Source organism: Bradyrhizobium iriomotense (assembly GCF_018129405.1).
Lineage (GTDB): Bacteria > Pseudomonadota > Alphaproteobacteria > Rhizobiales > Xanthobacteraceae > Bradyrhizobium > Bradyrhizobium iriomotense_B.
Map to the genome: position 1 here is coordinate 1 of NZ_JAFCLP010000030.1, position 56,585 is coordinate 56,585.

Annotated in this window: 52 protein-coding genes, 1 tRNA gene and 1 pseudogene (1 of these 54 running past the window's edge); 33 read left to right on the forward strand and 21 right to left on the reverse strand. The window is 65.1% G+C overall.

Features of this window, described 5'->3' with window-relative positions:
- Nucleotides 1-87: 87 nt before the first annotated feature.
- Entirely contained in the window at nt 88-726 is a 639-nt protein-coding gene (locus tag JQ592_RS35540) for a TetR/AcrR family transcriptional regulator (RefSeq protein ID WP_211407363.1), read from the reverse strand.
- Nucleotides 727-807: 81 nt separating this feature from the next.
- On the opposite strand from JQ592_RS35540, the gene JQ592_RS35545 reads away from it, so the two are divergent.
- The 9 genes from JQ592_RS35545 (at nt 808) to JQ592_RS35585 (ending at nt 6,718) form a co-directional block, all read left to right on the forward strand.
- Nucleotides 808-1,746 carry an SDR family oxidoreductase gene (locus tag JQ592_RS35545; protein ID WP_211407364.1) on the forward strand — a complete coding sequence of 313 codons (939 nt, stop codon included), beginning with the start codon at nt 808-810 and terminating at the stop codon, nt 1,744-1,746.
- 26 nt (nt 1,747-1,772) lie between these two features.
- Complete coding sequence (locus JQ592_RS35550) at nt 1,773-2,432, forward strand: epimerase (RefSeq protein WP_211407365.1); 660 nt, start codon at nt 1,773-1,775, stop codon at nt 2,430-2,432.
- An 81-nt stretch (nt 2,433-2,513) separates the two neighbouring features.
- Nucleotides 2,514-2,963 (forward strand): DUF2948 family protein, encoded by a 450-nt coding sequence (locus JQ592_RS35555; RefSeq protein ID WP_211407366.1) that lies wholly within the window; start codon nt 2,514-2,516, stop codon nt 2,961-2,963.
- A gap of 118 nt (nt 2,964-3,081) precedes the next feature.
- Nucleotides 3,082-4,377, forward strand: coding sequence for a histidinol dehydrogenase (hisD, locus tag JQ592_RS35560; RefSeq protein ID WP_211407367.1), 1,296 nt, complete (start codon nt 3,082-3,084; stop codon nt 4,375-4,377).
- Nucleotides 4,374-4,871: a UPF0262 family protein gene (locus JQ592_RS35565; protein WP_211407368.1), complete on the forward strand. Its 498-nt coding sequence runs from the start codon at nt 4,374-4,376 to the stop codon at nt 4,869-4,871. Before hisD ends, JQ592_RS35565 begins: the two co-directional genes overlap by 4 nt.
- 5 nt (nt 4,872-4,876) lie before the next feature.
- Nucleotides 4,877-5,344, forward strand: coding sequence for a low molecular weight phosphatase family protein (locus JQ592_RS35570; RefSeq protein WP_211407369.1), 468 nt, complete (start codon nt 4,877-4,879; stop codon nt 5,342-5,344).
- Nucleotides 5,345-5,499: 155 nt separating this feature from the next.
- Nucleotides 5,500-6,129 carry a Maf-like protein gene (locus JQ592_RS35575; RefSeq protein WP_018646418.1) on the forward strand — a complete coding sequence of 210 codons (630 nt, stop codon included), beginning with the start codon at nt 5,500-5,502 and terminating at the stop codon, nt 6,127-6,129.
- Nucleotides 6,130-6,284: 155 nt separating this feature from the next.
- Nucleotides 6,285-6,467 carry a DNA gyrase inhibitor YacG gene (gene yacG / locus JQ592_RS35580; protein WP_080135149.1) on the forward strand — a complete coding sequence of 61 codons (183 nt, stop codon included), beginning with the start codon at nt 6,285-6,287 and terminating at the stop codon, nt 6,465-6,467.
- 175 nt (nt 6,468-6,642) lie between these two features.
- Nucleotides 6,643-6,718 (forward strand) — tRNA-Phe (locus JQ592_RS35585).
- Between the two features lie 213 nt (nt 6,719-6,931).
- On the opposite strand, the gene JQ592_RS35590 is transcribed toward JQ592_RS35585, so the two are convergent.
- Nucleotides 6,932-7,855: a LysR family transcriptional regulator gene (locus JQ592_RS35590; RefSeq protein ID WP_211407370.1), complete on the reverse strand. Its 924-nt coding sequence runs from the start codon at nt 7,853-7,855 to the stop codon at nt 6,932-6,934.
- A 103-nt stretch (nt 7,856-7,958) separates the two neighbouring features.
- Here JQ592_RS35590 and JQ592_RS35595 point away from each other — a divergent pair, with 103 nt between their 5' ends.
- Nucleotides 7,959-8,780 (forward strand): NAD(P)H-dependent oxidoreductase, encoded by an 822-nt coding sequence (locus tag JQ592_RS35595; protein ID WP_211407371.1) that lies wholly within the window; start codon nt 7,959-7,961, stop codon nt 8,778-8,780.
- A 34-nt stretch (nt 8,781-8,814) separates the two neighbouring features.
- Here JQ592_RS35595 and JQ592_RS35600 read toward each other — a convergent pair.
- Nucleotides 8,815-9,012, reverse strand: a pseudogene (locus tag JQ592_RS35600) (transcriptional regulator); the annotation flags it as partial.
- A 195-nt stretch (nt 9,013-9,207) separates the two neighbouring features.
- A complete protein-coding gene (locus tag JQ592_RS35605) occupies nt 9,208-11,835 on the reverse strand; it encodes a bifunctional diguanylate cyclase/phosphodiesterase (protein WP_246820949.1) in 2,628 nt (875 codons plus the stop codon).
- 249 nt (nt 11,836-12,084) lie between these two features.
- Here JQ592_RS35605 and JQ592_RS35610 point away from each other — a divergent pair, with 249 nt between their 5' ends.
- On the forward strand, nt 12,085-12,888 hold the full coding sequence (locus JQ592_RS35610; RefSeq protein WP_211407421.1) for a PstS family phosphate ABC transporter substrate-binding protein: 804 nt from the start codon (nt 12,085-12,087) through the stop codon (nt 12,886-12,888).
- Between the two features lie 47 nt (nt 12,889-12,935).
- On the opposite strand, the gene JQ592_RS35615 is transcribed toward JQ592_RS35610, so the two are convergent.
- Both JQ592_RS35615 and JQ592_RS35620 read right to left on the reverse strand, forming a co-directional pair.
- A complete protein-coding gene (locus JQ592_RS35615) occupies nt 12,936-13,946 on the reverse strand; it encodes a 2Fe-2S iron-sulfur cluster-binding protein (protein ID WP_211407372.1) in 1,011 nt (336 codons plus the stop codon).
- A 54-nt stretch (nt 13,947-14,000) separates the two neighbouring features.
- Nucleotides 14,001-15,743: an ethylbenzene dehydrogenase-related protein gene (locus tag JQ592_RS35620; RefSeq protein WP_211407373.1), complete on the reverse strand. Its 1,743-nt coding sequence runs from the start codon at nt 15,741-15,743 to the stop codon at nt 14,001-14,003.
- A gap of 577 nt (nt 15,744-16,320) precedes the next feature.
- Here JQ592_RS35620 and JQ592_RS35625 point away from each other — a divergent pair.
- The 5 genes from JQ592_RS35625 to JQ592_RS35645 all read left to right on the forward strand — a co-directional run bounded on the left by JQ592_RS35625 (nt 16,321) and on the right by JQ592_RS35645 (nt 20,977).
- Nucleotides 16,321-16,569 (forward strand): hypothetical protein, encoded by a 249-nt coding sequence (locus JQ592_RS35625; RefSeq protein WP_211407374.1) that lies wholly within the window; start codon nt 16,321-16,323, stop codon nt 16,567-16,569.
- A 158-nt stretch (nt 16,570-16,727) separates the two neighbouring features.
- Nucleotides 16,728-18,047 (forward strand): aminotransferase class V-fold PLP-dependent enzyme, encoded by a 1,320-nt coding sequence (locus JQ592_RS35630; protein ID WP_211407375.1) that lies wholly within the window; start codon nt 16,728-16,730, stop codon nt 18,045-18,047.
- Between the two features lie 247 nt (nt 18,048-18,294).
- Entirely contained in the window at nt 18,295-18,966 is a 672-nt protein-coding gene (locus JQ592_RS35635) for an FABP family protein (RefSeq protein WP_211407376.1), read from the forward strand.
- Between the two features lie 19 nt (nt 18,967-18,985).
- Entirely contained in the window at nt 18,986-19,696 is a 711-nt protein-coding gene (locus JQ592_RS35640; protein WP_211407377.1) for a RibD family protein, read from the forward strand.
- Between the two features lie 9 nt (nt 19,697-19,705).
- Nucleotides 19,706-20,977: a flavin monoamine oxidase family protein gene (locus tag JQ592_RS35645; RefSeq protein ID WP_211407378.1), complete on the forward strand. Its 1,272-nt coding sequence runs from the start codon at nt 19,706-19,708 to the stop codon at nt 20,975-20,977.
- Nucleotides 20,978-21,039: 62 nt separating this feature from the next.
- Here the strand turns inward: JQ592_RS35645 and JQ592_RS35650 are convergent, their stop codons facing one another.
- Together JQ592_RS35650 and JQ592_RS35655 are read right to left on the reverse strand one after the other, a co-directional pair.
- Nucleotides 21,040-21,342: a hypothetical protein gene (locus JQ592_RS35650; protein WP_211407379.1), complete on the reverse strand. Its 303-nt coding sequence runs from the start codon at nt 21,340-21,342 to the stop codon at nt 21,040-21,042.
- A gap of 161 nt (nt 21,343-21,503) precedes the next feature.
- Nucleotides 21,504-22,073, reverse strand: coding sequence for a cysteine hydrolase family protein (locus JQ592_RS35655; RefSeq protein ID WP_211407380.1), 570 nt, complete (start codon nt 22,071-22,073; stop codon nt 21,504-21,506).
- A 287-nt stretch (nt 22,074-22,360) separates the two neighbouring features.
- On the opposite strand from JQ592_RS35655, the gene JQ592_RS35660 reads away from it, so the two are divergent.
- Nucleotides 22,361-24,175 carry an AMP-dependent synthetase/ligase gene (locus JQ592_RS35660; RefSeq protein WP_211407381.1) on the forward strand — a complete coding sequence of 605 codons (1,815 nt, stop codon included), beginning with the start codon at nt 22,361-22,363 and terminating at the stop codon, nt 24,173-24,175.
- Between the two features lie 67 nt (nt 24,176-24,242).
- Nucleotides 24,243-25,841 (forward strand): oleate hydratase, encoded by a 1,599-nt coding sequence (locus JQ592_RS35665; RefSeq protein WP_211407382.1) that lies wholly within the window; start codon nt 24,243-24,245, stop codon nt 25,839-25,841.
- 27 nt (nt 25,842-25,868) lie between these two features.
- Here the strand turns inward: JQ592_RS35665 and JQ592_RS35670 are convergent, their stop codons facing one another.
- From JQ592_RS35670 to JQ592_RS35690, 5 genes are all read right to left on the reverse strand, one after another.
- Entirely contained in the window at nt 25,869-27,725 is a 1,857-nt protein-coding gene (locus JQ592_RS35670; protein ID WP_211407383.1) for a sensor histidine kinase, read from the reverse strand.
- 142 nt (nt 27,726-27,867) lie between these two features.
- Nucleotides 27,868-28,458, reverse strand: a complete 591-nt coding sequence (locus JQ592_RS35675; protein ID WP_211407384.1) for a hypothetical protein — start codon at nt 28,456-28,458, stop codon at nt 27,868-27,870.
- Between the two features lie 188 nt (nt 28,459-28,646).
- The gene (locus JQ592_RS35680) at nt 28,647-29,960 is read right to left on the reverse strand and encodes a tetratricopeptide repeat protein (protein WP_211407385.1); all 1,314 of its coding nucleotides are present in this window, start codon (nt 29,958-29,960) and stop codon (nt 28,647-28,649) included.
- Between the two features lie 15 nt (nt 29,961-29,975).
- Entirely contained in the window at nt 29,976-30,986 is a 1,011-nt protein-coding gene (locus tag JQ592_RS35685) for an aldo/keto reductase (protein ID WP_211407386.1), read from the reverse strand.
- Nucleotides 30,987-31,284: 298 nt separating this feature from the next.
- Nucleotides 31,285-31,710 carry a PaaI family thioesterase gene (locus JQ592_RS35690; protein ID WP_211407387.1) on the reverse strand — a complete coding sequence of 142 codons (426 nt, stop codon included), beginning with the start codon at nt 31,708-31,710 and terminating at the stop codon, nt 31,285-31,287.
- 67 nt (nt 31,711-31,777) lie between these two features.
- Here JQ592_RS35690 and JQ592_RS35695 point away from each other — a divergent pair, with 67 nt between their 5' ends.
- On the forward strand, nt 31,778-32,407 hold the full coding sequence (locus JQ592_RS35695) for an NUDIX hydrolase (RefSeq protein WP_433996448.1): 630 nt from the start codon (nt 31,778-31,780) through the stop codon (nt 32,405-32,407).
- A gap of 56 nt (nt 32,408-32,463) precedes the next feature.
- On the forward strand, nt 32,464-33,678 hold the full coding sequence (locus JQ592_RS35700) for a hypothetical protein (protein ID WP_211407389.1): 1,215 nt from the start codon (nt 32,464-32,466) through the stop codon (nt 33,676-33,678).
- A 172-nt stretch (nt 33,679-33,850) separates the two neighbouring features.
- On the opposite strand, the gene JQ592_RS35705 is transcribed toward JQ592_RS35700, so the two are convergent.
- A complete protein-coding gene (locus JQ592_RS35705) occupies nt 33,851-34,153 on the reverse strand; it encodes a hypothetical protein (RefSeq protein ID WP_211407390.1) in 303 nt (100 codons plus the stop codon).
- A gap of 195 nt (nt 34,154-34,348) precedes the next feature.
- On the opposite strand from JQ592_RS35705, the gene JQ592_RS35710 reads away from it, so the two are divergent.
- From JQ592_RS35710 to JQ592_RS35730, 5 genes are all read left to right on the forward strand, one after another.
- Nucleotides 34,349-34,828 (forward strand): hypothetical protein, encoded by a 480-nt coding sequence (locus JQ592_RS35710; protein ID WP_211407391.1) that lies wholly within the window; start codon nt 34,349-34,351, stop codon nt 34,826-34,828.
- A 173-nt stretch (nt 34,829-35,001) separates the two neighbouring features.
- Complete coding sequence (locus JQ592_RS35715) at nt 35,002-35,949, forward strand: TAXI family TRAP transporter solute-binding subunit (RefSeq protein ID WP_211407392.1); 948 nt, start codon at nt 35,002-35,004, stop codon at nt 35,947-35,949.
- 180 nt (nt 35,950-36,129) lie between these two features.
- Complete coding sequence (locus JQ592_RS35720; RefSeq protein WP_211407393.1) at nt 36,130-38,238, forward strand: TRAP transporter permease; 2,109 nt, start codon at nt 36,130-36,132, stop codon at nt 38,236-38,238.
- Nucleotides 38,199-38,612 carry a DUF1850 domain-containing protein gene (locus JQ592_RS35725; protein ID WP_211407394.1) on the forward strand — a complete coding sequence of 138 codons (414 nt, stop codon included), beginning with the start codon at nt 38,199-38,201 and terminating at the stop codon, nt 38,610-38,612. Before JQ592_RS35720 ends, JQ592_RS35725 begins: the two co-directional genes overlap by 40 nt.
- Before the next feature lie 90 nt (nt 38,613-38,702).
- Nucleotides 38,703-39,509 (forward strand): SDR family NAD(P)-dependent oxidoreductase, encoded by an 807-nt coding sequence (locus JQ592_RS35730; protein ID WP_211407395.1) that lies wholly within the window; start codon nt 38,703-38,705, stop codon nt 39,507-39,509.
- Between the two features lie 134 nt (nt 39,510-39,643).
- Here JQ592_RS35730 and JQ592_RS35735 read toward each other — a convergent pair whose 3' ends face one another.
- Both JQ592_RS35735 and JQ592_RS35740 read right to left on the reverse strand, forming a co-directional pair.
- Nucleotides 39,644-40,414 (reverse strand): hypothetical protein, encoded by a 771-nt coding sequence (locus JQ592_RS35735; protein WP_211407396.1) that lies wholly within the window; start codon nt 40,412-40,414, stop codon nt 39,644-39,646.
- 200 nt (nt 40,415-40,614) lie between these two features.
- Nucleotides 40,615-42,192 (reverse strand): cation:proton antiporter, encoded by a 1,578-nt coding sequence (locus JQ592_RS35740; protein WP_211407397.1) that lies wholly within the window; start codon nt 42,190-42,192, stop codon nt 40,615-40,617.
- 81 nt (nt 42,193-42,273) lie between these two features.
- On the opposite strand from JQ592_RS35740, the gene JQ592_RS35745 reads away from it, so the two are divergent.
- From JQ592_RS35745 to JQ592_RS35765, 5 genes are all read left to right on the forward strand, one after another.
- Complete coding sequence (locus tag JQ592_RS35745; protein WP_211407398.1) at nt 42,274-43,038, forward strand: tetratricopeptide repeat protein; 765 nt, start codon at nt 42,274-42,276, stop codon at nt 43,036-43,038.
- A gap of 131 nt (nt 43,039-43,169) precedes the next feature.
- Entirely contained in the window at nt 43,170-44,552 is a 1,383-nt protein-coding gene (locus JQ592_RS35750) for a tetratricopeptide repeat protein (RefSeq protein WP_211407399.1), read from the forward strand.
- Between the two features lie 353 nt (nt 44,553-44,905).
- Nucleotides 44,906-46,828: a propionyl-CoA synthetase gene (locus JQ592_RS35755; RefSeq protein WP_211407400.1), complete on the forward strand. Its 1,923-nt coding sequence runs from the start codon at nt 44,906-44,908 to the stop codon at nt 46,826-46,828.
- A 156-nt stretch (nt 46,829-46,984) separates the two neighbouring features.
- Nucleotides 46,985-47,254, forward strand: coding sequence for a hypothetical protein (locus JQ592_RS35760; RefSeq protein ID WP_018646450.1), 270 nt, complete (start codon nt 46,985-46,987; stop codon nt 47,252-47,254).
- Nucleotides 47,255-47,446: 192 nt separating this feature from the next.
- Complete coding sequence (locus tag JQ592_RS35765) at nt 47,447-48,193, forward strand: OmpW/AlkL family protein (protein WP_211407401.1); 747 nt, start codon at nt 47,447-47,449, stop codon at nt 48,191-48,193.
- 237 nt (nt 48,194-48,430) lie between these two features.
- On the opposite strand, the gene JQ592_RS35770 is transcribed toward JQ592_RS35765, so the two are convergent.
- Nucleotides 48,431-49,126 carry a DUF1013 domain-containing protein gene (locus JQ592_RS35770; protein WP_211407402.1) on the reverse strand — a complete coding sequence of 232 codons (696 nt, stop codon included), beginning with the start codon at nt 49,124-49,126 and terminating at the stop codon, nt 48,431-48,433.
- A 254-nt stretch (nt 49,127-49,380) separates the two neighbouring features.
- On the opposite strand from JQ592_RS35770, the gene ispH reads away from it, so the two are divergent.
- Genes ispH through rnhA form a run of 3 tightly spaced genes read left to right on the forward strand, consistent with a single transcriptional unit; the run spans nt 49,381 to nt 51,800 of the window.
- The gene (ispH, locus tag JQ592_RS35775; RefSeq protein ID WP_211407403.1) at nt 49,381-50,349 is read left to right on the forward strand and encodes a 4-hydroxy-3-methylbut-2-enyl diphosphate reductase; all 969 of its coding nucleotides are present in this window, start codon (nt 49,381-49,383) and stop codon (nt 50,347-50,349) included.
- 6 nt (nt 50,350-50,355) lie between these two features.
- The gene (locus JQ592_RS35780; protein WP_211407404.1) at nt 50,356-51,339 is read left to right on the forward strand and encodes a homoserine kinase; all 984 of its coding nucleotides are present in this window, start codon (nt 50,356-50,358) and stop codon (nt 51,337-51,339) included.
- Nucleotides 51,336-51,800 carry a ribonuclease HI gene (rnhA, locus tag JQ592_RS35785; protein WP_211407405.1) on the forward strand — a complete coding sequence of 155 codons (465 nt, stop codon included), beginning with the start codon at nt 51,336-51,338 and terminating at the stop codon, nt 51,798-51,800. The genes JQ592_RS35780 and rnhA overlap by 4 nt, the downstream gene beginning before the upstream one ends.
- A gap of 321 nt (nt 51,801-52,121) precedes the next feature.
- Here rnhA and JQ592_RS35790 read toward each other — a convergent pair whose 3' ends face one another.
- The 4 genes from JQ592_RS35790 to JQ592_RS35805 form a co-directional block, all read right to left on the reverse strand.
- Nucleotides 52,122-52,607, reverse strand: a complete 486-nt coding sequence (locus tag JQ592_RS35790; protein ID WP_183245844.1) for a peroxiredoxin — start codon at nt 52,605-52,607, stop codon at nt 52,122-52,124.
- A 108-nt stretch (nt 52,608-52,715) separates the two neighbouring features.
- Nucleotides 52,716-53,270, reverse strand: a complete 555-nt coding sequence (locus JQ592_RS35795; RefSeq protein WP_211407406.1) for a DUF924 family protein — start codon at nt 53,268-53,270, stop codon at nt 52,716-52,718.
- A 16-nt stretch (nt 53,271-53,286) separates the two neighbouring features.
- Complete coding sequence (locus JQ592_RS35800) at nt 53,287-54,972, reverse strand: long-chain fatty acid--CoA ligase (RefSeq protein ID WP_211407407.1); 1,686 nt, start codon at nt 54,970-54,972, stop codon at nt 53,287-53,289.
- Nucleotides 54,973-55,162: 190 nt separating this feature from the next.
- On the reverse strand, nt 55,163-56,585 hold the 3' portion of the coding sequence (locus JQ592_RS35805; protein WP_211407408.1) for a D-alanyl-D-alanine carboxypeptidase family protein. The gene runs 47 nt beyond the window's last position; 1,423 of the gene's 1,470 nt are visible here — the last part of the coding sequence; its start codon lies beyond the right edge, outside the window; its stop codon occupies nt 55,163-55,165.

Sequence of the window (56,585 nt, forward strand, 5' to 3'; positions counted from 1 at the left end):
CCATAGAGAGTCAGCTTCCGAGCCCGGCCACAAGCCTTCCGAGAAGTGTGAATGTCGTAGCCCACAAGGGGAGAGGGGAAGAGTCCCTCACTTCAATATCGCCCGGATCGCATCGAATGTGCGCTTCACGAAAGCCTCGGGCTTCTCGCGCACACCCTCGCCGATCCAGCTCTCGCCGCCGACGCGCATCGCGCCGGTGGCGATCATGGCGACGAGCCGCGCCTTCAGCTGGTCCGATTTGTTTCTCGCGCGCCGTGCAAGCCCCTCGGCGAGCGCCCGCTCGAGCTTCTCGTATTTGAGCTGGTCGCGCGCCTGAAGCGCGGGATTGTCGCGCTTGAGCCGCGACATTGCCGCCGCTTCCGCGGGATCGATCCGCTTGACCGCCGCTGCGATCGCGTTCTCCGCCGCTGTCAGCATCGCTTCGTCCGCGGGCCGTGCCAGGATCTCGGTGACCAGCGCGGCCGCAGCATCCTCCTGCCAGGCGGCGACGACGTCCTCTTTCGACGCGAAGTAGTGGAAGAAGCTGCGGCGCGAGACATCGGCGGCCGCCGCGATGTCGTCGATGGTCGTGGCCTCGAAGCCGCGCTCCAGGAACAGCGCCATCGCCGCGCGGGTCAGCCGCTCGCGAGTCTCCTGCTGCTTGCGCTCGCGCAGGCCCGGCGCCGGTGATTTTCCTCCCGGCGTCAATGACTTGGCGCGTGTCCTGGCAGGCTTCGAAACCTTCAAAATATTCCACCTCTTGCAAATTTGCACTCAGTGCACATTTAGACCGTCGCGGCGCTTTTTCCAGCCCGAACGGAGCATGGCATGACCGACTGGACCACGGCAGACATCCCCTCCCTCAGCGGCAAGACCGCGGTCGTCACCGGCGCGACCGGCGGTCTCGGCTACGAGACGGCGATGGCGCTGGCGGGCGCCGGTGCCATTGTCATACTCACCGGACGCAGCGACGCAAAGGGCCTGCGCGCGATCGAGGGGATTTGCGAGCGGTTTCCCAATGCGCTGATCGCCTATGAGCATCTCGATCTCGCCAGCCTCTCCTCCGTCGCCGATTTCGCCAGGCGTTTTGCCGCCGGCAACGAGCAGCTCGATCTCCTCATCAACAATGCCGGTGTGATGGCGCTGCCTAAGCGGCAGCAGACCGAGGACGGTTTCGAGATGCAGCTCGGCACCAACTATCTCGGCCATTACGCGCTGACGGCGCGCCTGCTGCCGCAGCTTCGCCGGGCGAAGGCGCCGCGCGTGGTCAATCTCTCCAGCCTTGCGCACCGCTCCGGCGCGATCAATTTCGACGATCTGCAGAGCAAGAAATCCTATCGGCCGTGGCGGGCCTATTGCCAGTCGAAGCTCGCGATGCTGATGTTTGCGCTGGAATTGCAGCGTCGCAGCCTCGCCGCCGGCTGGGGTGTGACGAGCCTTGCCGCACATCCCGGCTACGCGCGGACCGATCTCATTTCGAACGGGCCGGGCGCCAACACGTTTCAGTGGCGGGTTGGCCGGTTGCTCCAGCCGTTGATGAGCCAGTCCGCGGCCGAAGGCGCATTGCCGACGCTGTTCGCCGCGACCTCGCCGGTTGCCGAGCCCGGCGGCTATTACGGTCCGAACGGGTTTTATGAAATGAAGGGACCGCCGGTGGCGGCGAAGATCATGCCGCGTGCGAGGGATTTCGCCGCGGCGGCCATGTTGTGGGATGCCTCGGCGACGCTGACAGGTGTATCCTTCGACGATATCGCGGTTGCCGCATGAGCCGCGGCGCCGTTGGGGACGTCCCGATGCGAGTGATCATCTTCGGCGCGACCGGCATGGTCGGGCAGGGTGTGCTGCGCGAGTGCCTGATCGATCCCGGCATCGCGCGCGTGCTCGTGGTCGGCCGCAGCCCGACCGGCGTGCGCGACGGCAAGCTCGCCGAGATCATACACGATGACTTCCTGAATTATTCAGCGATCGAAGCTCAGCTCACCGGCTACGATGCCTGCTTTTTCTGCCTCGGCGTCTCCTCGATCGGCATGAGCGAGGAGCGCTACCGCCATCTCACCTACGATCTCACGCTCGCGGCTGCGACGACGCTGGCGCGACTCAATCCGCAGATGATCTTCACCTACGTCACCGGTGCCGGCACCGATTCCACCGAGCAGGGCTCGCGGATGTGGGCCCGGATCAAGGGCAAGACCGAGAACGATCTGCTCAAGCTGCCGTTTAGGGGCGCCTATATGTTCCGGCCCGGCGCGATCCAGCCGCTGCATGGCGCCCGTTCCAAGACCGCCTGGGTGCAGGCCACCTATACCGCAACCTGGCCGCTCTGGTCGGTGCTGCGCCGGATCTCGCCTTCGCTCGTCACCTCGACCGAGCAGATCGGCCGCGCCATGATCCATGTTGCCCGGGAGGGGTATCCGCGGAAGGTGCTGGAGATGGAGGATATCAATGGCATCTAGCCGGCCAGCCGGTTAGTTGTGAGGAAATTTCGGCGCCTGCGCGCGTTGAGCCCCGTCTGCCCTGAAGGAGAAGCGCCGGCGATGTCTCCCCAGCTCAAAATGATCGCGCTCGATGCCGACGATCTCGCCGTGATCTCGGCCCATGTCCAGGATGCCCGCGTGCAGGCCTCGGACATCATCTGGCGGCAGGGCGAGAAGCGGCTGGTGGTCGGCATGAGCCGGCTGGACTGGGAGCAGACGCTGGACGGCGCGACCGAGCCGCGCCGGCTGGTCGCCGCGCTCCGCTTCGACCGTGTGCTCGCCTGCAAATCGCGCAACATCGACCTGGGCGCGCTGGACAAGGTGCTGGACCTCGTCGGCATCGAGTTTCACCCCCAGGACGGCCGCGCCGAAGAGCCCGGCGGCAGCGCCCTCCTGCTGTTCGCCCAGGGCGGCGCCATCCGCCTCGACGTCGAATGCCTGGAATGCGAGCTGACGGATCTGGGTACGGACGATCTGGGAACAGGCGTGGAGGTCGAGGGGGAGGGGTAAGGTGGCATGCCAACAGGGGCGGGGGTCCAAGGGTTGACGCCGCTTCCCCGCCGCGCCATTGAGCAGGGGGCCCGGGTGAGCCAATCCGCCCCAAAGACCAGCCGGAAGCCAAGCCAAAATGCCCATCCGTCTCGACCGCAGCAGCGCCGATTTTGACCAGCGATTCGCGGCCTTCCTCGCCGCCAAGCGCGAGGTTTCGGCCGACGTGGAGGCCGCCGCGCGCGCCATCGTCGACGATGTGGCGAGGCGTGGCGACGCAGCCCTGCTCGAGGCCACCGCCAAGTTCGATCGGTTGAAGCTGGATGCATCCGGCCTTCGTGTCACGACCGCCGAGATCGATGCCGCCGTGAAGGCCTGCGATGCGGCGACGCTGGACGCGCTGAAACTCGCGCGCGACCGCATCGAGACCTACCATAGCCGCCAGTTGCCGAAGGACGAACGCTTCACCGATCCGCTCGGCGTCGAGCTCGGCTGGCGCTACACTGCAATCGAATCCGCCGGCCTCTATGTCCCCGGCGGCACTGCGGCCTATCCGTCCTCGGTGCTGATGAATGCCGTGCCCGCGAAAGTCGCCGGCGTGTTGCGCGTCGTGATGGTGGTGCCCTCGCCCGACGGCAAGCTCAATCCGCTGGTGCTGGCGGCCGCGCATCTCGGCGGCGTCACCGAGATCTACCGCGTCGGCGGCGCGCAGGCCGTGGCCGCGCTCGCGCACGGCACCGCGACCATTGCGCCGGTCGCAAAAATCGTCGGGCCCGGCAATGCCTATGTCGCCGCCGCCAAGCGACTGGTGTTCGGTAAGGTCGGCATCGACATGATCGCCGGTCCCTCCGAGGTGCTCGTCATCGCCGATGACACCGGCAATGCCGACTGGATCGCCGCCGACCTCTTGGCGCAGGCCGAGCACGATGCCAGCGCGCAATCGATCCTGATCACGGATTCAGCGCGGCTTGCCGCCGATGTCGAAAAGGCCGTGGAGGCGCAGCTGAAGACGCTGCCGCGCGCGGCGATCGCAGGCAGTTCATGGGCCGATTTCGGCGCCATCATCATGGTGAAGAACCTCGCTGAGGCCATTCCGCTGGCGGATGCGATCGCCGCCGAGCATCTCGAGATCATGACCGTCGATCCCGACGCGCTCGCCGCGAAGATCCGCAATGCCGGCGCGGTGTTCCTTGGGGCCCATACGCCTGAGGCGATCGGCGACTATGTCGGCGGCTCCAATCACGTGCTGCCGACGGCGCGCTCGGCGCGATTCTCCTCAGGCCTGTCGGTGCACGACTTCATGAAGCGCACCTCGATCCTGAAATGCGGCCCGGATCAGCTCCGCGCGCTGGGACCGGCCGCGATGACGCTCGGCAAGGCGGAGGGGCTGGATGCCCATTCGCGCTCGATTGGATTGCGCCTCAATCTGTCATGACAAAGCCGCCCGGACAGGACGACTCCAGCAATCGCATCGTCGCGGTCACCCTCGACGAGGAATCGATCGGCCGTTCCGGGCCGGACATCGAGCATGAGCGCGCGATCGCGATCTACGACCTGATCGAGCAGAATCTGTTCGCGCCTGACGGTGCGGACGGGCAGGGCCCGTTCACGCTGCATATCGGCATCACCGGCAACCGCCTGATGTTTGACATCCGCCGCGAGGACGGATCGCCCGTGGTCGCGCATCTGCTGTCGCTGACGCCGTTCCGGCGGATCGTGAAGGACTATTTCATGATCTGCGACAGCTACTACCAGGCGATCCGCACCGCGACCCCGGACAAGATCGAGGCCATCGACATGGGCCGCCGCGGCATTCATGACGAGGGATCGCGCACGCTCCAGGAGCGGCTGAAGGGCAAGGTGCGGGTCGATTTCGAGACCTCGCGCCGGCTGTTCACGCTCATTACCGTCCTTCATTGGAAGGGCTAAGCGCGATGGCGGGTCCGCCACGGGCACGCGATCCGCAATCGGTGCTGTTCGCCTGCGCGATGAACAGCGTGCGCTCGCCGATGGCCGAGAGCCTGCTGCAGCACATGTTTCCGCAAGGCCTCTACGTGAAGTCGGCCGGCGCCAGGAAGGGTGAGCTCGATCCGTTCGCGATCGCCGTGATGGCCGAGCTCGGCCAGGATATCTCCACCCACAAGCCGCAGACCTTCGAGGAGCTGGAGGACTGGGAGGGCCTGAATTTCGACCTCATCATCACGCTCTCGCCGGAAGCGCACCACAAGGCGCTGGAGCTGACCCGTACGCTCGCCGCCGACGTCGAATACTGGCCGACCCAGGATCCCACCACCATCGAGGGCAGCCGCGACCAGAAGCTCGCCGCCTATCGCGAGGTCTGCGACCAGCTCCTGCTGCGCATCCGCCGGCGGTTTGCCAAGGTCGGCGCGGCGAGCGGGTAGCATCCGGCGGGCGTAACACCTGCGTCACAGACTGAGGGCACAGCGATGTCGGACAGCTCGAATCAGCAAAGTCCGGGTTCCCGGGTTGTGAAATCAGCCCCCTTCCGATAGGTTCCGCGCGCAATTCACCCCTGCCTCATCCCCCAAATCACCTGATGCTCGGCCGCCCCAAATTCGTACTTGCCTCCGGTTCGCCGCGGCGCCTGTCGCTGCTCAACCAGGCCGGCATCGAGCCGGACGCGCTCCGGCCGGCCGACGTCGACGAGACGCCGAGGCGAGGTGAGCTGCCGCGCGCCTGCGCCAATCGGCTCGCGCGGGCAAAGGCCGATGCGGCACTCAAATCGGTGCAGCTCGACGACGAGCTGCGCGGGTCCTTCATCCTCTCCGCCGATACGGTGGTGGCGGTCGGCCGCCGCATCCTGCCCAAGGCCAATCTCGTGGACGAAGCCGCGCAGTGCCTGCGGCTGCTGTCGGGCCGCAACCACCGCGTCTACACCGCGATCTGCCTGGTGACCCCGCGCGAGGCCTTCCGCCAGCGCCTGGTCGAGACCCGCGTCCGTTTCAAGCGCCTGTCGGAGGACGACATCCAGGCCTATATCGGCTCCGGCGAATGGCGCGGCAAAGCCGGCGGCTACGCCGTGCAGGGCATCGCCGGCTCGTTCGTAGTGAAGATGGTCGGCTCCTACAGCAACGTCGTCGGCCTGCCGCTCTACGAGACCACGACGCTGCTCGGCGGCGAGGGCTTCCCGATCCGCTTCGGCTGGCTCAACTCCACTGCGGTCTGAGCGCCAGGGCCGCGCCGACAAAAACCTCGAAAACAACCCCATGCACAGTAGAATGGCCCGGCCGGGTCCGGACCGAGGCGCATGTGCCGCTGCTCCCGGAACCCCTTCGCCGACAGGCGCTTGAACCTCCTCACCCCGTGCAAGCTGCGCGCATCATGGACGACCAGGTCAAAAAGCCCGCCGGGCCACTCAAAACCTGCCCGATCTGCGGCAAGCCGCAGGCGCAGGCCACCCGCCCGTTCTGCTCCTCGCGCTGCCGCGACGTCGATCTGAACCGCTGGCTGAAGGGCTCCTACGTCATCCCTGGCCGCGACGACGAGGTGGATGACGTCGAATAGATAAATAATATCAAGTGTTTAATTGAGTGCGCGTTCCGCGGTGCCGGCAAGGCCCCACCTTGTGCACAGCCGGGCCACGCCCCGCGAAGGCAAAGGCGAAGCGTGGGTGGACAGGCAGCTCTCGGCCCACTATAACCCGCCCGCTCGATGGGCTTTGGCCCCTCTCTTGGAGCACGCCCAGGTAGCTCAGTTGGTAGAGCATGCGACTGAAAATCGCAGTGTCGGTGGTTCGATTCCGCCCCTGGGCACCAAAACTGCGATTTTGTGCGACGGCATGGCGGGCTGCCGTCCGGACTACATGCCGGTCGTTCTGGCGGCACTCGAGGCCGCGCTGGGCCCGCTCTTCACCATCCATGGCTTGCTCTGCACGACGTGCTTCTCGAGTCCGATCATCGTCGTCAATGGACAACGGCATCGTGGTGCTGCTGGCCGTGCTCGTCCGGACGCGGTCCGCGAGCTAGGGCTCACCGGCGCCGGCGCGCGCCGGCTTGAGCGTTGATCATCGACACGATCGTCTCTCGGATCCAGCGTTGACCGCTGTGTCCGTGACTGCGCTCGTGCCACACCATCCCGACTGCGAACCCATCTATGGGGAATGGACAGTCGATCAATTTGAGCTTGTCGGCGCGGCCGACGACCAGCCGCTCCGGCACCAGGGCCACGAACTCGGACCGGGCCACGATCTCGGGAACGAACAGGAATGAAGCGGCCGACAGCACCACTTGTCTTTTCTGTCCGAAGGCCCCCAGCGCGTCGTCCACGGGTGTGACGAAGTCACCCCCGCGAAGCGACACGATCACGTGCTCCAGCTGGGCAAACTCCTTGACCGTGATCTTGCTGCGAAGTCGCGGGTGATCGCGGCGGCCAATGAGCACATACCGCTCGTCGAACAGATGTCTGGTGCGAAGCCTGGGCGGGGCATCTTGCGGCGTCATAAGAGCGAGGTCCACGTCGCCCCGCTCCATTTGTGATTCCAGCTGCAGCAGATCCAGATTGCGGATCGCTACGCGTACCCCGGGCGCCCTCGTCCTGAGCTGCATGACCAGCGGTTCGACCAGCGCCGCCTGCAAATAATCCGTGCAGGCGATCGCGAAGCTCAACTTCGCTTTGGCGGGATCGAAGTGCCTGTGTGTGGCCACGGTGGCGCGAACCTGATCCAGCGCCTGGCGCAGCGGATCGAGCAGTTCGATGGCCTTGACGGTTGGCGTCATCCCTCGCTGGGCAGGGATCAGCAACAAGTCATCGAATTCATTCCTGAGGCGATTCAGCTGGGCGCTGACTGCGGGTTGGCTCAGGTGCAGGCGGGCGGCGGCTTTAGTCACGTTCTGCTCCACGAGCAGCGCCTCCAGCGTGACGAGCAGATTGAGGTCGAGGCGGTTGGTATCCATGCTGTGGATAGTAACCGAGCATTTCCGTGATTTCAAATATAGCTGACGGTGGTGTTCTCTTGCCGGGACGAAGGTTCGTCTTTTCCGCTTGGGAGCTCAGTCCATGAAAATTCTGCTGGTTTTCGCACATCCCGAACCGAATTCACTCAACGGAGCGCTCCGCGATATTGCAATCGAGGAGCTGAAAGCGCAGGGCCATGAGGTGCGCGTCAAGGACCTGTATGCCGACCGCTGGAAGTCGGAAGTCGACCGCGCTGACTTTCCGGCGTGGCCCCCCGGCGAGCGCTTCATCGCAGGCCTGGCCTCCAAGAAGGCTTTCGAATCCGACACGCTCACTGCGGACGTGAAAGCCGAAATCGAGAGCCTGCTTTGGGCAGACATGTTGATCCTTCAGTTTCCGCTGTGGTGGTACAGCATGCCGGCCATCCTGAAGGGATGGGTCGAACGGGTGTTTGCATACGGGTTCGCTTACGGGGTTGGCGAACACAGCGAACAGCGTTGGGGTGATCGTTTCGGGGAAGGCACGCTGGCCGGCAAGCGGGCCATGTTGGTCGTGACGACCGGTGGTTGGGAGGACCACTACTCGGTTCGCGGCGTCAACGGTCCGATCGACGACCTCTTGTTCCCGATCAACCACGGGATCCTGTATTATCCGGGCTACGACGTGCTGCCGCCGTTTCTCGTCTACAAAGTGGATCGTTTCAGCGATGGTGAATTCGATCGCGCGGCCGAGCGCCTGCGCGAGCGCATGAGAACCATCGAGACAACGGCGCCGATTCCCTACCGGCAACAGAACGGGGGCGACTACTTCATCCCCAGCATGCAACTGAAGCCCGGGCTTGAGGACGCAGGTGCGTCGGGCTTTTCGCTGCATGTGAGCCGCGCCAGCGCGACGGAAAGGTCGGGAGCCAAATCGGCCGCTTGAATCCGTCGCTTGAATGAGAAAGAGGAGTCGCGCCCTACGTCAGCAATGATTTGATCCGCGCGGCGTCCTCTGGCGTCGCCGGATTGTAGACCACTATGCTTAGGTCCGGCCGGCCGTCGACCGCGAACGCCGAATATTCGAACGCGAGCGGGCCGAGCACCGGATGGCGGATGTGCTTGACGGTCTCGCCCTGCGCGTCGCGGACATCGTTGTCGCGCCACATCGCCTTGAACCTCCGCCACCATGCCAAGCGCTCACGCCACCATACTAAGGACAAACAGCGGTCCATCGTGTCGGTGGTTGCGTATGATTCGCTCCCTGGGCACCATTTTCCCACCATTCAGTATAAAACCGCGAGCCATTGCGGAGCTCCCGTAGGCCTATTCGGTCCCCGATCGGCATCTGCGGCGGTGTCGTCGCCGACGCCTCAGCGGATCGCAGCCTGCAGCTCCGCTCCGTGTCGCCTGGGCGCCACTTCGACCGCCGAAGCCAAAAGGCTCGGCTGGAGCAGGACGGTGAAATCTTCGAGCGGTAGCGGCGGAGAGAAGATATAACCTTGTGCCATGGTCGCGCCGTTTTCGGCCGCGAACCGAAGGTCTTCGGCCGTTTCGATGCCTTCTACGACCGTTTCGAACCCCAATTCGTCCGCAAGTCCGAGCGCCAGGCGAAGGATCGTCTGCTTCTCGCGGTCTTCCGCGACACCCGCGACGAGCGTGCGATCGAGCTTCACGGCGTCGAAGGGGAGCCTCGCCATCGTCGAAAGATTCGAATAGCCGGCTCCGAAATCGTCCATCGCGAAGCGTATGCCCAATTGCCTGAGCAGGCTTATTCTCTCGCGCACGACATCGGGATTGCGCATCGCGACCGACTCTGTGATCTCGATCTCGAGGTGTGGCGGCGGGAAGTCGGCCTCGCGAACGGTCGTGACGATATCCTTGATGAACAGCGGGTCCTCGATTTCCGTCGCCGCGACATTTACGGCGAGCACGAGGTTTGAGCCGGCCCGGATCAAGCCCCCGATTTCGGCGAGCGCGCGCCTGAGCACGAAGCGGTCGATCTCCATGATGAGGCCGATCTCTTCCGCGATCTTGATAAAGCGCTGAGGAGGAATGTTGCCCTCCTTCGGATGATGCCAGCGCGCCAGCGCCTCCACCCCCAGGATGCGGCCATCCACGCAGGACACCTTGGGCTGGTAATGGACGACGAGCTCTTCATTGCGGATCGCCAAGGCGAGATCGGTTTCGAGCGCATGCCGGGCACGCGCGACCTCTGCGAGATCCGGAGTGAAGAACGCGTGGGTATTGCGTCCCGAACTCTTCGCGACGTACATCGCAAGGTCGGCGCGGATCAGGAGATCCTCATAGGTTGTGCCGTGGGTGGGCCAGATCGCAACGCCGATGCTGACGCCGATGGTCGCATGATTGCTCTGGAGCTTGAAGGAAACCTGCAGCGTCTCGATCATCTCGCGGGCACAGAGGCTCGCGGCCTCGACCGTCTTCACCCCAGCGATGATGGCGACGAACTCGTCGCCCCCGACCCGGGCGAGCAGACTTTTGCCGGCAGCGACCTTGGACGTCAGCAAATTGCTCAAGCGCTCGGCCACCATCCTGAGCAACTCGTCGCCAGCCTTGTGCCCGAAAGTGTCGTTGATGGATTTGAAGCCATCGAGGTCGAGGAAGAACAGCGCTCCGCCTTCTTCCGCGTCGATGAGCGCCGGCGCATCGACGCGCATCTTCTCCCGATTGGGAAGGCGGCTCACCGTATCGTAGAAAGCGAGCTGACGAATTCTTCGCGTGCTCGCCCGCAAATGCGTCAGCATTCGCTCGAATGCGAGGCCGAGGCCGCGAACCTCGCCGATGCCCGTTGCGCGGAACGGAACGTCGAGATTGCCTCCTGCGATTTCCTGGGCGGTCTTGGCGAGCGCCGAAAGTCCTTTCGTGAGGTGCCTTACGGCGGCCAATAGCGCGACGACCAAGGCACCAAGCGCCAGCGCCGCGGATGCCAGGAACTGCCACATCAGCGAACGGGTATGGGCGGCGCCGATCTGGAACATCTGATCGCGTGTCGTCGTCACGAGCGATGCTCGCGCGAACGTACACACCTTGAGCGTCGCCTCGTATTCGACACAGCGCGCGACGTAGTTGCCGTCATCCGAGCGCTGCAGCCCGCCCAAACGCGTCCTGGCACTGCTGAATTTCACCCCTTCGGGCCCCGCGGACGACACGATCTCGTTGTCACCCATGATGATGACCACGCCGGCATTGGCTAGCGAAGTGAAGTTCTCGAGAGTCCGCTCCGTGCGCCCGAGCGGTCGGATGGCGACAAGCGCGCCGATGAGGTCGCCGAAGTCGTCGAACACGGGCTCGATTGCGGTGTGCGCTATAGTGCGGCGCAGCGGCAGGCCAAGCGCTGACAATTCACCCGATTTGAGCTCATAGGTGGCTTCCTCACCCCGCGGGTGCGAGCGGCTATTGTTCTTGAGGATCGCCCTGAGATTGACAGAGAGGTCGGTCCCCTCGATCGCCCCGTTCAGAGCGAGGAGGTCGAGGGGCGTGTTGGCACCGATCACGCGGCCGGTTTCGTCGAAGGCGATCAGCCTTTCGAAGCCGGAGGTCGAAGCAACGATGCCGAACAGCTCGCGGATAGTCACATCGTTGTTCGAGGCGACCGCCTTGGCGACATCGGCGCGCTGAGCGATCTGACGCAGGCGTGATGCGGTTTCCGCGCCGAGGACCTCGATTCGCGCTCGCGCCAACTGCGCCTCGCCGTCGAGGCGATGAGCGAGCTGGCCTTCTGAGAGTTCACCCAGTGCCGCAGCCTGCTGCCTCAGTTGCTGCTGCAGGCGTAGCGCCGTCAAGCCACCGATGAGGCCGAGCCCGAGCACGCCGGTCGCGAGCACGACGGCAACAAGGCGCATGGCGATAGACGAGGGGAAACCCGGAACCCCGGACGGAACGGCCCAACGACGCCAGCGGGGCGGCGCCCTCGATGCCTTCGCCATATCGGTGTCAGTCGCCACCACTGCCAGCACCCTGAACTTGCGGGGACCGATCAATGTCGCTCGCTGAGGCCCCACTGACTTGTCTTCCAGGCGCCGAATTTAGGCGAGTGAAACCCTCTAAATCGTCTATTTGTCGTCTATTTGTGACTAGTTAATTACCAACTGGTTTTTCGAAACCATCAAATTGTGTGCTTTCACTTTCTGTTCGCCGCACTGATGATTCCAAAAGGCACGCCGTTGCGACAACACAAGGTTTAGGTTTCTTTGCCAGATTGTGCACCTCGTGGTTCGAAGGGGTCTGCAATGGCATTTTCGAGGATCATGGCAGCCCTTTTGGGCCTTTGCCTTGCGGTGGTGAATGCCGCTGGCGCCGAAACACGCAGGCTCGACATCGTCGGGACCGGAGACGGCATCGATGTCCTGCGCGCCATCGCCGCGAGCTTCATGCAGCAGGAAGGATCGGCACAGGTCGAGGTCCCGCCGAGCATCGGTTCCGGCGGAGGCATCGCGGCCGTGGGGTCCGGTAAGGCGATCCTAGGGCGCGTCGCACGCCGCCTGACCGACGCCGAAGCGGCTTCCGGCATCGTCTACAAGGCGATCGCCCGCCTGCCCTCAGCTTTCATCGTCCATCCCGGCTGCGGAGTGAGTGCCGTCACAAGTGCTCAGCTCGTTGCGATCTATTCGGGCCGCCTTGCGAATTGGAAGGAGCTGGGCGGCGCCGATATGCGCATCCGCGTCGTGCGGCGCGAGGACCAGGACAGCACTCTCACCGTGCTACGGGCCAGCATGCCCGGCTGGCATGATCTCGAGATCACCGAGAAGTCGAAAATGGCAACGACCACACAGGAAGCGATCGAGACGGTTCGCGATGTTCAAGGGGCGATCGGCTTCGGTCCTTTCTCGCGGCCGTTGGAACAGGGGCTCACGGTGCTTCGCGTGGACGGTCACTACCCGACGGACGCGGATTATCCCTCGAGCGTGGTGCTGGCGCTGATCTATTTAAAGACGTTGCAGGATCCGGACGCGCTGGCCTTTCTACGCTTTGCCGGTGCGCAGAAGGCAGCCGACGTCATCACCGGCCTCGGTAGTCTGCCTGTCAAGCCGTGAGGCGCCGGGGCCCGGCGGCCGCCGGCGCTGCCGAACTCGGCATCGGCTCACAGACCGGGGCGATGAGGCTGCTCCCGGCTTCGCCATAGACGGGTGACTTTGTCCATCAGCGATGGGGTTTGAGAGCTCGGCAGGAAAGGATCGGCGTAGCATTGCGCATTGGCCGAGCGCGCCTTGTTCTTCACGATCTCGACGAGACCAACGGGGCCGGCGACGTAGACCGTATCCTCGAGCCCAAGCAGAGGCAGGTAGTGCGATGGGCGCCCGGGCCTGATCGGCAGGGTAGACCCGACCTCCGTCGTCGCAATGACGTCGCGGACACCGTCGTCGATCAGCCACTGCAACGAGGGAAGCATATAGAGATTATCGACATCCCGGCTGCCAGCGACGACCGCCATCTCGCGGTTGCGCTGGGTCGAGCGCGCCGAGCGGGCGAGCGCCCAGATCGGGGCCCAGCCTGCTCCGCCGGCGACCAGCACCAGCGGCCCCTGGCCCTGTCGTAGATAGGCTTGTCCGAAGGGGCCTTGCACATGCGCCGCATGGCCTGGCCTGATGGCTTTGCCGAGCTGCCCCGACACGGTGCCGTCAGGCAGGCACCGGATGTGGAAGACGAGTTCGACTTGCTTGAAGGAACCATCGAGCCTGAAGGTCGGGCTGAACTCGCGCGCAGGATAGCCGGAAAATTTGACGCGCACATATTGTCCCGGCCGAAACTCGAGCGGCGCTGAGGTCGTCAGTACGACTTCGGCGATCTCCGACGAGAGCTGGTTGATCTCGGTGACGGCGCCCGCCCGCTTCACCGGTAGCGGCAATTCTTCGAATTCGATCTCAGCATCGCCTGCGACCGCTGCCTGGCAGGCGAGCACAGTGCGGCCATAGCCCGAGCCGCCGTCATCGACCGAGCCCGAAACGACCGTCACCCGGCAGCTCTGACATTGTCCCGATCTGCAGTCGTGTGGAACGAGTATCGAGCCGCCGAGCGCCGCGTCGATCAGGCTTTCGCCGGCACGGGCTTCGACGAGCTTGCCGTTGATGACGAGCCGACAATGCCTCTTCATCGCGAGGCCTCTAGGAGTGGCCTCCGGTCGAGCACGTCGCCGCTCACGAGAGCCCTATTTCTGCGACACGACACGCACCGGACGGTTATGGCTCGCATGCCGCGTCTGTGCATGGTCGAAGACAGCGACCCACATGTAGAGATCGCGGCCTGGCACGAAGGCTTTGTCATATCTGCCATCGCTTTTCATGTTGCGCGTCAGCTCGAGCGTCCAATGTCCGTTGCTCCATTTTGAAACCCCGGCGACATTGGCTCGCTCTCCTTCGGTGTCGCCGGCAATAATCACGCCGGGCAGGATCGTGCCAACGGGAATCCTCGCGTCGGCCTCTGGAGTGTAGGGTTCGCTCTCCCCGTCGTACATGTACCAGCGGCCGTTCTCGTCGTCGCTGCTGTCGGGATCAAGATCGAATTTGCCGAGGGCTGCGACTTGCGCCTTCCAGTCCTTGGGAAGCCGCAGAACCGTGACGGGCCCTTTGTCGTTCCGGTGGATGAACTTGAAGTTATACGAATAAAGAGCGCGGCCAGGCTTATTCCAATAGCCGCCCTGATAGCGGGCATCGTAATTCTGCTCGTCCAGGGTCGGGGCGTAGGGCGGGCCGATATATTGGCTGTCGACGCGCCCGAGCATGCCCCCGCGCGACGCCTTCCACTGCCACATGTCTATGTAGCTGCCATCCGTCGTGTAGTGGAAGCCCCGGCCGTTGATCGGCATCGGTTTGCCGGGCAGCGGGTTGGTGCCGAGACCCGTCGCGCCTGCGCCGCCGAGCGATGGATTATCCGAGAAAATGACCGCCAGTTTATCCTCGTAGAAGTCGGCGGCGTCTTGCAGACCCGCACGCTCGTCGAGGGCGTGCCAGCCATCCTCTTGCTTGATGATCGGAATGCGGCGGAGGGAGCGCGTCGGATCCTCCCAGCGGAAGGCAAAATAGATCTTCTGCCCGTCGTGCAGGGCGCGCACCTCCACGCGCGATTCGCCCGATCCGCCGAGATTGGCACCCTGCTGCGTGCGAATGAAGACGGGGAGCGCGCGCGACCAGGCGGGATCTCCCATGGCGCCGTCGAGCTTGGGCGCGGCGCCCACCCGCGCGACGACGAGCGTATCGCGCGTCGCCCAGTCGAGCCCGGCGATGCCGCACGCGACTGCCACCCCGATTGCAGCGGCGACGAGAAGAGGCCTCGGCCGCACGGCCTTCGTGATCGCGAGCGGCGTCGGCCGAAACACGCGGAAAATCTGCTGCCAGCCGCCATAGAGATAATGCGCGGCGACATGCGCGAAGATATAGACGAGCGCGACGAAGGCGGCGATCGAGTGGAGATAAGCCCACCAGCCGCCATAGCCGAGATACATCATGACGCCCGTCCCCGTGAGGAAGATCACGAGCGCATAGACGAACCAGTGCAGGATGACGTTGACGGCTCCCCACTTGAGGCGAGCCGGGGCGCGCATCGCGAGGATCCGCGTCTTCTTGGGGCTGTTGCGCTCGACGAGGCCGCTGCGCGCGAGGTAGGCGACGTAGGCCGACCCGCAGAAGAAGACGGCGAGCCCCGCGAGGAAATGCCAGGAAAAGATCTCGCCCTGCGGCAGGACCGGAGCAAGCCATTTCGAGAAGGGGGCGTGCAGCGCGTCCGCTGCGATGCGTATGCCGGTAACGAGGCTTACGACGAACGCCAGCGCGGTCGCCCAATGGAGGGTTATCGTCCCGACATCGGTGCGTGGCGGGCTTTCTCGAGTCTTTGTTTGAGCGAGGCGTTTCTCGGTCAAGGCATCGGCGTTCGTTCGAGCGGCGACATCGTTCATTGCATAAAGCTTACCCGCGGTAAACCAGCAGTTGCGCCAGAAAGGCTGCGAAGCATTGGGGATTTGGCGAGATGGGCGTGGTCGCCGAAGAAGCCAAGACGGGCGGCAACGATCATTGTCCCAATCAACGGTCGGCCAACGAGCCGTCCTCGGGGCATACGCCAGTCTCGAAGCCTGGTCTCTAATCCTGCTTGGCTCTGGTGCTGGGCAGCTCAGAGCGCGGCCATTGCGCGGATCGCCAACCCGCGTCCATCGTAAACTCGGCGGAAACCGCTGGGAGGACGCAGGTAGCCGATGCTTCCACGCAACTTGAATTTATATAGTAATTTCAATTATATATACGAGTTTGTGGTTTTGTTCTGACTGGCGCACATCCAGCCTGTTCGCTGAATTTCCCCAATCCTCATCGAAGCGCCGAACGACGGCCGCGAGCTCCGTCTCGCTTGCGCGTCAGCCGGACCACCGCGCAGCTCGCTCCCGAACCAGATCTCGCCCGCCCATTCCTGGCACCCTGCTTGCTCAGTCAGGACCTAAGCCAGGCCTTGGCGAGAAGGCCGTTTCAGATTGAGGCAAAGCTATGCAGGAAGTGTCCCGTTCTGGTGCTGCTGGTGAACTCCAGCTCGATGCGTTGATCGCCGATTTGTGGTGGCGTGTTCGGCTGCTGAACACCGACATTCTCGAGGAAGAAGCGAAAACCGGGGTGTTCGACGTGAATCAGCCGACCTATCCGTTGCTCGCGGCCAACCTTCGCGCGCGGCGCGACAATCTGGTGTCGACGATCGGCGTGCTCGAGCAGCGTGCGAGATCGATGTCGGAAGCGGCTTGAGAGCGGTCTCCGGTTGAGGGCGGCGATCAACCGCCCTCATTGCCGCGACCGCCGACGCGATGCACACATAGTCCCTGCCGGGCCCGCCGGGATCATCGGATTGTCATCGCCCGGTCAATGAATGCTGCTCCTTTCGCCGCGCTTCGCGGAGAGTGGACATGCATCTGATCAAGACAATTTCTTCCGACCGCCGGTCGATCCTGAAGGGCCTCGCGGCCGCAGCCGTCGCGCCGCTGGCGGCGCCGGCTTTTGCCGCCGAGGGACTGCCGGCGCAACTGAGCGGACCTGCGGCCGCAATCGCCACCGACGAGGCCTATTGGACGGCCGTGAAGGGGCTCTATGCCGTGACGCCTGACGTCGTCAATCTGGAGAACGGCTTCTGGGGCATCATGGCCGAGCCGGTGAGGCGGGAGTTCATCCGCCTGTCCGACATGGTCAACTATCAGAACACCTACTACGCGCGGCAGCGCGCGGGCGCGGATTTCGAGGCCGTGCGGGCCAAGGTGGCGGCGGCGGTCGGAGCTGCGCCGGAGGAAATCGCGCTCACCCGCGGTGCGACCGAAGCGCTGCAGCTGCTCATCAGCGGCTACAACAGGCTGAAGCCCGGCGACAGCGTGCTCTACGCCGACCTCGACTACGATTCGATGCAATATGCCATGAATGCGCTCAAGGTGCGTCGCGGTGTCGACGTGGTCAAGTTCGATGTGCCGGAGCCGGCCACGCGTCAGGGCGTGCTCGACGCCTATGCCCGCGCGCTCGAGGCCAATCCGAAGACCAGGCTTCTCCTCCTCACCCATGTCAGTCATCGCACCGGCCTCATCATGCCGATCACCGAGATCGCGCGCATGGCCAGGGCGAAGGGCGTCGATACCATCGTCGACGCAGCTCATTCCTGGGGGCAGATGGACTTCAGGGTGGGCGAGCTCGAGGTCGATTTCGTCGGCTTCAACCTGCACAAATGGATCGGCGCGCCGGTCGGCGTGGGCTTCCTCTACATCAAAAAGGACCGCCTCGCCGCCATCGATCGCGACCTCGGTGACGAGGACTTTCCGGAAACCGACATCCGCTCGCGCGTGCACACCGGCACGGTCAATTTCGCGACGGTGCTGACGGTGCCCACGGCCGTCGAGCTCCATCAGCAGATTGGTGCTGCGGCGAAGCAGGCCCGCCTGCGCTACTTGCGCGACTACTGGGTCAGTCGCAGCAGGGGCTTCAAGGACCTCGAGATCCTGACGCCGGACGAGGCGGGCCTCTATGGTGCGATCACATCCTTCCGCCTCGCCGGCAAGACGAGCAAGGTCGACAACGACGCCATCGTGGCGAAGCTCAGGGACACCTACAAGGTCCTGACGGTTCGCCGGGCGGGCGTCGCCAAGGGCCAATGCATCCGCGTGACGCCGGCGCTCTACACCGAGGAGGCCGATCTCGACCGCCTCGTCGAGGCGCTTGCCGCCATCACGGGTACGAAGGCGGGCTGAAGGCGCGCGAGGCGGACGGCGTGTTTGAGGTGACACCCGCGAGCGTGCCAACCATGGTCTGCGACCATCGCGATCAACCCGAGGTCCACGATCATCGCCACTAAACGTTCCGGCGGCGGAGCTGCGACGTGCCCCAGCAATCGTCTGCGCGTGGCGCCTATGTCCATTCGCGATTGTGAGGCTTGAGCACGAGCCAGCTTCCTGCTGCCGTGCTATGGCTGCTCCCCGCAACGACGCGAGGCCAGCCATGCTCCCCATTCCCGCCGACATCTTCACCGAGCCCGAGGACGTCTCGCCCGACGCCCTCGCCAATCTCGGACCGCTTCGCCGTCTTGCCGGCACGTGGCAGGCGGACAAGGGCATCGACATCAATCCGAAGGCGGAGGGGCCGGAGCGGCGCACCTTCATCGAGCGTATCAGGATGGACCCGATCGATCCGCAGGCCAACGGGCCGCAGCTGTTCTATGGCTTGCGCTATCACATCCACATCAACACGCCGGAAGAAGACATCACCTTCCACGACCAGGTCGGCTACTGGCTGTGGGAGCCCGCGACCGGGCTGATCATGCAGACGCTGGCGATCCCGCGCGGGCAGGTGCTGCTGGCGTCGGGCAAGGCCGCGCCGGACGACCGCAAGATCTCCGTCACGGCCAAGCGCGGCGATACCGCCTACGGGATCTGCTCGACCGACTTCCTGGAACAGGCCTTCCGCACCGATTCCTACCGCTGCGACATCACCTTCAACGACGACGGAAGCTGGACCTATCTGATCCAGACCGAGTTGTTCGTCCGCGGCGCGCCGTTCAATCATCACGACACCAACACGCTCCAGCTCATAGCGCCGCCAAAGCTCAATCCGCTCGCGGTGATCGTCAACGATCGCGCCAAAGCCGATGGCGGCAGTGGAACGGCGGCTTGAGCGTCATCCGGAGATTTGCATGAAGCCCCATGTCATTTGCCTGATGCATTCGAGCCTCGATGGCCGTACGCATCCCAGCCGCTGGCGTCCGAAGGGCGCGGGCACGGACTGGTTCGAGAAGATCCACGAGGAGCTCGGCGGCGATGCCTGGGTGATCGGCCGCGTCACCGGCTCGGAGTTCGCCAAGGGCAAGCCCTATCCCGCGACCTCGGGCGAGACGTTTCCGCGCCAGAACTGGTTCGCGCGGCGCGACGCGAAGACCTACGGCGTCGTGCTCGACGCGCAGGGCAAGATCGGCTGGGGCCGTTCGGATATCGGCGGCGATCCGATCGTGCTGGTGCTGACCGAGAGCGTGCCGGATTCGCATCTCGCAGGGCTGCGCGGCGAGGGCGTGTCCTACATCTTCGCCGGCAAGTCCGAAATCGACCTGGCGCTGGCGCTCGACATCCTCAATCACGAGTTGGGGGTGAAGCGGTTGCTGGTGGAGGGCGGCGGCGTCGCCAATGGCGCCTTCCTGCGCGCCGGTTTGATCGACGAATTCAATCTGATCCTCAGTCCCGCGATCGACGGCGCCAAGGGCGCACCCTTTGTGTTCGATTCGACGGAAGCGGACAGCGACAAGCGCGCGCCCCTTGCCGCGATGACGCTGGAGAGCGTGCGGGAGCTCGGCGGAGGCGTCTTGCTGCTGCGCTATTTGATCAAGAACGATCCGCAAGGCGTGGCCGGGTAAAGCGTCGCCATGCCGGATATGTCGGAGCACATTGTCATCGTCGGCGCCGGTGCGGCGGGTCTGATGGCGGCGCGCGAGCTCGCGCGCGCCGGCAAGAGGGTGACCATCCTCGAAGCACGCGAGCGCTGCGGCGGTCGCATTCATCCGCTGCCGGCATCGGAGTTTGGCTACCCCGCCGATGGCGGCGCCGAATTCGTCCATGGCGAGGCGCCGGTCACGCGTGCCCTGCTGCGCGAGGCGGGGCTGTCGCTTCAGGCGATCGAAGGCACGCAATGGAGCTTTGACGGCACAGCGCTCTCGCGCGAAGAGCGCCACGATCCGCATGAGGCGGAGCTGCATGCCGTGCTCGGGGAGTTGAAGGACGATCTCACCGTCACCGATTTCCTGCGCCGCTATTTTGCCGGACCAGAATACGAGCGGCTGCGCTATTCCATCGAGCGCATGGTCGAGGGCTACGATGCGGCCGATCCGGCGCGCGCCTCCATCCTGGCGCTGCGCGAGGAATGGATGGACGGCGGGCATCACGCCCAGGCGCGCATCGTCGGCGGCTATGGCGCGCTGATCGAATTCCTGGCGGCCGGGTGCCGCGGGCATGGCGCCGCGATCCGCTTTGGTTGCGTGGTGTCGGCAATTGAAGAGACGGGCGGTGCGCTCGTCGTTCGTTGCACCAATGGCGACATGCACGGCTGCGACCGCGTGATCGTCACCGTGCCGCTGCCGTTGTTGCGGGATATCGCTTTGCCCGCCGCCGCGCGGACGAAGGCCGCAGCCGCCGACGACATCGGCTTCGGCGGCGTGATCAAAATCCTGCTGCGCTTTGCGCGGCCATGGTGGCGCGAGCGAAATCCGGATCTCGCGGACATGACCTTCCTGCTGTCGGACCAGGCCATTCCGGTGTGGTGGACGCGCTATCCGGACCGCCATCCCGTGCTCACCGGCTGGTTCGGCGGCCCGCGAACGGCGGAGCTGTCGCATCTCGATTCGCAAGGGCTGGTCGAGGCGGGACTGGACTCGCTCGCCACGATCTTCGGCCTGCCCCGCGAGGACGTCGCGCGCGAGCTCGTCGCGGCCGCGGCGACCAACTGGACGCATGACCCCTTCGCCTGTGGCGCCTATTCCTGGGCGACGCCGCGCACACGCGATGCGCAGGCGATCCTCGCGCGCGCCGACGGTGCCGTGCTGTTCTCCGGCGAAGCGCTCTATCGCGGCCGCGACATGGGTACGGTCGAGGCCGCGCTGGCGAGCGGGCTGGCGACGGCGGAGATGATGTTGCGCGGATGAAAAAGGCCCGCGCATTCGCGGGCCTTTCGTTCGTCCGTGCAGGTCGGTTTACGCAGGTCGATTTACCAGCGGCTGCCGCCAAAACCAAACGTCACGCTGGGGCCGCCGCCGTAATAACCGTACGGTCCGCCGCCATAATAGCCGTGGTGCCGCGGGTAGTAGCCGTAGCTCCGGTAATATGGGCGATAGTAACCGTGGTGGTGATGGCGCCAGTGATGATGGCGGTGGCCATGATAGTGCCGGTGCTGCGCGCTGATGTCGGTCGGCGCGTTGTGCTTCGCGCTCGTGGTGTTGGCCGCGTTCGCCGCCGATCCGCCGGCCAGCGCCGCGGCTCCGATGGCCATCACGGCAATGAGATACTTCATGTCGTCACTCCAGTTGATGTCGTGTGACAACACATGGGTGCTGGCTGCGTTCCGGCCAGTGCGGGCGTCGAAACGACGCAGCGCGCGATGTCCGAGTCCGGCGAATCATCGCATGCCGTGGGATTTATTGTCGCATCACCGCGCGCGCCGCGCCTCTGCCATCACTTCGCCGCGAATGACGCGATCACGTCGCTGGTCGTGACGATGCGTGCGAATTCGCCGTTGAGATTCGACAGCGTCATCGCGTGGATCTCCGCGGCGGAATGCGCATCGCCGTCGGGCCCGACCCGGTCGAACGTCCAGGTCGCATCGCGCACCAGGCGCGCATCGAAGCCGAGATTGCCGGCCATCCGCGTCGTCGTCTCGATGCAATGATTGGTGGTGGCGCCGCAGATGACGAGCGTCGTGATGCCAGCTTCACGCAGGCGCGTATCGAGGTCCGTGCCGATGAAGGCGCTGTTGACGCGCTTGACGATCACGGGCTCGCCGTCCTGCTCGCGCGCCTCGTCCTTGACGGCGTAGCCGGAACGCGATGGCAGGAACGACGAGTTCGGCTTGGTGCCCTCGTGGCGGATGTGGAAGATCGGCGCGCGATTGGTCCGGAAGGCCGCGAGCAGGTCGCCGATGCGCGCCACGGCCTCGGGATTGTTGCGCCGCTTGCCGGCCGCCTCCCATTCGTCGAAGGCGCGCTGGACGTCGACGACGATGAGGGCGGGGAGGGGAGTGGGCATGGCGGGGCCTTCGGACGTTTGCAGAGCCGACTATGCGCAGCGGTCGGGAGGGCGCAATGCCAATCTTCCCTCGTTTCGCGACGTCGTTGCAGGTTCGTAGCCCGGATGGAGCGAAGCGTAATCCGGGACCGCTGCATCCAGTTCGAGACTTTCCCGGATTACGCTGTGCTCCATCCGGGCTACGAGTCCTCCCTTTTGCCTTGCTGAGGATCAAGGTCTGAGCGGCTGGCGGCTCTAGTCTTCAGGCTTAAGTCGATAGAGAATCGGCGAGGTCAGGAAAGGACGCCATGCCGGGGCCGATCAGTCAACCGCAGACGCTCGCGGACGTCAGGACATTGCCGGAGCTGCTGCGCTGGCGCATCAAGGCGACGCCGGCGGCGGAAGCCTATCGCCACTTCGACGGCAAAGCCGCGCGCTGGGTCAGCCAGTCCTGGCAGGAGATCGACGCGGAATTCGAAGCGTGGCGACGGGCGCTGGCGGTCGAGGGCTTTGCGCCAGGCGAGCGCGTCGCCATCCTGATGCCGAACGGCATTCCGCACATCGCGATGGACCAGGCGGCGCTGTCGCGCGGCCTCGTCCCGGTGCCGATGCATGCGGTCGACAACCCCGACAGCATCGCCTACATCCTCGCAGATTCCGGCGCGCTGCTGCTGTTCGTCGACACCCTGGAGCGCTGGCGGGCGATCGTTGCGACCGGACAGCCGCTCGATGCGCTCAAGCGCATCGTCTGTGCCGACATGACCGGGCCGGGACCTGCCGATGCGCGCATCATCGCGCTCGACGCATGGCTCGCAACCGCGCCGGGCGCAACCGCACCACTCTCCGACGTTGCCGTGGAGCCGAACGATCTTGCCGCCATCGTCTACACCTCGGGCACGACCGGGCGGCCGAAGGGCGTGATGCTGTCGCACGACAACGTCATCTCCAATGTACAGGCGATCGCGCGGCGGATCGCCGCCGAACCGCACGACGTCTTCCTGTCCTTCCTGCCGCTGTCGCACACCTTCGAGCGCACCGGTGGCTATTACTATCCGATCGCGGCAGGGGCCTGCGTCGCCTATGCGCGCTCGGTGCCGCTGTTGTCGGAAGATCTGAGGCATGTGCGGCCGACGGTGCTGATCTCGGTGCCGCGGATCTATGAGCGCATCTACGCGCTGATCATGCAGCGTCGGGCATCGGCCGGGGCCCTCGAGCGGGCGCTGCTCGACCTCACGATCGCCGTCGGTGGCCGGCGTTTCGATGCGCGGCAGCGGCGCGGCGCGCCGTCGCTGCCGGATTGGCTAGCCTGGCCGCTGCTGCAGCGGCTGGTCGCCGACAAGGTGCTGGCGCAGCTCGGCGGCCGATTGCGCGTCGCGGTCTCCGGCGGCGCGCCGATCGCCGAGCCGGTCATTCGCCTGTTCCTCGCGCTCGGGCTCGACATCCTCCAGGGCTACGGCATGACCGAAACCTCGCCGGTGGTTTCGGTCAATACGCCTGAAGACAACGATCCGCATTCGGTCGGCCATGTGCTCGATGGCGTCGAGGTCAGGCTGGGTGAGAACGATGAGCTGCTGGTGCGCGGTCGCAACGTGATGCTCGGCTACTGGCACAAGCCAGAGGAGACGCGTCGCGTGAAGCAAGCCGACGGCTGGCTGCACACCGGCGACCAGGCGCGCATCGAGAACGGGCGCATCACCATCACCGGCCGCATCAAGGATATTCTGGTGACGTCCACCGGCGAGAAGATTGCGCCGGTGGATCTGGAGACTGCGATCCTCGCAGATCCCCTGTTCGAGCAGGCGCTGGTGGTCGGCGAGCAGCGCCCCTTCCTCACTGCGCTGGTGGTGCTCAACGCCAAGGCCTGGACGCAGGAGAAGGAAAGGTTAGCCGTGAGCGGCAAGCAGGGCGGCGCGGCGGAGCGGGTCGCGCTGCTGGCGCGAATCGCGACCGCCGTGAAGGCCTATCCGTCCTACGCGACGCCGCGCGCGGTGTGGTGGACGCTGGAGCCCTGGACCATTGCCAGCGGCCTGCTCACGCCGACGCTGAAGAACAAGCGCCCCGCGCTCGAACATCGCTTCGCAAGCGAGATCGAGCAGATCTACACGAAGAAGCCGCGGCAATAACGTCGACGTGATTCCCGCCTCTCGCCGCGCTTGATCCAGCGCAACCTTGGCCGCGTCTCGCCATGCAATGTCGCTGCGAAGAGTCGAATTGCAAGCGAGGCAAGTCATGAAGGCGTATTTCATCGGCGGCGGCATCGGGTCGCTCGCGGGCGCTGCATTCCTGGTTCGCGACGCGCAGCTGCCGGGACGCGATATCGTGATCTACGAGGCGCAGCCGCTGGTCGGCGGCAGTCTCGACGGTGCGCTGCTCGCGAGCGGCGCCTATTCGCTGCGCGGCGGGCGCATGCTCACCACCGATCACTACGAGTGCACCTGGGACCTGCTGTCGAGCATTCCCTCGCTCGAACATCCCGGCCTCAGCGTGCGCGAGGAGACGATCGCATTCAATCTGGAAAATCCGGCGCATTCGCAGGCGCGGCTGGTCGACCGCAACCGCTTCAAGATCGACGTGACGCACATGGGCTTCTCGGCGCGCGACCGGCTCGAGCTGCTGCGGCTCACCGAGGCCTCGGAGGAAACGCTCGGCAACAGCCGCATCACCGACTGGCTGTCGCCAAGATTCTTCGAGTCGAATTTCTGGTACATGTGGCAGACCACTTTCGCCTTCCAGCCCTGGCACAGCGCGGTCGAGCTGAAGCGCTATCTGCACCGCTTCATGAACGAATTCCCGCGCATCGAGACCCTCGCCGGCGTCAAGCGCACCGTCTACAATCAGTATGATGCGATCGTGCGGCCGCTCGCCGACTGGCTGAAGCGGCAGGGCGTGCAGTTCGTGCGCGGCACCCGTGTCACAGACATGACGCTCGAGGACGAGGGCGGGCGCGTGCGCGTCCGCCAGCTCATGCTCGATCGCGACGGCCGCACCGCCAATGTCCGTCTCGAGGACGGTGACCTCGTGTTCTTCCAGAACGGATCGATGACGGACGCCTCGAGCTTGGGCACCATGACCGAGCCGGCGCCGCACCTGACCAAGACGGACAGCCAGGGTTGGGCGCTGTGGGAGACCATCGCGAAGGAGCGTCCCGAATTCGGCAATCCGTCCGCGTTCAACACCTCGATTCCGGAGTCCTACTGGCTGTCGTTCACCGTGACCTGCCGCGATCCCCGGTTCTTCGACAAGATGGAGGCGTTCTCCGGCAACAGGGCCGGCACCGGCGGGCTGGTCACGTTCAGGGATTCCAACTGGCTGATGTCGGTGGTGCTGTATCACCAGCCGCATTTCGCCGGGCAACCGAGGGACGTGCAGGTGTTCTGGGGCTATGCGCTGCATCCCGATCGTGTCGGCAATTTCGTCGGCAAGCCGATGTCCGATTGCGGCGGCGCCGACATCCTGAACGAGCTGTGCGGGCACCTGAATTTCGATCGCGAAATGTTCGAGACCGCGACCTGCATCCCCTGCCGCATGCCCTACATCACCAGCATGTTCATGCCGCGCAACCTGACCGACCGGCCGTTGCCGGTGCCCAAAAATTCGGTCAACCTCGCCTTCGTCAGCCAGTTCGTCGAAATCCCCGATGACGTCGTCTTCACCGTCGAATATTCGGTGCGCGCGGCGCAGATGGCGGTCTATCAGCTCATGAAGGTCGATCGCCCGGTGCCGCCGGTGACCCGCCACGACAAGTCGCTCGCGGTGATCTTCGCGACGCTGGAGAAGGCCTTCACGTGAGACTTTCGCCAGCATCCATGGCAGCCTCTATCGCGCCGGCGCCAGCGGCAGGCTGACGTGAAAGACGGCGCCTCCTGACGGGGCGTTCTCGGCCCAGATGCGGCCGCCATGCGCCTCGATGATGGTATGGGCGATCGAAAGGCCTATGCCCATGCCTTGCGCCTTGGTCGTGAAGAACGGCTTGAAGATCTCGGTCACTTTCTCCGCGAGGATGCCGTGACCTGCGTCGGCAATGGAGACAAGGGCCAGGTTGCCGTCGATGAGACCAGTTCGTCCGACGACGCGGCGCCGCTCGTCCGGAAGTTCGGCCACGGCCTCCATGCCGTTCACGACGAGATTCAGGATGGCCTGCTGGAGCTGCACCTTGTCGCCCTTCACGAGGATGTCCGCGGGCGACGGCTCCGCGACGAGCTCGACATCATGGGTCAGGGCCTGCACGGAGAGGAATCGAAACACCTCGCCGACGGTGGCATTGAGGTCGAGCTCGCGCCGTTCGGTCGGGTCTCGCTTCAGAAACGAGCGCAGCCGGCCGATGACTTCGGCGGCCCGCTGATCGTCACGGCGGATGTGGTCAAGGATGTCCCTGACTTCGCCGAGGTCGGGCGCCGGATTTTGCAGTATCCGCTGGGCCGTCTCGGCATTGATCAGAATGGCGGCGAGCGGCTGGTTCAGCTCGTGTGCGAGCGAGACGGACATCTCTCCCGCGGTCGCACGGCGGTTCATGTGGGCGAGCTCCGACATGCGCTGGCGTGCCTCGACCTCGGCCACGAAGCGCAGACGGCGCTCGCGCAGCAGAACGGTGATCATCAGCGCCTGCACCAGCACCACGCTCGCGATGATCACGGAGTGCCAGTAATACTGCTCCCAGAAGGTCGGTTGGCGGAAGCGCACCTCGCTGCCGGGGGGCAGATTGGCTTCGTCCACATTCCAGCGTTTCAGCTGCCGCCAGTCGAAGATCGGCTTCACGTTGTTCCCGCTGAAGGGAATGATGCTCGACGGCGCTTCGCCCTCGAGGATCCGCATCGCGACCTCGCCGGCTTCCCGGCCGATGATTTCGGGCCGCAGCAGGAAGCCGCCCACACCCGACCGCCCGAGGAACGTCTCTGATGTGATGATGATCGGTCGGTTCGCACCCTCCGCGACGCGTGCGAGCGCCGAGGCGGGGGAATAATAGGTGCCTTCGCCGTCGGAATACATCGCCGAGGTCAGGATCGCAGAGCGGGCGGGCAGCGAGGCGACGTGACTGCGGACCTCACGCAGTACCGCGCCGGACAGATCGGTGACTTCGAGATCGGGCATCTCGGCCGCGAAGTCCTGCTTCCAGTGTCCGTATGTCAGCGGATTTTTCCAGGCCTCGCCCACGAGGACGACATGGGTCAGGTCGGGAACGACGGCGCGGGCGGCGATCAGAAGCTGCGCCGGTCTCACCCTTGCGAAGACGGCCGTCGTGTTGGGCAGGAACAGTGCGCGCGTCTCGGGCAGATCGGGCAAGAAGCCGTAAACGACGGGCGCGGTGGGCCAGATGTCCTGCTTGCGCGCTTGAAGGAATTTCGCCGATGTCACGCCGATCGAAACGATGACGTCGATCGGCCGCTGCGCATATTTGGTTTTGAGGTGACCGACCAGACTCTCTTCGTAGTCCGGTCCCGGGAAGCGGGCGAGATCGAGGCTCTCGCCGTAGATCACCGTGTGACTCTTGCCGTTCGGCTTTGCCGCGGCGCGGATGCCGGCAAAGATCTCGGAATAGAAGGGCGAGCGGAAATCGGCTTCTTCCAGCACCAGGATTGAACGTTGCCGGGGGCCGTCGGCTGCGATGCATTCACGCGACAGGATTGCGAGCAGGCAGACGATCAGGATGCGCACGAGCCCGGTGATCATACGCATTGCTGGACTCTCGGCCCCGGCTCCAGTTGCAATCGGGCTTCCTCGATGAGGACGCTCGCGAGAGCATACCCGCCAGACCCGGAGTTTCAAACGGAAGGATGCGCGTCCGGTTCGCTGACGCGCAGGGCGAGACGAGGTGCCGCTACTTGAACGGGTCCTGGATCGACGGCGACGATTGCCGGATGCGGCGCACGCTCACCGGCGTACCGTCGGAGACGAACAGCAGTTCATATCGACGGCCTTCGCTGTCGGTCGCCGAGCAGGTCACGTCGTTCACCTTCCTGGCAGCGAAGTTGCCAGTCTGGCGGCAAACGCCGGTGGAGGCCTGTTCGGCGGGCACCGGCAGACCGTCGACCTTGGGCCGGTCCTTGGAGTTGAGCAGCATGCGGTCGATCGGCAGCTCATAGGAATTGTCGTCGGCGCGCTTGCCGTTCTCGCCGGAGAACGACACGACGTGGTTCGCATCAGTGGGGTCGTCGACGGCGACCGCGAAATTGACCCGGCCGGTGTCGCCATGGGCGTAAGCGACCGTCTTGCAGGCGAAGGTCCGGCCCGCGACCTTCAGCGTCTTGCACTGGCCGGACATCAGCGCCAGCAGGTCGATCAAGGCGTTCTGCTGCGCCGGCGGATTGTTGACCGGAATGGGCCTGGAATCCTCGGCGAAACAAGGGCTTGCCGAAGCTGCAACGGAGGCGGCGAGGGTTGCTGCGAGGACCGGTCGGATGAGGCGCATCGTCAGGCTCGTATGCCAGGGGACGCTGGAGGTCCGCTTCATAACCATCGAACCGCAAATTGGTTGCGATCCCGTTCGCGCCACCGAGTCCGTCTGGAATACCACCGCACCATCCCTGGCGATTCGCCCAAATCGCCCACCGTCCCGGCGGGCACTTGCCGTCAGGCCGGTGTTTTTTTCGTGGCAGGCTAACCCATTGCCGCCTGCCAGCGCGCATCGCGCAGGGAGGGGCGGCGGTGCAGGCGGGCGTCGAGCAGGGCGCGTGCGCGGGAGAGCTCGCCGCTGCGCATGAGGGCGACGATGAAGGTGTCCTCGATCAGCTCGCGCTGGGCGTGGCTGCCGCCGATGCGGACGACGTCGGTGAGCACCGGAGCGAGCGTCTGCACGCAGGCGGCATGGTCCTCCTCGGCAAAGGCCGCCAGCGCGCGGCAGATCGCGGGGACCACGGGGCCGGCCGGCAGCTTGCCCTCGGCGAGGCGCTGCTCGATGACGGCAAGGCGGGTGGCGAGGGCCTCGCTGTTTTGTGTTGCCGCCGCGAACAGCGCCATGTGGACGTCGGCAAACGGCAGGCTCGATTTCGGAAACAGTTTTTGCGCGGTGGTGTCGGCCTCGAGCCACAGCGCCCTGGGCACGGCGTGGCCGTAAGCCGACAGGCGCCAGAGCAGCGAGGCGCTGTCGGTGATGACGTTGAGCGGCGGCGCCTGCGTGGCGGAAGGCTGGAGCACGTCGGCATAGATGTTGAGCGCCCGTGCCGCATCGCCATGCTCGAGTGCACCGAGCGCCTGGTGCCAGCGGATGTGGCCATGCAAAATTCCGGCGCGGCCGTAACTGGGGATCCAGTCGTCGACGAGACGATCGGCTTCCTCGATGGAGCCATCCTCGAACATCGCATGCAGCACCGCATGCGCGGCGTGGGCGTTGGCGCGGCGGAGGTTGAAGCCGCGCTCGGTGACGGCGCGGCCGTGCGCGACGTCGCCATTCTCAGTCATCGCCCAGCCGGACATGGTAAGAAACCACCAGTCCTCGCCATAGTGCGGCGCGACCCGCTCGCACAGCTCATGCCGCGCCCGGTCGTGATCGGCCATGCCGGAGAAGGCGAACAGGCCGAAGGCGCCGAGCGGCAGCGACAGCACCACGGCATCGCGCGGCCAGCTCTCGACATGCTGCAGCATCGTTGCGATCGCCTCGGGCAGCCGGCCCTCGATCGCGCGCGCCAGCGTCTCGACATGCGAACGCTCGCGCTCAGTGCCGCGCCTGGCAACGAGCTGGCGCGCCAGTGCCGCCTCCTGCCGCGCGAGATCGCCCTGCTGGTAGAAGGCATGCACGCGGCCGCGGGCGATATGGGCCAGCGCGAAATCCGGGTCAGTCGCAATCGCGCGCTCCAGCGTCTCCGCCGTACCGGTCCAGCCCGCGAGCATGAGGTCGACGCCCTCGCGATAGGCGGAGGCCGCCGCATCGGATGCGGTGGAAAGCGGAAGGCCGTAGCGGTCCTCGTGCGGCATCGTCGTCTCCCGCTGTTAGCTCGTGCGCGCGCGGCGGCCTTCGATCGGGTAGGCCGGATCGTTGTAGCCCGGCGTCGAGGGATGGCCCGGCACGACCAGGCGGTCGATCAGCGCCTCGTCCTCCGCCGTGAAGCGATAGTCGAGTGCGCGGATATAGTCGTCCCATTGCTGCTCGGTGCGGGGACCGGCGATGATGGAGGTCACGAATGCCGAGTTCAGCACCCAGGCGACCGCGAACTGGCCGGCGGTGATAGCTTTCTTCTCGGCGTGAGTCTTGATCTCCTGCGCGAGCTGGAGCGATTCCGGCCGCCACTCCGTCTGCATCATGCGGGTGTCGTTGCGGCCGGCGCGCGTCTCCTTGTCCGGGGCGGCATCCGGCTTGTACTTGCCGGTGAGCACGCCGCGCGCCAAGGGGCTATAGGGCACGATGCCGAGGCCGTAATAGGAGCAGGCCGGAAAATGCTCGACCTCGGGCATGCGGTTCATCGCGTTGTAATAGGGCTGGCTCACCGCGGGCCGGTCGATGCCGAGCCGGTCGCAGATGTTGCAGATCTCGGCGACGCGCCAGGCGCGGTAGTTGGAGACACCGAAATAACGCACCTTGCCGGCGCGGATCAGGTCGCCCATCGCGCGCACCGTCTCCTCGAGCGGCGTCGCATGGTCTTCCTTGTGCAGGTAGTAGATGTCGATGTGATCGGTGCCGAGCCGCTTCAGGCTTTCGTCGGCCGCCTGCAACACCCAGCGCCGCGACAGGCCAACGCGGTTGGGATCATCGCCCATCGGGTTGGCGAGCTTGGTGGCGAGCACCCAGGCGTGACGGTTGCCGGCGATGGCGCGTCCCACGACCTCTTCGGACGCTCCCTTCGAATAGGCGTCGGCGGTGTCGATGAAGTTGATCCCGGTATCGAGCGCCTTCGCGATGATCCGTTTCGATGCGGCTTCATCGGTCGGCCCGCCGAACATCATGGTGCCCAGACAGATCGGCGGGACTTTCAGGCCGGTGCGGCCGAGCTGGCGGTATTGCATGGGCGGGATCCTTGCTGCGTCTTGTGGCGTCAGCATAGCCGCCCGGTTCCGTCATTGCGAGCGCAGCGAAGCAATCCAGCAATGCCATCACCTCTCGTCGTCCCGGACAAGCGCGCCACAAGCGCGCGCAGATCCGGGACCCATAACCACAGGATTGCGTTTGGCGAAGACTCCGAGTTAGCAGTTCGACCCATAACCCCTCCCTGTGGTTATGGGTCCCGGCCCCCGTGCGCAATTGCGCACTAGGCCGGGACGACGGCGAGTATGTGGTTGCGGCAGTGGCAACCTGACCGAACAGCTACGCCGGCCCCTTCAAGATCTTGAACACGCCATTCGCCATCACGATGCAGCGATCATCCACCGTCACTTCGGTGCTCATGAAGATCAGGCTGCGGGTCGAGCGGACCACGCGCGGGCGGGAGATCAGGATGTCGCCGATCTGGCCGGCCTCGACGAAATGGGTGTCGAGCTGCACCGTCGCCATGAATTCCTTGCCGGAGGTGTAGCGGGCGGTCATGCCGCAGGTGCGGTCGGCAAACGTCATCATCACGCCGCCCTGGACCATGCCGCGGCGGTTGTGGTGCTTGTCTTCGGTCGCGAGTGCGAATTCGTATCGGCCGTCGACCTTGCGCTCCCACAACGGGCCGATCAGGTGCATGAAGCCCGTGGTCTCCAGGATGCTCCAGCCCTCTGATTTGAGCCTTGCGGCGGCCTTGCTCGTCATCTCGTCGTCCATCCTTGCAACGCGATCTCTCCTCGTTTCATCAGATGCGGTCCTGGTGTAGTCAAGCATCATGAGAGCTTTCGACGATGCCACCAGACGGAATATCGCAGAGGCCTGCGCGGCCTTCGCGCGGCTGCCTGCGGTGGCCGAACTATCGGCACTGAAGCGCGCTGCGGTGGTGCTGGCGTTGACCGAATCCAGTGACGGCGACGACACCGCCTTCCTGCTCACCAGGCGTGCCTCACACCTGCGTGCACATCGCGGCCAGTGGGCGTTGCCGGGTGGACGCTGCGATGCCGGCGAGACGCCGATCGCGGCGGCGTTGCGCGAGCTCGACGAAGAACTCGCGCTGAAGCTTTCGGCCGACGCGGTGCTCGGCCTGCTCGACGACTATCCGACCCGCTCCGGTTATCTGATCACGCCGGTCGTCGTGTGGACGGCCGACAGTACCGCGATCAGGCCGAACCCCGACGAGGTGGCATCCGTTCACCGCATCGCGCTCACGACGATCGAGCGCGACGACGCCTTCGATTTCACTGTCATCCCCGAAAGCAGCCGCCGTGTGATCCGCTTCCATCATCAGGCAAGCCTGATCCATGCGCCGACGGCGGCGCTGATCTACCAGTTCCGCGAGGTGCTGGCGGGACGGCACACCCGCGTGGCCGAGCTGGAACAGCCAGTGTTCGCCTGGAAGTGACGATGGTAAACGGCGCGTTAACGTGACGGTTACCGGATGCCTGCTAAGAGGGCAGCATGCATCACTCGATTCGAAAAAGCCTGGCGGCGGTTCCATTCGCGTTTCTCCTGCTCGCGCCCGCCGCGCGCGGCGGCGAGGCCGAGCCGCTGCCGCCTTCCGTCGCCAATGCCAACGCCCAGTTGCTGTCGCAGTTTTTCGCGCAAGGTGGCGCCTCGCCCGCCGTGCTCGAATATCGCCGCAAGCTGCAGGAATATCAGGCCGCGCGCGCGGCCTTCGACGAGGAAGCCGGCGCCTATTGGAGCCAGATCTCCGAGAAGCGGAAGACCCGCAACGCCAAGCGGCGCAGCGGGCAGCAGATCACGCTCGACGACTACGTGCTGGAGCATCCGCCTGTCTATACCGGGCCGAAACGGCCGGTGAATCCGGAGCCGGAGGAAACGCCGGAACGACCGGCCAAGAAGCCGATACCTGTGGTCGCTGACCTCCTGCGCGCGGCGCAGGAGCTCTACCAGTTCACGCCGCAGCGGCCGTCCAGCGAGGTCGAGTTCAAGCGCGCCTATGCGCGCTACGCGCTCGCCTCGGGGCTGACGCGCGAGCAGGCGGTGCGGGTCTATTCGTTCGAGACCGGCGGCACCGGCAGCTACGACGTGCAGGCGGGCATCGAGCACGGCGGCAAGCGCGCGATCTCGACCGCGATGGGCTACAACCAGCTGCTCACCACCAACAGCGTCGAGCTGCTGGCCGAGCAGGGCCATGAATTCATTCGTGCGCTCTCCGACAAGGTGGCGCGGACGTCGGGGCCGGCGCGCCAGGCGCTCGAGCACAAGCTCGCTGTGCTGAAGAAGATGGTGGCGCATGCCAAGTCGGTGCCCGACACCTGGTCGGAGCACGAGAAGATCGGCAACACCGCGCAGGGCTGGGCCATGCATGCGATGGTGCTGGACGTCGACATCGGGCCGATGCTGCAGACCCACAAGCTGCTCACCTCGGTGCTGTTCGCCCGCGCCAAGGGCTACACGCGCCCGCTCACGGCGGCCGAGCTCGAGATGATGAACCTCACCGGTGACGGCACCGGGCTCGACATGGTGACCATGCCGCAGGCGATGCGCGAGCAGGTGCCGACCTCGAACTTCTTCCAGCGCGGCGGCTATGAGCGCAACCCGGTCGCAATCCGCCATAACACGGTGGCCAAGCTGCTCGCGGTGACGGACACGCGGATGGACTCGAACAGCAACAACGCCGGCGCAAGGGAGCTGGCGGCGGCGTTTTAGATATCGGTGTCGTCCCGGACAAGCGCGCCTCAAGCGCGCGCAGATCCGGGACCCATAACCACAGAATCAGATTTGACGAAGACTCGTGGTTACCGGTTTTACGCCGCAACTGCTCCCTGGGGTTATGGGTCCCGGGTTCGCGCTTCGCGCGCCCCGGGACGACAAAAAGGGATTACTGATCCGGCCCGAACTTGAACTTGCCGTCGCCTTCCAGATACGGACCGCTGCGCATGTAGAGCTGGCCGTTGTGGCCGATGAAGAACAGCGTGCCCTTGGGCACCTTCTTGGCGCCCTTCAAGAGCTCGCCCGCATTGCTGGTGCCCATCTTGTAGGAATAGGTCTTGCCTTCCTTGTCATAGGCGTAGCCCGTGTCGGGCTTGAGCTCCCAGGGCGTCGGCGGGGCTTGCGCCAATGCTGGTGCTGCAAATGCCGCGAGCGCGGCTGCGATTGCAAATGTCTTCGTTGAAAATGCCATGCTTCCATCCTCCCCATCCTCGGGGTGCCCGGCTTGAACAAATCACGAACGGTATTTCCCGGTCAATTCGCGAAAGCGCCGCGGCGCATCACGTCTCGCCCAGCAGTTTGTGATTTTCCCTTCGTCCCCTCGCGACTATGTTCCGCTTTCCGTCTAGAACGCAATTCGACAAAAATATTGGTGGGGATGATTCGAATGAACCATGTCATTAATGCCTGCTCGGCTGCCGCGCTGCTGCTCACGGCGCTGGCGCCGGCCGCCCGGGCCGATGATTACCAGCTCAGCCACAACCAGCGGATTTCCTGCAGCCGCGGCCTTGCCCCGGGCAAGCTGAACACGGCGACCTGCAAGTCCTACACCTATCTCTTCAACACCAAGACCTCGGAATATTTCCGCTGCCAGGTCTCGCTGGCGCTGACGCGGGACAACAAGGAGGTCATCAACGTCCAGACCGACGGCGGCTGCACCAAGAAGCCGCGCATCTTCGAGACCGACGGCAAGTATGATTTCGACGCCACCGAGACCGAGCCGCCGAACACCAACTCGTTCTTCGGTCCCGGCGGCTACTCGGTCTGGGCCGCCGACGTCACCACGCAGAAGGTGCGCGGCTGCATCATCATCTCCTCCGGCCTCGGCTCCGACATCTCCAAGTGCCTGGACATGACGTTCCAGTAGGACTTGCCAGCTGCGACGAGGTGCGCTCCTGCGCCACCTCGCCGCACCCGCCGGGTTCCCTAAAAAAGCCAGCCGGCGCGGCCGTTTACCGCAGTCCTGTTTTGCCTTTTGGATGGGTTGACCCGCATCCCTCATCCGGCCAATTTCGCCGCCGGTTTGGGGAGTACAAAATCATGAAACGGACGTTCTTCGGCGTGGCCGCGGCTCTTGCTCTGGCGGCGTCGGCACCTTGCGCGCATGCGCAATCCTTCATCAACGTGCTGACCGGCGGCACCTCCGGGGTCTACTATCCGCTCGGGGTCGCGATCGGCAAGATCTACGGCGACAAGATTCCGAACGTGAAGACGCAGGTGCAGGCCACCAAGGCGTCGGTCGAGAATTTGATCCTGCTGCAGCAGGGTCGCGGCGAGTTGGCGTTCACGCTGGGTGACTCGCTGAAAGCGGCCTGGGACGGCGAGGAGGAGGCGGGCTTCAAGACCAAGCTCGACAAGCTCCGGACCATCGGCGCGATCTATCCGAACTACATCCAGATCGTCGCCACCGCCGAGAGCGGCATCAAGACGCTGGCGGACCTCAAGGGCAAGAGCCTGTCGGTCGGTGCGCCGAAGTCGGGCACCGAGCTGAACTCCCGCGCGATCCTGGCCGCCGCCGGCATGAGCTACAAGGATCTCGGCAAGGTGGAATATCTGCCGTTCGCCGAATCCGTCGATCTCATGAAGAACCGCCAGCTCGCGGCAACCCTGCAGTCGGCCGGGCTCGGCGTCGCCTCGCTGAAGGACCTCTCGACCTCGAGCCCGATCACGGTGGTGTCGGTGCCGAAGGAGACCGTCGACAAGATCGGCCCGCCCTTCATCTCGGCGACCATTCCGGCCAACACCTATACCGGCCAGGACAAGGACGTGCCGACCGCGGCCGTGGTCAACTACCTCGTGACCAGCTCCGCCGTCTCCGACGACCTCGCCTATCAAATGACGAAACTGATCTACGAGTCGCTGCCGGAATTGCAGAATGCGCATGCGGCCGGCAAGGAGATCAAGCTCGAGACGGCGGCCACCGGCAGCCCGGTTCCGCTGCACCCCGGCGCGATCCGCTATTACAAGGAAAAAGAGCTGATCAAGTAAGTCTCCGCTGTCATTCCGGGGCGCCCGCAGGGCGAGCCCGGAATCTCGAGATTCCGGGTCCGATGCTTCGCATCGCCCCGGAATGACGACTTTCGTGGATGCTCGGATCAAGTCCGGGCATGACGTATTCGGGGCGCAGCGCGAATGCTGTAGGAGTGCTTCAGGGCGCGGGGAATATTGATGTTGCAGGCAGAGGCCACCGAGGCCCCCATCAAGGTCGAGTTCGACAATTTCGAGCACGGTTTTCCGGAAGGGTTCGGTCCGGGCTGGTGGGGCCAGCTCGCCTACTGGATCGGCATCGCCTTTGCGACCTTCCAGCTCTATGTCGCGGCCTTCAACTATCTGCCGAGCCAGGTGGTGCGCGGCGTCCATGTCGGCTTTCTCGTTCTGCTCACCTTCGGCCTGATCGCGAATTTCACAGCGAAGAGCAATTTCGGCCGCGCGCTCGGCTGGGTGATCGGCGCCGCCGGCTTCTTCTGCGGGCTCTACCAGTGGATATTCTACGCCGACCTGATCGCGCGCGACGGCGATCCGACCAAGCTTGATCTCGCGGTCGGCACGCTGCTCGCCGTGCTGATCTTCGAGGGCACGCGGCGGCTGATGGGCGCGGCGCTGCCGCTGATGTGTGGCGCCTGCCTGCTCTACTGGTTCTTCGGGCAATATCTGCCGTCGCCGCTCAACCATCGCGGCTATGATTTCGACCAGATCGTCACGCATCTGTCGTTCGGCACCGAGGGCTTTTACGGCGTGCCGATCTACGTCTCGGCGACCTACATCTTCCTGTTCATCCTGTTCGGCTCGTTCCTGGAGCGCGCCGGCATGATCCAGCTGTTCACCGACGTCTCGCTCGGTCTGTTCGGCCGCACCCGCGGCGGCCCTGCCAAGGTCGCGGTGTTCGCCTCGGGCATGATGGGCACGATCTCCGGCTCGGGTGTCGCCAACGTCGTCACCGTCGGCCAGTTCACGATCCCCCTGATGATCAAGTTCGGCTATCGCCGCGCCTTCGCCGCCGGCGTCGAGGCCACGGCCTCGATGGGCGGCCAGATCATGCCGCCGGTGATGGGCGCGGTCGCCTTCATCATGGCGGAGACGCTCGGCGTCCAGTACTCGGAGATCGTCAAGGCGGCGGCGATTCCTGCGATCCTCTATTTCGCCTCTGCCTTCTGGATGGTGCACCTCGAAGCCGGCAAGCACGGTCTCGTCGGAATGAAGCGCTCGGAGATCCCGAGCGCCTGGAAGGCGCTGGTGACGCGGTGGTACCTCGTGCTGCCGCTCGCAGCGCTGGTCTACATGCTGTTCGAAGGCTTTACGCCGCTCTATGCCGGCAGCATGGGCCTTGCGCTCACGGTGACGCTGATCCTCGGCACCGCCATCACAACGGGCGCCTCCTCGATGGCGATCCGCGCCATCTTCTGGGTCGGGCTCGCGCTCGTCGTCGCGGCGCTGTCGCGCGACGGCCTCCAGATCGTGCCGGTCGCCAGCGTCGTCGTCGGACTGATCGTCATCACGGCCTTCGTGCGCGGCGGATTTACGGCCTTGCGCGAATGCCGCAATGCACTGGCCGAGAGCGCGAAATCCGCCATCACCGTCGGCATGGCCTGCGCCATAGTCGGCGTCATCATCGGCATGATGTCGCAGACCGGCGTCGGCACCATCTTCGGCGGCTGGGTGATCGGGCTCGGCGAGAAGAGCCTGTTCCTGGCGCTGATCATGACCATGCTGCTGTCGATCCTGCTCGGCACCGGCATCCCGACCATCCCGACCTACATCATCACCGCCGCGCTTGCCGCGCCGGCGCTGGCGAAGCTCGGCGTGCCGCTGATCGCGAGCCACATGTTCGCGTTCTACTACGGCATCATGGCCGACCTCTCGCCGCCGGTGGCGCTCGCAGCCCTCGCGGCGGCGCCGATCGCGAAGGAGAATCCGGACAAGATCGGCTGGGAGGCGATGCGCATCGCGCTCGCCGGCTATGTCATCCCGTTCATCTTCGTCTATTCGCCGGCCCTGATGCTCCAGGCCGGCGATCCCATGGCAGCGAAGCTCGGCCTCTACGGCGCGGTAGCGCTCGCGACGCTCAAGGCGCTGGTGGCGATAGGCCTGTTCGGCATGGTGGCGATCGGCTTCCTGTTCACGCGGCTGACGTTCGTCGAACGCCTGGTCGCGCTCGGCGCCGCATTCTGCCTGCTCGGCGACTTTCCGTTCAGCGACACCGCGGGCTTCGTGTTCTCCGCCGCGCTCGTGCTGTGGCAATGGCGGCAGCGGCCGCCTGCGACCGTCGAGGCGGTGTGAGCCTCTGCTTCGCAACAGTCGGCGGCGTGAAGGCGCTGGCGCTGTCCGCGTTCACGCTTGCATGGACGCATTCGATCGCGAAGGTCGAGTGGCAGGAGGACTGGCGCGTGACGCCCGCCGGCCTCGAACTGGCGCAGGCCCGCGTCAAGGGCACCGGCCCCGGCATGGAGCCGCCTCCCGAGGCGCGGCTGGTCGACGGGTGGTTTCAATGGCAGCCGCAGCGTGCGCCGATGCAGGAGGTGGTGCTGGGTAATTCCGGTGCGGCCGGGGAGTGGCGGTTGTGCCATGATGGAAAGTGCAGGACATTGTCGGAGATTGTCGGCCATCCGATCGGTGCTAACGTGACCACAATGAAGGTTTGCAACGATCCGTAGCCCGGATGAGCGCAGCGATATCAGGGAACGGTGGCCCCCGGATGTCGCTGCGCTCATCCGGGCTACAAAGAACAACACGGGAGACACGCGATGGATCGGCTCAAGGGCAAGGTTGCGATGGTGGTGGGGGCGGGCTCGATCGGACCGGGCTGGGGCAACGGCAAGGCGACCGCGGTGACCTTCGCGCGCGAGGGCGCGCAAGTGTTTTGCGTCGACCGCAACGGTGCCGCGGCCGAGGAGACCGCCAAGATCATCGCCGGCGAAGGCGGCAAGGCGACGGCGTTCACGGCCGACGTCTCGCGTCCGGCCGAGATCGAGGCGATGGTCGCGGCGTGCCTGAAGGCCTATGGTCGCATCGACGTGCTCGACAACAATGTCGGCATCGCCGAGATGGGCAGCGTGGTCGAGGTGAGCGAGGAGAGCTGGGACCGCGTCTTCAGCGTCAACCTCAAGAGCGCCTATTTCGCCATGAAGCACGTCATCCCCGTGATGGTGAAGCAGGGCGGCGGCTCGATCATCAACATCTCCTCGATCGCCTCAATCCGCCACATGGGCATCTCCTACGTCACCTACGGCACCTCGAAGGCGGCGATGAACCAGATGACGCGCACCACCGCGATCGAGTTCGCGCGCCATCATGTGCGCGTGAACGCGATCCTGCCCGGCCTAATGAAGACGCCGATGGTCGAGCACTCCGCGGGCCTTGCCGCCAGCTACGCCAAGGGCGATGTCGAGGCGATGTGGCGCGCGCGCGACGCGCAGGTGCCGATGGGCCACATGGGCGATGCCTTCGACGTCGCCAATGCCGCGCTGTTCCTTGCGTCGGACGAGTCGAAATATGTGACGGGAATCGAGCTGGTGGTCGATGGCGGGATCACCTGCAAGGCGGGGGCGTAGTTTCTCGTCGCCCTGGCGAAAGCCAGGGCCCATAACCACAGAACGTGGTTTGGCGAAGATTCGCAGTTGCCTGTTCGCTTCAGCAACCCGCATTTAGGGTAATGGGTCCTGGCTTTCGCCAGGACGACATTCTCCTACTGCGCCAGCGCCAGGATCCCGCCGGCGAACGAATGCCATGCAGCCGTCTCGCTGACCGGCCAGTTCAGCACCTTCACCGCCAGCAGCGCCAGCGTGCCGATGATGTAAACCGGATGCACGCGACCCTCGGCGCGCCAGTCGCGCACCATGGCGACGACGAGCAGAAGTGCGGCGACCACGGCAGGTGCAATCGTCACGGGCACCGGCGGCGGACCGGGCGGTCCTGGAGGTGCGAGGAAGGTCAGGAACCAGCGCGCGATCGCGGCGTCGAGGATCGAGACCGCGGCGAGCAGCATCAGGCGCTTGTGAATCTCGGGCCTGCGCGTGTTCATGATGGCGAGCACGAAGACAATTGCGAAGAACGCAATCCCGCTCATCGGCACGATCGAGAACGCGATACCGGCGTCTTTCTGCCCGAGCGCGGCGGAATGCTGCATCACATGCACGGAGGCGAGGAAGCCGAAAATCGTCATCGCGGTGGCGAGAGATACGCCGGCGATGCCGAGCGAGCGGTGGTTGACCACGCGGCCGGAGGCCGCGAGCCAGGTCTGGAGCACGAAATAGAGTGACCAGGTGAAGAACAACAATCCGTGAAAGTGGATCACCGGGCTTGCGGAGAATGTCCGGTGAGCGAGCGGCACCCAATAGGTCGGCGCGAAACCGAGAAAGGCGGTCGCCGCGCAGGCCAGGGCCATGTGGAGATAAAAATATCGTGCAGGCGACGCATCACGCGCGCGTACACGACGGTCGTCGATCAGGGTTGTCATCAGGAATGAGTCTGGAGGGACGGGGTTTGGTTCAAACTCGCCGTCGTCCCGGACAAGCGTAAGCGCAGATCCGGGACCCATAACCCCAGGATTGTGTGTATCGCTCGGTGGCAGCTCCGAGTCTTCGCCAAACACAATGTCGTGGCTATGGGGCCCGGATCGGCGCGCGCTTTGGGCGCGCTTGTCCGGGACGACGAGCTCTATCCCCCCGCGCTCAATTCCGCGCGATCGAGCTCTTCCTCGAGCCGGTGAAACGCGTCGTCGCCGATCACCTCGGTGGCACGCAGGTCGAAGATGGATTTGCGGGCGGCCTCGATGGCGCGGCGGCGCAGGGGATCGGCGGGCAATTCGCCGTTGGCGATGCCGCCGTTCGGATCGGTCTCGGTCTGCATCAGGATGGCGCGATATTCGAGCCGCAGGATTTCCGCCTCCTCCGACGGATCGCTTTCGATCGCATCGAGCGCGGCGCGATAGGCGACGGCGCGACCGCGCGCGACCTCGACGCCGACGGGATCGTCGTCCTTGAGGTCGAAGGCGAGGATCAGCGGGCGTAGCGTCAGGCCCTGGATGATGAGCGATCCCAGCACCACGGCGAAGGCGATGAAGACGATGAAGTCGCGATAGGGAAAATTCTCCGGCAGCGCAAAGGCGGTGGCGAGCGTGACGAGGCCGCGCATGCCGCACCAGGAGATGATGAGCCCGCCTTTCGGTGAGGCGACCTGCTTCGGATCCTTGGGATGGTAGAGGTTATGCGCGATCAGCACGCGCAGCGTCGTGCGGTAGAACGTCACCCAGAACAGCCGCACCAGGACCACCGTAAGCAGGATCCAGGCCGCAGCCACGCAATATTCCCAGCGTACGTCCGCGTCCAGCCGCGTCCAGATCGGCCGCATCTGCATGCCGATCAGCATGAAGGCGAGCACGTTGAGCACGAACACCGTCGTCTCCCACACCGCATAGGACGGCACCCGTAGCCGTGCCGGCATGCGCGCCGGCGCGGTGCGCGCGAGGGCGATGGCGTAGATCACGATGGTGAGGATGCCGGACAGGCCGAGATGCTCGGCACCGATCCAGATCATGAAGGTGGTGGCGAACTGAACGATGATCGCGCTCGGGGCTTCCGTCACGCGCTCCATCATGGGCGCGATGATGCGTGCTGCGACAAGGCCGGCGATGACGCTGCCGACCAGGGCCAGCGCCATGGTCGGCGCGACCTGGCTCCAGGTCAGATGCTCGGTGGCAACCGCACCGACGGCGATGCGATAGATCAGCAGCGCGCTCGCATCGTTGAGCAGGCTCTCGCCCTCCAGCACCTTCACCATGCGGTGGGGCAGCTTCACCTGGCTCAGGATCGCGACCGCGGCGGCCGCATCCGGCGGCGCCACGATGGCGCCGAGTGCAACCGCGGCGGCCCAGGGCATGTCGGGCATCAACCGGTGCGCGACGAAGGCGACGCCAGCCGTGGTCAGGCCGACTGCGGCCACGACCAGGGTGGAGACCGGAACCCAGTTGTTGCGCAGATCCCGCAGCGAGGTGTCGAAGGCGGCATCGAGCAGCACCGGTGCGACAAAAAGCGCCAAGGCCAGGTCCGGCTCCAGCGTCCAGGTCGGGCTCGACGGCACGAAGGCGATCAGGGCGCCGCCGATGGCGAGAAACGTCGGGTAGGGGACCTTGATCCGCCGCGCCAGCGCCGATAAGGCAACGGCGCCGAGCAGCAGGGCGATGATCCATTCGAATGTCGACACGATAGTCCCCGAGACCGGTTTGAGCGGCGCCACAAGCTAGCACCAATCCGGCCGTATGATGGATAGTGCGGCCCCAAGGCAAGAGTGAAGCAAGCCCTTCCGACTGCAACAAGCATGCGTTTTCAGAAACTCATTCAATGGTCAGCTGCCGCGGCGCTCTCAGCGCTTTCGATCGGCGCGGCCCATGGTGCGACCGGCGGCGAGCCGGTGGCCGTCGCGCAGGTCGATATCGCGCCATGCCTCGCGGCCGCTGCGGCCGACGAGATGGACAAGGCGGGTACGGCCTGCGCTGCCGCGATCGACAACGAGAAGACGGCGAAGGCAGACCTGGTCAAGGCGCTGATCGCGCGCGGCGCGCTTTATGCGCGGCACGACCAGATCGATCGTGCGATTGCCGACGACAGCCGCGCTCTTCTGCTCGACCCCACGCTCGCGGACATCTTCAACGCGCGCGGCGAGCTCTGGCTGAAGAAGGGCGACAAGCCCAAGGCGGTGCAGGATTTCGGTGCCGCGCTCAAGATCGATCCAAACCACGAGAGGGCCAAGGCCAATCACAAGGCGATGGCGCGCGAGCTCGAGCGCATCGGCGCGCAGATGGCGGTCGCCGGCAAGCCCAGCTTCAACTGTGCCCGCGCGGCCCGGGCCGTGGAGAAGGCGATCTGCGGCAATCGCGAGCTCGCCGATCTCGATCGGGAAATCTATGGGTCGAACGCGCGAGCGATCCGGGAGGCGCGCAGTCCCGCGGAAGCCAGGGCGCTCCAGCGCGAGCAGGACGAGTTCATCGCCCGCCGGAATGCCGGTTACGGGCGGCCGGGGTACGATCTGAAGAAGGCGATGCAGGAGCGGCTGCAGCGGATCAACGGGGTGGACGGGTATTGAGTGTCTTCGCCTCTCCCCGCGTGCGGGGCGAGCGAGTGCGGACGCTGGTGCGCTGCTGACAGGCCCGGTTTGAACCCGGTCCCAGTCCGCCGCGACAACGGTAAGAACCCGATGTCACGGAGCCCAAAGTCATGTGCGGCATGCATCTTTCCGCGCAAACGTCCTCGTTCACCAAAACGTCGCTGTGCGCGCTCCTCCTCGGCACGGCAATGAGCCTCGCGCTCGTCGTCCCGGCCTCGGCTGCCGCCGATTGTGTCGCCGGCAGCAAGGCTGCTCCCGCCGAGCTGATCACGTCGTGCAGCGCCGTCATCGACCAGGCTGCCAATTCGAGTTCCGATCGCGCCGCGGCGCTGCTGGTCCGCGCTGGCGCCAATGCGCGCACCTCGGGTGGCCAGACCCAGGCCCTGCGGGACATCGACCGCGCCATCGCCCTCGACGGCAAGAACGCAAAGGCCTGGCGCGTGCGCGGCGACCTCTTGCGTGAGGCCGGCGGCGACCTCAATCGGGCCGCGGCGGATCTGACCAAGGCGATCGAGCTCGATCCACAGGACGCGGAAGCTTACGAGCTGCGCGGCGTCGTCTACACCAATCAGCATCGCTTCGACCGCGCCATTGCAGACTACGACCAGGCCATCAAGCTGAAGCCGGATTCCGCCCAGGCCTGGTCCGACCGCGGCGCGACCTTCTATCTGCGCGGCGACTACGACAAGGCCGTCGCCGACCTCAGCGAGGCGCTGCGGCTCGATCCGAACCGGGCGCGCAGTTACACCAACCGCGGCGCCGCCTACAAGAAGCTCGGCGAGCTCGACAAGGCGATCGCGGACGACAGCGAGGCGATCCGGCTCGATCCAAAGGTGCCGGAGTATTTCGACAACCGCGGTCTCACCTATGCCGCCATGAAGGAGTACGACAAGGCGATCGCCGATTACGATCAGGCGATCCGTCTCGAGCAGCGGGTGAACTTCCTGACCAACCGCGGCGACTCCTACCAGTTCAAGGGTGAACTCGGTGCTGCGCTGTCGGACTACAATGACGCGCTGAAACTCGATCCGAATTTTGCCAAGACCTACAACAATCGCGCCGTGCTCTACAAGAAGATGGGCGAGCGCAAGAAGGCGCTGGCCGACTACGAGGCGACGTTGCGGCTCGATCCCGCCAATGAGAACGCGCTCAACGGCCGCCGCGCGATGATCGCCGAGATCGCAAAATTCGGCGGCGAGCCGGCCCGTGTGCTGAACGCCGCCGCCAGCGGCCCGTCGTTCGATTGTGCCACGGCGAGGCGCGAGGTCGAGAAGGTGATCTGCGCCGATCCGCAGCTCGGCGTGCTCGACCGTCAGATCGCCGAGGCCTACGAGCGCGTGCTGAAAGCGGCGAGCAAGCGCTCTGCCGGCGACGTTCGCAAGACCCAGCGCGATTTCCTCACGGCGCGCAACGCAAGCTTCGGCCGTCCCGGCTATGATCTGAAGAAGGTCATGCAGGAGCGGTTGCAGAAGCTGAATGCGATGGAGAGCTGAGGCGTCCTTGCCTCTCCCCGCGTGCGGGGCGAGGCCGGAATTTGCGACAGCAAATTTCCGGGTGAGGGGGCTCTCCGCGAGTCCAACTGCCGCCGTCCCCGGGAAGACTCCCCCTCACCCCGACCCTCTCAGCGCGAGCGAAGCTCGTCGCGGCCCCGCATCCGCCTTCGCCAAGGCTTCGGCGGACGAGAGCGGGGAGAGGGGGAAGGACATCATCCTTTTCGGCTTGAATCGCGGTCCGTTCCCGGGAAAATAGCCCCCAAACAAGGCCGGCAATTGATCCTGGTCATGGCGGGACGCCTGTCCTGCCACAAGGGTCAGGGCCAGCCCATAAAGGGAACGGGAGCGCGGGAATGAACGTCCAAGGAAAAGCCGACGGGAAGAGTCGTTATCACGAGGTCTATGCGCGCTCGCTGGCCGACCCCGAGGGCTTCTGGGCCGAGGCGGCCAAGGAGATCGACTGGATCGCGCCGCCGAAGGCAATCTTCGATCCCTCGCAAGGACCCTATGGCCGCTGGTTTACCGGCGGTGTGGTCAACACCTGCTACAACGCGCTCGACCGCCATGTCGAACGCGGCCGCGCCGACCAGGTCGCGCTGATCCATGATTCGCCGCTGACGGGCTCGATCACCAAACTCACCTATGCCGAGCTCCTGGGCGAGGTGCAGGCGCTTGGCGCCATCATGCAGGATTTCGGTGTCGCCAAGGGCGACCGCGTCATCCTCTACATGCCGATGGTGCCGGAGGCGGTGGTTGCAATGCTCGCCTGCGCGCGCATCGGTGCGGTGCACTCGGTGGTGTTCGGGGGCTTTGCCGCAAAGGAGCTTGCCACCCGTATCGACGATGCGCAGCCGAAGCTCATTCTCTCCGCAAGCTGCGGCATCGAGCCGGGCCGGGTCGTGCAGTACAAGCCGCTGCTCGACGAGGCGATCAAGCTTGCCGGCAGCAAGCCGAAGGCCTGTATCGTGCTGCAACGTCCGCAGCTCACCTGTGACTTGATGCCGGGCCGCGACTACGATTGGGCAAGCCTGCGCCGCAAGGCCATCAACGAAGGCAAGAAGGCACCTTGCGCGCCTGTTGCCGCCACCGATCCGCTCTACATCCTCTACACATCGGGCACCACGGGCATTCCCAAGGGCGTCGTGCGCGACAATGGCGGGCATCTGGTTGCGATAAAATGGTCGATGTTCAACCTCTATGGTGTCAAGCCGGGCGAGGTCTGGTGGTGCGGCTCCGACATCGGCTGGGTGGTCGGCCACAGCTACATCATCTACGGCCCGCTGCTGCATGGCGCGACCTCGATCATGTACGAGGGCAAGCCGGTCGGCACGCCCGACGCCGGCGCATTCTGGCGCGTCATCAGTGAGCACAAGGCGGTCGCCTTGTTCACCGCGCCGACCGCGTTCCGCGCGATCCGGAAAGAGGATCCGGACGGAAGGTTCATCCGGCAATATGACCTGTCGGCATTCCGCACGCTGTTCCTCGCCGGCGAGCGCGCCGATCCGCCGACGGTGGAATGGGCGGAAGCGCAGCTCAAGGTGCCGGTGATCGACCATTGGTGGCAGACCGAGACCGGCTGGTGCATCGCCGGCAATCCGGTCGGTCTCGGCGTGCTGCCGGTGAAGCACGGCTCGCCGACGGTGCCGATGCCGGGTTACCAGGTCGACATCGTCGATGAGGCGGCCAAGCCCGTCGGCCCCAACACCATGGGCTCGATCGTGATCAAGCTGCCGATGCCGCCGGGCTGCCTGCCGACGCTGTGGAATCAGGACGCGCGCTTCAAGGAAGGCTATTTGAGCGAATTCCCCGGCTATTACAAAACCTCGGACGCCGGCTACAAGGACGAGGACGGCTATGTCTTCGTCATGGGCCGCACCGACGACATCATCAATGTCGCCGGCCATCGCCTGTCGACCGGCGGCATGGAGGAGATCCTGGCCTCGCATCCCGATGTGGCCGAATGCGCCGTGCTCGGCGTCAAGGACGCGATCAAGGGCGAGGTGCCCTGCGGCTTCCTGGTACTCAAGGCCGGCGTGACGCGCGCCCCCGCCGAGATCGAGAAGGAGATCATCGCGCTGGTGCGCGACAAGCTCGGCCCGGTCGCCGCCTTCAAGCTCGCCATCACCGTCGGCCGGCTGCCCAAGACGCGCTCCGGCAAGATCCTGCGCGGCACCATCAAGAAGATCGCCGACGGCGAATCCTGGGCCATGCCGGCGACGATCGAGGATCCCAAGGTGCTGGACGAGATCGGCGAGGCGCTGAAGGGGCGGGTGTGAGGTTTGGGCCTGTCATTCCGGGGCGATGCGAAGCATCGAACCCGGAATCTCGAGATTCCGGGTCTGGTGCTTACGCACCATCCCGGAATGACGGCCTTGCCGACTTACAATCTCCGCATTCCGCGCTAAACAGGGCCGGTCAACAAGGGATCCTGGATGCCACTCGCCACCGCGCCGCGCCTGCTCGCAGCCGTAACTCTCGCCATCGCTCTCTCCGCCTGCTCGGCGCGCTACCAGACGCCGGTGGCCGTGGGCGGCGACGATGATGACGCGGTCTGCCAGAGCCGTGGCTATGCGCAGGGCTCGCCGGAATACGTGGCCTGCCGCAAGGACCGCGACGTCCAGCGCAACGCCGCTACCGCTCGCGCCGACCGTCGCCAGCGCGATCTCGGCGAGTACATGCTGAACAATCCCGTGCGGCCGTAAGCGCGGAGCGCGGAATTATACTGCCGCGCCATTCGCGCAGCACTCGCATATCTCGTGACACATCTGCAACGCCACGGCCAAATCGTGTCGCGTTAGTCCTGATTTGATCGGCGTCAAATCCTTCACCATCCCCTTTCTGCTCTGACGCACATGTCGCGCAACGAAGCGCGCCTATGGCTGAAGGGGATTGAAATGGACGGAACGATAAGAAACTTGGCGCGGATCGCGACGGTCGGTGCGATGCTCGCGGGGACCTTTGTCTCGGCGCAGGCTGCCGATCTGCCGGTCTACAAGAAGGCGCCGCCGCCGGTGGAGGCGTTCAATCCCTGGATGGTGCGTCTGCGCGTGCTCGGCGTGTTGCCGGATGCCGGCGGCTCCACCGTCAATGTCGCGGGCGTTCCCTCGCTGTCGTCGCCGAATTCCGGCCTCTCGATCAGCGACCAGGTCGTGCCCGAGCTCGACATCAGCTATTTCTTCACGAAGAACATCGCGGCCGAACTGATCCTCGGCGTGACCAGGCACTCGATCAGCGGCACCGGCTCGCTCGCGAATCTGCCGATCGGCAAGACCACGCTGCTGCCGCCGACGCTGACCCTGCAGTATCACTTCGACAATTTCGGCGCGTTCAAGCCGTATGTCGGTGCCGGCGTGAACTACACCGTGTTCTTCAACAATTCCGCCGCCAACGTGCCGGCCGCCATCGTCGGACCGCCCGCGATCGTCGCCACCACCACGAACCTGCACGTCAGCAACGCCTGGGGCGGCGCGGTGCAGTTCGGCTTCGACTACATGCTCGACCGGCACTGGGGCCTCAACGTCGACGTCAAGAAGCTCTGGCTGCGGCCGGATTACTCGGCGACCGTCAGCGGCCTGCCGGTCACCGGCACCGCCCATATCGATCCGTGGCTGGTCGGCGCCGGCGTGACGTACAAGTTTTGATGAGCGCGTTGGGGAGGCATACTACCTCCCCAACGTCGTCCTGGCGAAAGCCAGGACCCATACCGCGTGATCTCTCGCTTGCGCACAGTCGGCGTACCGGACGACGAATCTTCGCCAAACCACTCCCTGGGGTAATGGGTCCTGGCTTTCGCCAGGACGACGGTGGACGCGCAAAAACAAAAACGCGGCGGGTTTTCCCGCCGCGTTTGCATTTGATCGCGAACGAAGAGTGGAGCCCTACTCCTCCTCGTCGTCCTGCTTCTTGCCGCCGAGCGTCTTCAGCTTGGCGAACACGGCGTCGACGTTGAGGTCGTCGCTCGATCGCTCGGCCGGCTCGTACTCGTCCTTCTTGGTGGTCTCGGAGGCCGGCAGCAGTGTGGCGCCGCCATAGGCCGCGTCGATCGGCTTCTCCTTGGCCGCGCGCTGGACCTCGAAATCGAGCTCGATCTGCGAGCAGAGGCCGAGCGTCACCGGGTCGATCGGGGTCAGCGACGAGGTGTTCCAGTGGGTCCGGTCGCGCACGCTGGCGATGGTGCTCTTGGTGGTGCCGACGAGGCGCATGATCTGGGCGTCCTTCAGCTCGGCATGGTTGCGCAGCAGCCAGAGAATGGCGCTCGGGCGCTCATGGCGGCGCGAGACCGGGGTGTAGCGCGGGCCCTTGCGCTTGGGCTGCGGTGGCAGCACCACCTTGCTCTCCTGCAGGCGGAGCCGGTAGTCCGGGTTCTTCTCGCCCTTCTCGATCTCCTCGCGGGTCAGCTGGCCGTTGGAGAGGGGGTCCATGCCCTTGATGCCCTGGGCGGCGTCGCCGTCGGCGATGGCGCGCACCTCGAGGGGGTGCATCTTGGTGAAATCGGCGACCTGGTCGAAGGTCAGCGCGGTGTTGTCGAGCAGCCAGACGGCGGTCGCCTTGGGCATCAGAGGTGCGTTGCTCATGGCAAATCTCCTTTGTGCTTCGCCCACCCCTCTGGAGGCGAAACCGGTGGTCATCAGCGATGACAGGGAATTCGCGCTATATAAGCCCGGAGGGGCTAGCCACGCAATGGTTCTGCTATAGATAGTGCCTTGACAGCGCCCGAAAGGGGGCCCAATTCCCTCTGCAGTCCCGTAAGCCCGTACCTAAGCCCTATTCATCCATCCGACCGCTTCCCGCCCCATTTGGCCAGGTGATTCGGTCCCGAGATCGCTCAATGTCAGCCAAACCAGACCTCAAGATCGTGCTTTGTTCTCCCCGCGGCTTCTGTGCCGGGGTGGTCCGGGCGATCGACACCGTGGAACGGGCGCTCGATAAGTACGGCGCTCCCGTCTATGTTCGCCATGAGATTGTGCACAACAAGTACGTCGTCGACGGGTTGAAGAAGAAGGGTGCCATCTTCGTCGAGGAACTGGCCGAAATCCCGGAAAATGCCACCGCGCCGGTGGTGTTCTCGGCCCATGGCGTGCCGAAATCGGTTCCGGCCGACGCCCAGTCCCGCAATCTGTTCTCGCTGGATGCGACCTGCCCGCTGGTGACCAAGGTGCACCGCGAGGCCGCGATCCACTTCAAGCGCGGCCGCGAGATCTTCCTGATCGGCCATTCCCATCATCCAGAAGTGGTCGGCACGCTCGGCCAGCTTCCGCCCGGCGCCGTGACCCTGATCGAAACCGCCGAGGACGCCAAGACCATCAATCCGAAGGATCCTGATAACCTCGCCTTCGTGACCCAGACCACGCTGTCGATCGACGACACCGCGGAGATCGTGGCGTTGCTCAAGGAGCGCTTCCCGAACATCAACGGTCCGCACAAGGAAGACATCTGCTACGCCACCACCAACCGCCAGCTCGCGGTGAAGAAGGTGGCGCCGGTGGTGGACGCGCTCATCGTTGTCGGTGCCCCCAATTCGTCGAACTCGCAGCGCCTGCGCGAGGTCGCCGAGCGCGAGGGCTGCAAGATTGCGGTGTTGGCGCAGCGCGCCGCCGATATCGACTGGACCAAGTTCGGCAACATCACGAGCCTCGGCATCACCGCGGGCGCCTCCGCGCCGGAAGTGATCGTCGAGGAGATCATGGACGCTTTCGCCGAGCGCTACACGCTGCACGTGGAGACGGTCTCGGCCGCGGAGGAGAACGAGTTCTTCCCGCTGCCGCGTCAAGTGCGCCCCGAAGCTGCCGCCGAGTAGACCTTTATGGCGGTCTACACCGACGTCGCCGCCGACGAGCTTGCGGATTTCCTGAAGCAATACGATCTCGGCGAATTGCTCTCCTACAAAGGCATCGCCGAGGGCGTCGAGAATTCCAACTTCCTGCTGCACACCAGCCAGGGGTCGTTCATCCTCACGCTCTACGAGAAGCGCGTGGCGAAGAACGACCTGCCGTTCTTCCTCGCGCTGATGACGCATCTGGCCGAGCACGGCGTCAATTGCCCGCTGCCGGTGAAGGGACGAGACGGCGAAGCTTTGCGCGAGCTGTCCGGCCGCCCCGCCGCGATCATCACCTTTCTCGAAGGCGTCTGGCCGCGCAAGCCGAATGCGACCCATTGCGCCGGTGTCGGCGAGGGGCTCGCCAAGATGCATCTGGCCGGCGCCAATTTCGCGGTTCGGCGCGCCAATGCGCTGTCGGTGTCGGGCTGGCGGCCGCTGTTCGATGCGGCATCAAGCCGTGCCGACGAGGTGCAGCCCGGTCTGCGTGCGTTTCTCGCCGCCGAGCTCGATCATCTCGCGAGCGGGATCTGGCCGACCAACCTGCCCGAGGGCGTGATCCACGCCGACCTCTTCAACGACAACGTCTTCTTCCTCGGCGACAAGCTGTCCGGCATCATCGACTTCACCTTCGCCTGCAACGACATGCTGGCCTATGACGTCGCGATCTGCCTCAACGCCTGGTGCTTCGAGCCGGATCACTCCTTCAACGTCACCAAGGCGCGCGCTTTCCTCAATGCCTATGGCCGCGTGCGCAAGCTCACAGAGGCAGAAGAGGCCGCGCTGCCGCTGCTGGGGCGCGGCGCCGCGATCCGCTTCCTGCTGACGCGGCTGGTGGACTGGCTCAACGTGCCGCCCGGCGCGCTGGTCAAGCCGAAGGATCCGCTGGAATATGTCCGCAAGCTGCGCTTCCATCAGAGCGTGACGAGCGTGCGCGACTACGGGCTGATGCCGTCGGGGCTGGTGGCGTGAGCGAGCTTCCCAATGTCACCATCTATACCGACGGGGCGTGCTCGGGAAATCCCGGGCCCGGCGGCTGGGGCGCGATCCTGAAGTTCGGCGACAAGGAGAAGGAGCTGAACGGCGGCCAGCCGCACACCACGAACAACCAGATGGAATTGATGGCGGCGATCTCCGCGCTCGAGGCGCTGAAGAAGCCCTGCACGGTCGATCTCTACACCGACAGCCAGTATGTCCGGCAGGGCATCACCGGCTGGATCTTCGGCTGGAAGCGCAACGGCTGGCGCACCGCCGACAAGAAGCCGGTGAAGAATGTCGAGCTATGGCAGCGCCTCGACGCCGCCTTGAAGCAGCACGAGGTCCGCTGGCACTGGGTCAAGGGCCATGCCGGCCACCCCGAGAACGAGCGCGCCGATCAGCTCGCGCGCGACGGGATCGCGAAGGCGCGGTTGCAGCAGCGGGTGGCGGAGTAGGGGGCAGCGCATTTCGCTTGTGCCTTCGTCTCGTGCCCCAATCTCCACCGTCATCCCGGCGAAGGCCGGGATCCACAACCACCAGATTGAATTTGGCGAAGATTGGTCATGACCATATCGCACCACAACTCCTACCCGGCGTATGGGTCCCGGCCTTCGCCGGGACGACACCGAGTGTGTGGCTGAGATTGGTGGCCGCCTTACAGACAGTCTCTTAGGGTGGGCAAAGCGAAGCGTGCCCACGGCTTTTTTCAATCTGGGAAAGATGGTGGGCACGGCGCTGACGCGCCTTTGCCCACCCTACGGCACCTCCGCCGTGGCTCAGAGCTGCCCGAGCAGCGTATCGCCGCCGGAGACCTCGACCTTGCCGGGCATCGCCTCGAGGTTCAGCTTCTTGACCACGCCATCCTCGACCAGCATCGAATAGCGCTTGGAGCGGATGCCGAGGCCGTTGGCGGAGGCATCGAGCTCCATGCCGATCGCCTTGGTGAAGTCGGCATTGCCGTCGGCGAGGAAGACCGCTTCGTCGCGCTGGTCGGTGTCGCGCTTCCAGGCATTCATGACGAAGGCGTCGTTGACGGAGACGATGGCGATGGTATCGACCCCCTTGTCCTTGATGGCGTAGGCGTTGAGGAAGATGCTCGGCAGATGCATCTTGTGGCAGGTGCCGGTGTAGGCGCCGGGCACGGCGAACAGCGCCACCTTCTTGCCCTTGAAGATATCGTCGGTGGTCTTCACCTGCGGGCCTTCCGCCGTCATCACGCGGAATTTCGCCTCGGGCAGCTTGTCGCCAGTCTGGATCGCCATCGTCAGTCTCCCTGAAAATCGGTCCCGCTTTTTAGACCGGGCGGCGGGCCTGCACAATATTGCCGGCGGGGAAAGCGGCGCAGGCCGTGGCCCTTCACCGTGATGTCATCAGCCGGAAAAGCCGCCGCCGTCGAGGAAGGCCTGCTCTTCCTCGGTGGTGTCGCGGCCGAGGATGCGGTTGCGGTGGGGGAAGCGGCCGAACCGCTGGATGATGTCGGCGTGCTCCCGGGCGTATTTCTGGTTCTCGGTATTGTCGGTGTTCGCAAACAGCGCGATGCAGTGCAACTGGTCGGGCAGGTGCTCGGAATGCATGAAGGGCAAATAGAGGAATTCGAGCAGGATGGGGTCGATCCTGCGATCGACGCCCCGCTCGATGGCGCGGCGGACGACCTCGCGCGCCATGGCGTCGCTGGCGAAGGCTTCGGGCGTGCCGCGAAACATGTTGCGGGGAAACTGGTCGAGCACGATGACGAGCGCGAGCGCGCCGTCGTCGCTTGCCTCCCATGACGCCAGCTCGCCGGCGGCCGCCTTTTGCCACAACGGGAGAAAGCGACGCCTGACCTCCAGGTCGAAGGCGTCGCTGGGCTCGTACCAGCGTTCGTGGCCGGCCTCTCGCCAGAAGGCGAGAACGCCTGCCGGCGTGATGTCGCGGGCGTCAGTCATGAACCGGAGGCGCGCGTTACGCCGCCTCCGCCTTCTTCTCGTCGCGAAGCTGCCGGCGCAAAATCTTGCCGACATTGGTCTTCGGCAGGTCGGTGCGGAATTCGATCTGCTTGGGCACCTTGTAGCCGGTGAGCTGCTCGTGACAGAACTTGATCACGGCTTCCGCGGTGAGGTTCGGGTCCTTCTTCACCACGAAGGCCTTCACCGCCTCGCCCGACTTGGAATCGGGGACGCCGATCACGGCGCATTCGAGCACGCCAGGGTGGCTCGCGATCACTTCCTCGATCTCGTTGGGATAGACGTTGAAGCCGGACACCAGGATCATGTCCTTCTTGCGGTCGACGATCTTGGTGTAGCCCTTCTCGTCCATCACGCCGATGTCGCCGGTGCGGAAATAGCCGTCCGCGGTCATCACCTTGGCGGTCTCCTCCGGCCTGTTCCAGTAACCCGACATCACCTGCGGGCCCTTGGCGCAGATCTCGCCCGGCTGGCCGAGCGGCACTTCGTTGCCGTCATCGTCGCGGATCGAGATGTAAGTCGAGGGCACGGGGATGCCGATCGATCCCGAGAACTCGGTCGTGGTCGCGGGGTTGCAGGTCAGCGTCGGCGAGGTCTCGGACAGGCCGTAGCCCTCGGCGATGAAGCAGCCGGTCACCGCCTTCCACTGCTCGGCCACCGGGCGCTGCACCGCCATGCCGCCGCCGTTGGAGATCTTCAGCTTGGAGAAGTCGAGCTTCTTGAAGTCGGGATGGTGCATCAGGCCGTTGTAAAGCGTATTGACGGCCGGGAAGCTGTTGACCTGGTATTTTGCAAGCTCCTTGACGAAGCCGGCGATGTCGCGCGGATTGGGGATCAAGAGATTGCAGCCGCCGGCTCGCACCGCAAGCAGGTAGCAGGCCGTGAGCGCGAAGATGTGGTAGAGCGGCAGCGCACAGACGATCATCAACTGCTCGACATGCGGCGGCTGCGCCAGCGCCGGCTGGAGCCAGGCGTCGTTCTGCAGCACGTTGGCAACGATGTTGCGATGGAGCAGGGTCGCGCCTTTGGAGACGCCGGTGGTGCCGCCGGTATATTGCAGGAAGGCGACGTCGCCCGGCGACAGTTTTGGCTTGTTGAAGGTCAGAGAGCGGCCGGACGACAGCGCGTCGTTGAACGACACCGCGCCCGGCAGCGACCAGGCCGGCACCATCTTCTTGACGCGGCGGACGACGAGATTGACGATCACGCCCTTGAAGCCGAGCAGGTCACCCATGCTGGCGACGATGACGTGCTTCACGCCCGTCCTGGCGATCACCTGCTCGACCGTGTGGGCGAAGTTCTCCAGCACGATGATGGCTTCGGCGCCGGAATCCTTGAGCTGATGCTCGAGTTCGCGCGGTGTGTAGAGCGGGTTGACGTTGACGACGGCAAAGCCTGCGCGCAGCACCGCGGCGGTCGCCACCGGATATTGCAGCACGTTCGGCATCATGATCGCGACGCGGGCGCCGCGCTGCAGCCCGCGGCCTTGCAAGTATGCGGCAAGCGCGACCGACATCTGATCGAGGTCGCGATAGCTGATCGACTTGTCCATGCAGATGAACGCCTTGCGGTCGGCGAACTTGGTGAAGCTCTCCTCCAGCAGGTCGACCAGCGATGCGTATTGCGTCGGCTCGATGTCGGCGGGCACGCCGGGCGGATATTGCTTGAGCCAGATGCGCTCCATGGAAACTCCCCTCATTGTCCAGAGCCCGTTGTGTCTCGGGCTTGCCTCGTTGCCGCCAGTATCGAGCCTGCCGGAACGGGTGGCAAGCCGTCGTGGCTTAGGGCAAAGGTCGGAGAGTGGCTACTGGAATCGTCGGAAACCGCGTTGCCGCAGGTGCGAAGCGCGGGCGGCGGTTTAATTCCGAAGGGCGTTAACTGTTGTTGGCCGGCTTGGCGGGAGGCTTGGTCGCGGCCTTGGGCTTGGCGGGCTTCGCGGCCTGGTCGCCGCTCGCCGCGGGCTTTGCCGCCGCATCGGGCTTGGCCGCGGCATGCTTGGTCCCAGCCGGCTTGGCTGCGGTCTTGGCGTCGCTCTTGGCGTCGTTCTTGGCGTCAGCCGGCTTGGCAACCGGCTTTGCCGCTGCGGTCTTCGCGTCCTTCGGCTTATCGGCGGGCTTGTCGGCCGCATCTGGCTTCTTGGCGACGCGCGACTTCTTGCCACGCGGCTTTGGCGTCGCCTGCTGGTCGGCATCGGCCGCGACTGCCGCGATCAGGGCAGTGCCGGTGCGGGTCGGGCCGGTATAGACCAGCACGGGCTCGGTTGCCGCCGGCGCCGAGGCCATCAGCTCGGAGGCCTTCATCAGGGGCGGCTGGAGGCCGGCGGTGAAGAAGGTCACCTGGGCTTCGCCTCCGGTTGCGGACGCCGATCCTGATGTGCCGCCATTGGCTGCGATCAGCGCGTCGTCGTCGTCACTGGCGGGCCGCTTGCGATGGCCGCCGCACATCTCGTCACGGAGGTTCGGCGGCGAGGCATCGACCGGCACCAGCTTGTCGACTGTGCCGAGCGAGGGGCGGAGCCAGGTGAGGCCGTCCTGGCTGAAGCCGCGCTCGAGCAACTGCGCCGCCTTCACCGCGCGCGCGGTGCCGGAGTTCGCACCCAGCACCACCGCGATCAACCGGCGGCCGTTGCGCGTCGCCGACGCCACGAGATTGTAGCCGGAAGCGCAGATGAAGCCGGTCTTGAAACCGTCGGCGCCGGGATAGCGGCCGATCAGCTTGTTGAAATTGCCGGTGACGCGCTTGCCGAAGCGGATCGCCGGGATGTGCACGAAGTATTCGTATTCGGGCAGGTCGCGCAGGAACGAGCGAGCGAGAATGCCGAGGTCGCGGGCCGAGGTGATCTGTCCGTCGGCGGGCAGGCCGTTCGGATTGACGTAGCTCGTCTGCGTCATGCCGAGCTTCTGCGCGGTATCGTTCATCATCGCGGAGAAGCCGTCGATCGAACCGCCGACGCCCTCGGCGAGCACCACGGCCATGTCGTTCGCCGACTTCACCATCATCATCTTCAGCGCGTTGTCGACGGTGAGCTGCGTTCCCGGACGGAACCCCATCTTCGAGGGCGACTGCGAGGCGGCGGTCGGCGACACCGTAAGCAGCGTGTCGAGCGTGAGCCTGCCGTCCTTCACCGCCTTCAGCGTCACATAGGCTGTCATGATCTTGGTGACGGAGGCCGGATACCAGGGAATGGTCGCGTTATCAGCCTGTAGCACGTTGCCGCTGTCCGCTTCGATCAGCAGCAGCGCCTCGGCGCTCGCCGCGCGCGGCGCGAGCAGCACGGTGCATGCGAAGGCCGCAGCG

Coding starts and splice junctions, on each gene's coding strand:
- JQ592_RS35590 (WP_211407370.1), bottom strand. CDS start 7,855: ATGGATACCAACCGCCTCGACCTCAATCTGCTCGTCACGCTGGAGGCG.
- JQ592_RS35770 (WP_211407402.1), bottom strand. CDS start 49,126: ATGAGCAACGCACCTCTGATGCCCAAGGCGACCGCCGTCTGGCTGCTC.
- JQ592_RS35795 (WP_211407406.1), bottom strand. CDS start 53,270: ATGACTGACGCCCGCGACATCACGCCGGCAGGCGTTCTCGCCTTCTGG.
- JQ592_RS35665 (WP_211407382.1), top strand. CDS start 24,243: ATGTCGCTGCGAAGAGTCGAATTGCAAGCGAGGCAAGTCATGAAGGCG.
- JQ592_RS35690 (WP_211407387.1), bottom strand. CDS start 31,710: ATGACGAGCAAGGCCGCCGCAAGGCTCAAATCAGAGGGCTGGAGCATC.
- JQ592_RS35755 (WP_211407400.1), top strand. CDS start 44,906: ATGAACGTCCAAGGAAAAGCCGACGGGAAGAGTCGTTATCACGAGGTC.
- JQ592_RS35595 (WP_211407371.1), top strand. CDS start 7,959: ATGAAAATTCTGCTGGTTTTCGCACATCCCGAACCGAATTCACTCAAC.
- ispH (WP_211407403.1), top strand. CDS start 49,381: ATGTCAGCCAAACCAGACCTCAAGATCGTGCTTTGTTCTCCCCGCGGC.
- JQ592_RS35550 (WP_211407365.1), top strand. CDS start 1,773: ATGCGAGTGATCATCTTCGGCGCGACCGGCATGGTCGGGCAGGGTGTG.
- JQ592_RS35765 (WP_211407401.1), top strand. CDS start 47,447: ATGGACGGAACGATAAGAAACTTGGCGCGGATCGCGACGGTCGGTGCG.
- JQ592_RS35640 (WP_211407377.1), top strand. CDS start 18,986: ATGAAGCCCCATGTCATTTGCCTGATGCATTCGAGCCTCGATGGCCGT.
- JQ592_RS35625 (WP_211407374.1), top strand. CDS start 16,321: ATGCAGGAAGTGTCCCGTTCTGGTGCTGCTGGTGAACTCCAGCTCGAT.
- JQ592_RS35630 (WP_211407375.1), top strand. CDS start 16,728: ATGCATCTGATCAAGACAATTTCTTCCGACCGCCGGTCGATCCTGAAG.
- JQ592_RS35780 (WP_211407404.1), top strand. CDS start 50,356: ATGGCGGTCTACACCGACGTCGCCGCCGACGAGCTTGCGGATTTCCTG.
- JQ592_RS35650 (WP_211407379.1), bottom strand. CDS start 21,342: ATGAAGTATCTCATTGCCGTGATGGCCATCGGAGCCGCGGCGCTGGCC.
- JQ592_RS35655 (WP_211407380.1), bottom strand. CDS start 22,073: ATGCCCACTCCCCTCCCCGCCCTCATCGTCGTCGACGTCCAGCGCGCC.
- JQ592_RS35575 (WP_018646418.1), top strand. CDS start 5,500: ATGCTCGGCCGCCCCAAATTCGTACTTGCCTCCGGTTCGCCGCGGCGC.
- JQ592_RS35615 (WP_211407372.1), bottom strand. CDS start 13,946: ATGAAGAGGCATTGTCGGCTCGTCATCAACGGCAAGCTCGTCGAAGCC.
- JQ592_RS35645 (WP_211407378.1), top strand. CDS start 19,706: ATGCCGGATATGTCGGAGCACATTGTCATCGTCGGCGCCGGTGCGGCG.
- JQ592_RS35620 (WP_211407373.1), bottom strand. CDS start 15,743: ATGAACGATGTCGCCGCTCGAACGAACGCCGATGCCTTGACCGAGAAA.
- yacG (WP_080135149.1), top strand. CDS start 6,285: ATGGACGACCAGGTCAAAAAGCCCGCCGGGCCACTCAAAACCTGCCCG.
- JQ592_RS35750 (WP_211407399.1), top strand. CDS start 43,170: ATGTGCGGCATGCATCTTTCCGCGCAAACGTCCTCGTTCACCAAAACG.
- JQ592_RS35790 (WP_183245844.1), bottom strand. CDS start 52,607: ATGGCGATCCAGACTGGCGACAAGCTGCCCGAGGCGAAATTCCGCGTG.
- JQ592_RS35565 (WP_211407368.1), top strand. CDS start 4,374: ATGACAAAGCCGCCCGGACAGGACGACTCCAGCAATCGCATCGTCGCG.
- JQ592_RS35715 (WP_211407392.1), top strand. CDS start 35,002: ATGAAACGGACGTTCTTCGGCGTGGCCGCGGCTCTTGCTCTGGCGGCG.
- JQ592_RS35545 (WP_211407364.1), top strand. CDS start 808: ATGACCGACTGGACCACGGCAGACATCCCCTCCCTCAGCGGCAAGACC.
- hisD (WP_211407367.1), top strand. CDS start 3,082: ATGCCCATCCGTCTCGACCGCAGCAGCGCCGATTTTGACCAGCGATTC.
- JQ592_RS35675 (WP_211407384.1), bottom strand. CDS start 28,458: ATGCGCCTCATCCGACCGGTCCTCGCAGCAACCCTCGCCGCCTCCGTT.
- JQ592_RS35760 (WP_018646450.1), top strand. CDS start 46,985: ATGCCACTCGCCACCGCGCCGCGCCTGCTCGCAGCCGTAACTCTCGCC.
- JQ592_RS35710 (WP_211407391.1), top strand. CDS start 34,349: ATGAACCATGTCATTAATGCCTGCTCGGCTGCCGCGCTGCTGCTCACG.
- JQ592_RS35685 (WP_211407386.1), bottom strand. CDS start 30,986: ATGCAATACCGCCAGCTCGGCCGCACCGGCCTGAAAGTCCCGCCGATC.
- JQ592_RS35725 (WP_211407394.1), top strand. CDS start 38,199: ATGGCGGCAGCGGCCGCCTGCGACCGTCGAGGCGGTGTGAGCCTCTGC.
- JQ592_RS35635 (WP_211407376.1), top strand. CDS start 18,295: ATGCTCCCCATTCCCGCCGACATCTTCACCGAGCCCGAGGACGTCTCG.
- JQ592_RS35610 (WP_211407421.1), top strand. CDS start 12,085: ATGGCATTTTCGAGGATCATGGCAGCCCTTTTGGGCCTTTGCCTTGCG.
- JQ592_RS35705 (WP_211407390.1), bottom strand. CDS start 34,153: ATGGCATTTTCAACGAAGACATTTGCAATCGCAGCCGCGCTCGCGGCA.
- JQ592_RS35745 (WP_211407398.1), top strand. CDS start 42,274: ATGCGTTTTCAGAAACTCATTCAATGGTCAGCTGCCGCGGCGCTCTCA.
- JQ592_RS35735 (WP_211407396.1), bottom strand. CDS start 40,414: ATGACAACCCTGATCGACGACCGTCGTGTACGCGCGCGTGATGCGTCG.
- JQ592_RS35700 (WP_211407389.1), top strand. CDS start 32,464: ATGCATCACTCGATTCGAAAAAGCCTGGCGGCGGTTCCATTCGCGTTT.
- JQ592_RS35670 (WP_211407383.1), bottom strand. CDS start 27,725: ATGCGTATGATCACCGGGCTCGTGCGCATCCTGATCGTCTGCCTGCTC.
- JQ592_RS35720 (WP_211407393.1), top strand. CDS start 36,130: ATGTTGCAGGCAGAGGCCACCGAGGCCCCCATCAAGGTCGAGTTCGAC.
- JQ592_RS35730 (WP_211407395.1), top strand. CDS start 38,703: ATGGATCGGCTCAAGGGCAAGGTTGCGATGGTGGTGGGGGCGGGCTCG.
- JQ592_RS35680 (WP_211407385.1), bottom strand. CDS start 29,960: ATGCCGCACGAGGACCGCTACGGCCTTCCGCTTTCCACCGCATCCGAT.
- JQ592_RS35570 (WP_211407369.1), top strand. CDS start 4,877: ATGGCGGGTCCGCCACGGGCACGCGATCCGCAATCGGTGCTGTTCGCC.
- JQ592_RS35660 (WP_211407381.1), top strand. CDS start 22,361: ATGCCGGGGCCGATCAGTCAACCGCAGACGCTCGCGGACGTCAGGACA.
- JQ592_RS35555 (WP_211407366.1), top strand. CDS start 2,514: ATGTCTCCCCAGCTCAAAATGATCGCGCTCGATGCCGACGATCTCGCC.
- JQ592_RS35800 (WP_211407407.1), bottom strand. CDS start 54,972: ATGGAGCGCATCTGGCTCAAGCAATATCCGCCCGGCGTGCCCGCCGAC.